55 protein-coding genes and 1 tRNA gene (2 of these 56 running past the window's edge) are annotated in these 56,151 nt (G+C 63.4%); 31 read left to right on the forward strand and 25 right to left on the reverse strand.

Annotated elements, in window-relative coordinates:
* Window positions 1-1,285, reverse strand: partial view of a DNA topoisomerase (ATP-hydrolyzing) subunit B gene (gyrB, locus tag ACQK2M_RS02070; RefSeq protein WP_425416412.1) — the 5' portion only. It extends 1,172 nt beyond the left edge of the window; 1,285 of the gene's 2,457 nt are visible here — the first part of the coding sequence; it begins with the start codon at window positions 1,283-1,285; its stop codon lies beyond the left edge, outside the window.
* A 237-nt stretch (window positions 1,286-1,522) separates the two neighbouring features.
* The gene (locus ACQK2M_RS02075) at window positions 1,523-3,148 is read right to left on the reverse strand and encodes a long-chain-fatty-acid--CoA ligase (protein WP_425416413.1); all 1,626 of its coding nucleotides are present in this window, start codon (window positions 3,146-3,148) and stop codon (window positions 1,523-1,525) included.
* 145 nt (window positions 3,149-3,293) lie between these two features.
* Here ACQK2M_RS02075 and ACQK2M_RS02080 point away from each other — a divergent pair, with 145 nt between their 5' ends.
* Complete coding sequence (locus ACQK2M_RS02080) at window positions 3,294-3,629, forward strand: cupin domain-containing protein (RefSeq protein WP_425416414.1); 336 nt, start codon at window positions 3,294-3,296, stop codon at window positions 3,627-3,629.
* Window positions 3,630-3,672: 43 nt separating this feature from the next.
* On the opposite strand, the gene ACQK2M_RS02085 is transcribed toward ACQK2M_RS02080, so the two are convergent.
* Window positions 3,673-4,377, reverse strand: a complete 705-nt coding sequence (locus ACQK2M_RS02085; protein ID WP_425416415.1) for a DUF4386 domain-containing protein — start codon at window positions 4,375-4,377, stop codon at window positions 3,673-3,675.
* Between the two features lie 16 nt (window positions 4,378-4,393).
* Window positions 4,394-5,386: an NAD(P)-dependent alcohol dehydrogenase gene (locus ACQK2M_RS02090; RefSeq protein ID WP_425416416.1), complete on the reverse strand. Its 993-nt coding sequence runs from the start codon at window positions 5,384-5,386 to the stop codon at window positions 4,394-4,396.
* Window positions 5,387-5,486: 100 nt separating this feature from the next.
* Here ACQK2M_RS02090 and ACQK2M_RS02095 point away from each other — a divergent pair, with 100 nt between their 5' ends.
* The gene (locus tag ACQK2M_RS02095; protein WP_425416417.1) at window positions 5,487-6,380 is read left to right on the forward strand and encodes a LysR family transcriptional regulator; all 894 of its coding nucleotides are present in this window, start codon (window positions 5,487-5,489) and stop codon (window positions 6,378-6,380) included.
* 82 nt (window positions 6,381-6,462) lie between these two features.
* Entirely contained in the window at window positions 6,463-7,374 is a 912-nt protein-coding gene (locus ACQK2M_RS02100; protein WP_425416418.1) for a ChaN family lipoprotein, read from the forward strand.
* Here the strand turns inward: ACQK2M_RS02100 and ACQK2M_RS02105 are convergent.
* The 3 genes from ACQK2M_RS02105 to groES form a co-directional block, all read right to left on the reverse strand.
* Entirely contained in the window at window positions 7,371-8,516 is a 1,146-nt protein-coding gene (locus ACQK2M_RS02105) for a mechanosensitive ion channel family protein (protein WP_425416419.1), read from the reverse strand. The two genes, ACQK2M_RS02100 and ACQK2M_RS02105, sit on opposite strands and share 4 nt — an antisense overlap.
* Before the next feature lie 157 nt (window positions 8,517-8,673).
* On the reverse strand, window positions 8,674-10,302 hold the full coding sequence (gene groL / locus ACQK2M_RS02110) for a chaperonin GroEL (protein ID WP_425416420.1): 1,629 nt from the start codon (window positions 10,300-10,302) through the stop codon (window positions 8,674-8,676).
* A gap of 21 nt (window positions 10,303-10,323) precedes the next feature.
* Complete coding sequence (groES, locus tag ACQK2M_RS02115; RefSeq protein ID WP_425416421.1) at window positions 10,324-10,638, reverse strand: co-chaperone GroES; 315 nt, start codon at window positions 10,636-10,638, stop codon at window positions 10,324-10,326.
* A 254-nt stretch (window positions 10,639-10,892) separates the two neighbouring features.
* Between groES and ACQK2M_RS02120 the strand changes: the two genes are divergently transcribed.
* Window positions 10,893-11,165 carry an usg protein gene (locus ACQK2M_RS02120; protein ID WP_223478843.1) on the forward strand — a complete coding sequence of 91 codons (273 nt, stop codon included), beginning with the start codon at window positions 10,893-10,895 and terminating at the stop codon, window positions 11,163-11,165.
* Between the two features lie 9 nt (window positions 11,166-11,174).
* On the opposite strand, the gene ACQK2M_RS02125 is transcribed toward ACQK2M_RS02120, so the two are convergent.
* The 3 genes from ACQK2M_RS02125 to ACQK2M_RS02135 all read right to left on the reverse strand — a co-directional run bounded on the left by ACQK2M_RS02125 (window position 11,175) and on the right by ACQK2M_RS02135 (window position 13,568).
* Window positions 11,175-11,864 (reverse strand): hypothetical protein, encoded by a 690-nt coding sequence (locus tag ACQK2M_RS02125; protein ID WP_223478842.1) that lies wholly within the window; start codon window positions 11,862-11,864, stop codon window positions 11,175-11,177.
* A gap of 63 nt (window positions 11,865-11,927) precedes the next feature.
* Window positions 11,928-12,515: a thermonuclease family protein gene (locus ACQK2M_RS02130; RefSeq protein WP_425416422.1), complete on the reverse strand. Its 588-nt coding sequence runs from the start codon at window positions 12,513-12,515 to the stop codon at window positions 11,928-11,930.
* A gap of 450 nt (window positions 12,516-12,965) precedes the next feature.
* A complete protein-coding gene (locus ACQK2M_RS02135; protein WP_425416423.1) occupies window positions 12,966-13,568 on the reverse strand; it encodes a thermonuclease family protein in 603 nt (200 codons plus the stop codon).
* 193 nt (window positions 13,569-13,761) lie between these two features.
* On the opposite strand from ACQK2M_RS02135, the gene pncA reads away from it, so the two are divergent.
* From pncA to ACQK2M_RS02160, 5 genes are all read left to right on the forward strand, one after another.
* A complete protein-coding gene (pncA, locus tag ACQK2M_RS02140) occupies window positions 13,762-14,361 on the forward strand; it encodes a bifunctional nicotinamidase/pyrazinamidase (protein ID WP_425416424.1) in 600 nt (199 codons plus the stop codon).
* A gap of 9 nt (window positions 14,362-14,370) precedes the next feature.
* The gene (pncB, locus tag ACQK2M_RS02145) at window positions 14,371-15,681 is read left to right on the forward strand and encodes a nicotinate phosphoribosyltransferase (RefSeq protein WP_425416425.1); all 1,311 of its coding nucleotides are present in this window, start codon (window positions 14,371-14,373) and stop codon (window positions 15,679-15,681) included.
* Between the two features lie 8 nt (window positions 15,682-15,689).
* The gene (locus tag ACQK2M_RS02150) at window positions 15,690-16,157 is read left to right on the forward strand and encodes a MaoC family dehydratase (protein ID WP_425416426.1); all 468 of its coding nucleotides are present in this window, start codon (window positions 15,690-15,692) and stop codon (window positions 16,155-16,157) included.
* A 65-nt stretch (window positions 16,158-16,222) separates the two neighbouring features.
* Window positions 16,223-16,690 (forward strand): thioesterase family protein, encoded by a 468-nt coding sequence (locus ACQK2M_RS02155; RefSeq protein ID WP_425416427.1) that lies wholly within the window; start codon window positions 16,223-16,225, stop codon window positions 16,688-16,690.
* A 162-nt stretch (window positions 16,691-16,852) separates the two neighbouring features.
* Entirely contained in the window at window positions 16,853-18,691 is a 1,839-nt protein-coding gene (locus ACQK2M_RS02160; protein WP_425416428.1) for a bifunctional diguanylate cyclase/phosphodiesterase, read from the forward strand.
* 4 nt (window positions 18,692-18,695) lie between these two features.
* On the opposite strand, the gene ACQK2M_RS02165 is transcribed toward ACQK2M_RS02160, so the two are convergent.
* The 5 genes from ACQK2M_RS02165 to ACQK2M_RS02185 all read right to left on the reverse strand — a co-directional run bounded on the left by ACQK2M_RS02165 (window position 18,696) and on the right by ACQK2M_RS02185 (window position 23,759).
* A complete protein-coding gene (locus tag ACQK2M_RS02165; protein ID WP_425416429.1) occupies window positions 18,696-19,739 on the reverse strand; it encodes an aldo/keto reductase in 1,044 nt (347 codons plus the stop codon).
* 74 nt (window positions 19,740-19,813) lie between these two features.
* Window positions 19,814-20,545 carry a spermidine synthase gene (locus ACQK2M_RS02170; RefSeq protein WP_425416430.1) on the reverse strand — a complete coding sequence of 244 codons (732 nt, stop codon included), beginning with the start codon at window positions 20,543-20,545 and terminating at the stop codon, window positions 19,814-19,816.
* Window positions 20,546-20,606: 61 nt separating this feature from the next.
* Complete coding sequence (locus tag ACQK2M_RS02175) at window positions 20,607-21,674, reverse strand: ABC transporter substrate-binding protein (RefSeq protein WP_425416431.1); 1,068 nt, start codon at window positions 21,672-21,674, stop codon at window positions 20,607-20,609.
* On the reverse strand, window positions 21,671-23,083 hold the full coding sequence (locus ACQK2M_RS02180; RefSeq protein WP_425416432.1) for a sensor histidine kinase: 1,413 nt from the start codon (window positions 23,081-23,083) through the stop codon (window positions 21,671-21,673). The genes ACQK2M_RS02175 and ACQK2M_RS02180 overlap by 4 nt, the downstream gene beginning before the upstream one ends.
* A complete protein-coding gene (locus ACQK2M_RS02185; RefSeq protein ID WP_425416433.1) occupies window positions 23,076-23,759 on the reverse strand; it encodes a response regulator transcription factor in 684 nt (227 codons plus the stop codon). The genes ACQK2M_RS02180 and ACQK2M_RS02185 overlap by 8 nt, the downstream gene beginning before the upstream one ends.
* Before the next feature lie 97 nt (window positions 23,760-23,856).
* Between ACQK2M_RS02185 and ACQK2M_RS02190 the strand changes: the two genes are divergently transcribed.
* The 8 genes from ACQK2M_RS02190 (at window position 23,857) to ACQK2M_RS02225 (ending at window position 35,216) form a co-directional block, all read left to right on the forward strand.
* A complete protein-coding gene (locus tag ACQK2M_RS02190; RefSeq protein WP_425416434.1) occupies window positions 23,857-24,831 on the forward strand; it encodes a Bug family tripartite tricarboxylate transporter substrate binding protein in 975 nt (324 codons plus the stop codon).
* Window positions 24,832-24,920: 89 nt separating this feature from the next.
* Window positions 24,921-25,352 carry a tripartite tricarboxylate transporter TctB family protein gene (locus ACQK2M_RS02195; RefSeq protein WP_425416435.1) on the forward strand — a complete coding sequence of 144 codons (432 nt, stop codon included), beginning with the start codon at window positions 24,921-24,923 and terminating at the stop codon, window positions 25,350-25,352.
* A 3-nt stretch (window positions 25,353-25,355) separates the two neighbouring features.
* Window positions 25,356-26,879, forward strand: a complete 1,524-nt coding sequence (locus tag ACQK2M_RS02200; RefSeq protein WP_425416436.1) for a tripartite tricarboxylate transporter permease — start codon at window positions 25,356-25,358, stop codon at window positions 26,877-26,879.
* 109 nt (window positions 26,880-26,988) lie between these two features.
* Window positions 26,989-28,377, forward strand: a complete 1,389-nt coding sequence (locus ACQK2M_RS02205) for a cytochrome P450 (protein WP_425416437.1) — start codon at window positions 26,989-26,991, stop codon at window positions 28,375-28,377.
* Between the two features lie 72 nt (window positions 28,378-28,449).
* Window positions 28,450-30,453, forward strand: coding sequence for a hydantoinase/oxoprolinase N-terminal domain-containing protein (locus tag ACQK2M_RS02210; RefSeq protein WP_425416438.1), 2,004 nt, complete (start codon window positions 28,450-28,452; stop codon window positions 30,451-30,453).
* A gap of 199 nt (window positions 30,454-30,652) precedes the next feature.
* Window positions 30,653-32,821 (forward strand): malate synthase G, encoded by a 2,169-nt coding sequence (locus ACQK2M_RS02215; protein WP_425416439.1) that lies wholly within the window; start codon window positions 30,653-30,655, stop codon window positions 32,819-32,821.
* Window positions 32,822-32,896: 75 nt separating this feature from the next.
* On the forward strand, window positions 32,897-33,673 hold the full coding sequence (locus ACQK2M_RS02220) for an enoyl-CoA hydratase/isomerase family protein (RefSeq protein WP_425416440.1): 777 nt from the start codon (window positions 32,897-32,899) through the stop codon (window positions 33,671-33,673).
* Window positions 33,666-35,216: an AMP-binding protein gene (locus ACQK2M_RS02225; protein ID WP_425416441.1), complete on the forward strand. Its 1,551-nt coding sequence runs from the start codon at window positions 33,666-33,668 to the stop codon at window positions 35,214-35,216. The genes ACQK2M_RS02220 and ACQK2M_RS02225 overlap by 8 nt, the downstream gene beginning before the upstream one ends.
* A 21-nt stretch (window positions 35,217-35,237) precedes the next feature.
* Here ACQK2M_RS02225 and ACQK2M_RS02230 read toward each other — a convergent pair whose 3' ends face one another.
* A complete protein-coding gene (locus ACQK2M_RS02230) occupies window positions 35,238-36,089 on the reverse strand; it encodes a DUF6920 family protein (protein WP_425416442.1) in 852 nt (283 codons plus the stop codon).
* A 93-nt stretch (window positions 36,090-36,182) separates the two neighbouring features.
* On the opposite strand from ACQK2M_RS02230, the gene ACQK2M_RS02235 reads away from it, so the two are divergent.
* The 7 genes from ACQK2M_RS02235 to ACQK2M_RS02265 all read left to right on the forward strand — a co-directional run bounded on the left by ACQK2M_RS02235 (window position 36,183) and on the right by ACQK2M_RS02265 (window position 42,217).
* On the forward strand, window positions 36,183-36,791 hold the full coding sequence (locus tag ACQK2M_RS02235) for a TetR/AcrR family transcriptional regulator (protein ID WP_425416443.1): 609 nt from the start codon (window positions 36,183-36,185) through the stop codon (window positions 36,789-36,791).
* A gap of 112 nt (window positions 36,792-36,903) precedes the next feature.
* Window positions 36,904-37,998, forward strand: a complete 1,095-nt coding sequence (locus tag ACQK2M_RS02240) for a Gfo/Idh/MocA family protein (protein ID WP_425416444.1) — start codon at window positions 36,904-36,906, stop codon at window positions 37,996-37,998.
* A gap of 35 nt (window positions 37,999-38,033) precedes the next feature.
* Complete coding sequence (locus ACQK2M_RS02245) at window positions 38,034-38,966, forward strand: carbohydrate kinase family protein (RefSeq protein ID WP_425416445.1); 933 nt, start codon at window positions 38,034-38,036, stop codon at window positions 38,964-38,966.
* A 69-nt stretch (window positions 38,967-39,035) separates the two neighbouring features.
* Entirely contained in the window at window positions 39,036-39,725 is a 690-nt protein-coding gene (locus ACQK2M_RS02250) for a glutathione S-transferase family protein (protein WP_425416446.1), read from the forward strand.
* A gap of 54 nt (window positions 39,726-39,779) precedes the next feature.
* The gene (gene queG, locus ACQK2M_RS02255; protein WP_425419967.1) at window positions 39,780-40,907 is read left to right on the forward strand and encodes a tRNA epoxyqueuosine(34) reductase QueG; all 1,128 of its coding nucleotides are present in this window, start codon (window positions 39,780-39,782) and stop codon (window positions 40,905-40,907) included.
* Window positions 40,904-41,770 (forward strand): SDR family oxidoreductase, encoded by an 867-nt coding sequence (locus ACQK2M_RS02260; RefSeq protein ID WP_425416447.1) that lies wholly within the window; start codon window positions 40,904-40,906, stop codon window positions 41,768-41,770. Before queG ends, ACQK2M_RS02260 begins: the two co-directional genes overlap by 4 nt.
* Window positions 41,771-41,887: 117 nt before the next feature.
* A complete protein-coding gene (locus ACQK2M_RS02265; protein WP_425419968.1) occupies window positions 41,888-42,217 on the forward strand; it encodes a septal ring lytic transglycosylase RlpA family protein in 330 nt (109 codons plus the stop codon).
* On the opposite strand, the gene ACQK2M_RS02270 is transcribed toward ACQK2M_RS02265, so the two are convergent.
* The gene (locus ACQK2M_RS02270; protein ID WP_425416448.1) at window positions 42,214-44,103 is read right to left on the reverse strand and encodes a L,D-transpeptidase family protein; all 1,890 of its coding nucleotides are present in this window, start codon (window positions 44,101-44,103) and stop codon (window positions 42,214-42,216) included. The genes ACQK2M_RS02265 and ACQK2M_RS02270 overlap by 4 nt on opposite strands.
* 165 nt (window positions 44,104-44,268) lie before the next feature.
* On the opposite strand from ACQK2M_RS02270, the gene polA reads away from it, so the two are divergent.
* Together polA and ACQK2M_RS02280 are read left to right on the forward strand one after the other, a co-directional pair.
* Entirely contained in the window at window positions 44,269-47,202 is a 2,934-nt protein-coding gene (gene polA / locus ACQK2M_RS02275; protein WP_425416449.1) for a DNA polymerase I, read from the forward strand.
* Between the two features lies 1 nt (window position 47,203).
* Entirely contained in the window at window positions 47,204-47,950 is a 747-nt protein-coding gene (locus ACQK2M_RS02280) for a DUF3307 domain-containing protein (RefSeq protein WP_425416450.1), read from the forward strand.
* 4 nt (window positions 47,951-47,954) lie between these two features.
* On the opposite strand, the gene ACQK2M_RS02285 is transcribed toward ACQK2M_RS02280, so the two are convergent.
* A complete protein-coding gene (locus ACQK2M_RS02285) occupies window positions 47,955-48,851 on the reverse strand; it encodes a LysR family transcriptional regulator (protein WP_425416451.1) in 897 nt (298 codons plus the stop codon).
* A gap of 135 nt (window positions 48,852-48,986) precedes the next feature.
* Between ACQK2M_RS02285 and ACQK2M_RS02290 the strand changes: the two genes are divergently transcribed.
* Window positions 48,987-49,283 (forward strand): hypothetical protein, encoded by a 297-nt coding sequence (locus ACQK2M_RS02290; RefSeq protein ID WP_425416452.1) that lies wholly within the window; start codon window positions 48,987-48,989, stop codon window positions 49,281-49,283.
* Between the two features lie 78 nt (window positions 49,284-49,361).
* A complete protein-coding gene (locus tag ACQK2M_RS02295) occupies window positions 49,362-50,051 on the forward strand; it encodes a hypothetical protein (RefSeq protein WP_425416453.1) in 690 nt (229 codons plus the stop codon).
* Between the two features lie 26 nt (window positions 50,052-50,077).
* Here the strand turns inward: ACQK2M_RS02295 and ACQK2M_RS02300 are convergent.
* The 4 genes from ACQK2M_RS02300 to ACQK2M_RS02315 form a co-directional block, all read right to left on the reverse strand.
* Window positions 50,078-51,024 (reverse strand): IS630 family transposase gene (locus ACQK2M_RS02300; RefSeq protein WP_425416454.1). Its coding sequence is split into 2 segments (ribosomal slippage): window positions 50,078-50,676 and window positions 50,676-51,024, totalling 948 coding nucleotides; the frame shifts between segments, so codons are not numbered across the junction.
* 91 nt (window positions 51,025-51,115) lie between these two features.
* Entirely contained in the window at window positions 51,116-52,003 is an 888-nt protein-coding gene (locus ACQK2M_RS02305; protein ID WP_425416455.1) for a carbon-nitrogen hydrolase family protein, read from the reverse strand.
* Between the two features lie 71 nt (window positions 52,004-52,074).
* Entirely contained in the window at window positions 52,075-52,725 is a 651-nt protein-coding gene (gene msrA, locus ACQK2M_RS02310; protein ID WP_425416456.1) for a peptide-methionine (S)-S-oxide reductase MsrA, read from the reverse strand.
* A 25-nt stretch (window positions 52,726-52,750) separates the two neighbouring features.
* On the reverse strand, window positions 52,751-53,074 hold the full coding sequence (locus ACQK2M_RS02315; protein WP_223478805.1) for a hypothetical protein: 324 nt from the start codon (window positions 53,072-53,074) through the stop codon (window positions 52,751-52,753).
* Window positions 53,075-53,295: 221 nt separating this feature from the next.
* On the opposite strand from ACQK2M_RS02315, the gene ACQK2M_RS02320 reads away from it, so the two are divergent.
* Window positions 53,296-53,385: transfer RNA gene (locus tag ACQK2M_RS02320), tRNA-Ser, on the forward strand.
* Between the two features lie 24 nt (window positions 53,386-53,409).
* On the opposite strand, the gene ACQK2M_RS02325 is transcribed toward ACQK2M_RS02320, so the two are convergent.
* From ACQK2M_RS02325 to ACQK2M_RS02335, 3 genes are all read right to left on the reverse strand, one after another.
* Window positions 53,410-53,934, reverse strand: coding sequence for a hypothetical protein (locus ACQK2M_RS02325; protein ID WP_425416457.1), 525 nt, complete (start codon window positions 53,932-53,934; stop codon window positions 53,410-53,412).
* 30 nt (window positions 53,935-53,964) lie between these two features.
* On the reverse strand, window positions 53,965-54,525 hold the full coding sequence (locus ACQK2M_RS02330) for a hypothetical protein (RefSeq protein ID WP_425416458.1): 561 nt from the start codon (window positions 54,523-54,525) through the stop codon (window positions 53,965-53,967).
* A 167-nt stretch (window positions 54,526-54,692) separates the two neighbouring features.
* Window positions 54,693-55,271 carry a hypothetical protein gene (locus ACQK2M_RS02335; RefSeq protein ID WP_425416459.1) on the reverse strand — a complete coding sequence of 193 codons (579 nt, stop codon included), beginning with the start codon at window positions 55,269-55,271 and terminating at the stop codon, window positions 54,693-54,695.
* Between the two features lie 318 nt (window positions 55,272-55,589).
* On the opposite strand from ACQK2M_RS02335, the gene ACQK2M_RS02340 reads away from it, so the two are divergent.
* Both ACQK2M_RS02340 and ACQK2M_RS02345 read left to right on the forward strand, forming a co-directional pair.
* Window positions 55,590-55,826 carry a hypothetical protein gene (locus ACQK2M_RS02340; RefSeq protein ID WP_425416460.1) on the forward strand — a complete coding sequence of 79 codons (237 nt, stop codon included), beginning with the start codon at window positions 55,590-55,592 and terminating at the stop codon, window positions 55,824-55,826.
* 238 nt (window positions 55,827-56,064) lie between these two features.
* A protein-coding gene (locus ACQK2M_RS02345) for a hypothetical protein (RefSeq protein ID WP_425416461.1) crosses the window boundary here: on the forward strand, window positions 56,065-56,151 show its start. Its footprint extends 1,482 nt past the window's final position; the window shows 87 of its 1,569 coding nt (coding positions 1-87); the start codon lies at window positions 56,065-56,067; its stop codon lies beyond the right edge, outside the window.

The following is a 56,151-nucleotide window of genomic DNA, read 5'->3' on the forward strand; positions in this document are numbered from 1 at the left end:
CCTTTTCCTGGCAGTCGGCGAGCTTTCCGGGCAGCGAGGTGATATCGAGCACGCCCTTGCGGCGCGTCAGTTCGCGCGCCTTGCGAGCTGCTTCGCGGGCTGCGGCGGCCTCGACCACCTTGCCGACCAGGATCTTCGCCTCGGCGGGGTGCTCCTCCAGCCATTCGGCCAGATGCTCGTTGACGAGGCTCTCGACCACGGGGCGGACCTCCGACGAGACCAGCTTGTCCTTGGTCTGGGAGGAGAATTTCGGATCCGGCACCTTGACGGAGAGGACGCAGGTCAGCCCCTCGCGGGTGTCGTCGCCGGTGAGCGAGACCTTTTCTTTCTTGGTCAGGCCCGATTTCTCGGCGTAGCCGGTGACCTGGCGCGTCAGCGCGCCGCGGAAGCCGGCCATGTGAGTGCCGCCGTCACGCTGCGGGATGTTGTTGGTGAAGCAGAGCACGTTCTCGTGGTACGAATCGTTCCACCACAGCGCGACCTCGACAGTGATGCCGTCCTTCTCGCCAGTGATGTGCACCGGCAGCTCGATGAGCGGTTTCTTGGCACGATCGAGATAGCGGACGAACTCGATCAACCCGCCCTCGTAGAACAATTCGGTCTGACGCTCATCGGCATGGCGGTTGTCGGTGAGCTTGATGCGGACGCCGGAATTCAGGAAGGCGAGCTCGCGCAGGCGGTGCTCCAGCGTTTCGTAGGAGAACTCCACATTGGTGAAGGTTTCCTGCGACGGGGTGAAGGAGACTTCCGTTCCCGTATAGTCGCCCGCATCGCCGGTGACCGCCAGCGGGGCGTCGGCGACGCCGTGGGTGAAGCTCATCTCGTGGAACTTGCCCTTGCGGCCGATCTTCAGCTTCAGCGAGACGGAGAGCGCGTTGACGACCGAGACGCCGACGCCGTGCAGGCCGCCGGAGACCTTGTAGGAGTTCTGGTCGAACTTACCGCCTGCGTGAAGCTGGGTCATGATGACCTCGGCTGCAGAGACGCCTTCTTCCGGATGCAAATCGACCGGGATGCCGCGGCCGTTGTCGGTGACGGTCACAGACCCGTCGGCATTGAGGGTGACGGTGACGAGATCGGCATGGCCGGCCAAGGCCTCATCGATGGCGTTGTCCACAACCTCGTAGACCATGTGATGCAGGCCAGACCCGTCATCAGTATCGCCGATATACATGCCGGGGCGCTTGCGCACCGCGTCGAGGCCCTTGAGGACCTTGATCGAGCCGGCGCCGTACTCATTGGACTCGACGATGATTTCTTCAGGAATTTCAGGCGTTTCGCTCATGTGGTCCGGTTCTTTCAAGCGCGCGTCGCGCGAAGCGGGACGATGCCCCGAATCAGACGCGCCTAATACCTGAAACATATAGGGTTTTCAGGGGGAAATGCCAATGTAGCGGCCCGGAACGAGGCCCGACGCGAAAGGCTTGCGCCAGCGTCGGCATCATCCAATGCAGGCGTTTCCCAGCCCCGCGAAATCACGCAAGCACGGACATACCCGCACCGCGATAACGGCGGCCGCACCCTAGCCTGGGAGCTTGTAGCCCTCGAACTGTTCGCGCAGCGCCGTCTTCTTGATCTTGCCGGTCGCGGTGTGCGGGATCTCATCGACGAAGGTGACATCGTCGGGCATCCACCACGAGGCGACCTTGCCTTCCATGAAAGAGAGAATGTCGCTTCCCGATGGCGTGCGGCCTTCACGGGCGACAACGATCAGGAGCGGACGCTCTCCCCATTTCTCGTGGGGCAGTCCGATGACCGCGGCTTCCGCGACATCGGGATGGCCGACAGCGAGATTTTCCAGGTCGATCGAGGAAATCCACTCTCCGCCCGACTTGATGACGTCCTTCGAGCGGTCGGTGATCTGCATGTAGCCGTTCTCGTCGATATGGGCGACATCGCCCGTGTCAAACCAGCCGGCCGCATCGAACTGATCGGCTCCATCGCCGCCGTAATAGGAGGCGGCGACCGCCGGACCGCGTACCTTCAGCCGGCCGAAGGTCTTGCCGTCCCACGGCAGTTCCGCGTCATCGTCATCGGTGATCTTCATTTCGACGCCGAACGGCGCGGCGCCCTGTTTCTGCTTGATGTCGAAGAGATCGTCCCCCGTGAGGGCGGCATATTCCGGCTTCATGGTGCACAGGCTGCCGAGCGGGCTCATCTCGGTCATCCCCCACGCGTGAATGACCTCGACGCCATAGACCTTTTCGAAGGCCTCCGTCATGGCGCGCGGGCACGCCGACCCGCCGATGACGACCTTCTCGAGATGCGGCAGCTTGTTGCCCGTCTGCTCGAGATATTGCAACAGCATCAGCCAGACCGTAGGCACGGCGGCGGTGAAAGTGACCTTTTCGGTGTCGAGAAGTTCGTAGATGGATTCGCCGTCCATCTTGCCGCCGGGCATCACCATCTTGGCGCCGATCATCGGGCCGGACTGGCCAAGCCCCCATGCGTTGGCATGAAACATTGGCACGACAGGCAGGACGACATCCCGTGCGCCAATGCCCATTGCGTCGGGCATGCAGGCCATCATGGCGTGCAGCACGTTGGACCGGTGCGAATAGAGCACACCCTTCGGATCGCCGGTCGTGCCCGAGGTGTAGCACATGCCGCAGGCGGCCTCCTCGCCGACATCGGCCCATTCGAAATCGCCATCGGCTTCGGTCAGCCATTCCTCATAGGACACGACGTTGGGCAGCGCGGTCTCGGGCATATGGGCTGTATCGGTGAGAACGATGACCTTGCGCAGCGACTCGACAGCCGGCGCAAGCTTTTCGACCAATGGCATGAAGGTCAGGTCGGTGAAGATGGCGCGGTCGGACGCATGATTCATGATCCACGCGATCTGGTCGGGAAACAGACGCGGATTGAGTGTGTGGTAGACGCCCCCCATGCCCATGATGCCGAACCATGCTTCCAGATGCCGACCGGTGTTCCAGGCGAGCGTGGCGATCCTGTCTCCGGGCTGGAAGCCCTCGCGGGCGAGCAGCTGCGCGACCTTCAGCGATCGTGCGCGCACTTCGCGCCAGGTCGAACGTGTGATCGGGCCCTCGATCGAGCGCGAGACGACCTCCCGATTTGGGTGCTGTCTCGCCGCATAGTCGATGATCTTGTGGCAGACGAGCGGCCACTCCTGCATCAATCCAAGCATCACGTCTCCTCCCAAGAATGCACCCGACAGACTGGGACGGAGACGGGCGGATTGTCCAGTACCCGCGTGGCATCAGCGCAAAAACTGTCGCAAGGGAAGGTTTACTGCTAGCCTTGTGGCGCATGCGCGCAGAGGAGGACAATCAATGGATCTGCCGGACTTCATCCAGACCCTGGACGCTATCGACCTGCCCATCGACGAGGAAACGGTCTCCACCAACGCCATCCAGTCGGACAAGGGCCTCATGGTCATCTTCACAATACATCAGGACGTCTCGCTGCCGCCGCATTCGCATAGGGGCCAGTGGGGCACAGTGCTGGAAGGTTCGATGGAACTTACGATCGGCGGCGAAACCCGGATCTATCGGCCGGGCGACAGCTACAACATTCCCTCCGGCGTGGAACACAGCGCGCGCCTGCCGGCGGGTACGAAGGTCCTCGACCTGTTCGAGGAGCCGGACCGATATCAGCTGAAGCGATGAGACACGGCGTTTTACCTCTCAGGAGCGCGGCGTCCGGTTTGTTTCATTCGCCGGTGCCGGCTTTCCAGACCCTGGTATCGACACCGCGGATCAGCAGCCAAAGCGCGAAAGCGGTCTCCGCGATCAGCGGCACCACATAGGCAAATTGCAGCGGCCCGTGGATTTCCGGCGCGACGAAGCGGGCGAAAGAGCCCGCCAGATAGACCGGACCGGCGGCGAAGACGAGACCGCCGAGCCAGCGCGGCAGGAAGCCGGAGCGCCAGACGAGCGTTCCTAGAATCAGGCAGGCAACACCGAAGAAAACCAGGCCCAGGTCAAAGCCATGGGCATGAATGTCGAGGAAGAAGGCGGCAAGCGCCTCGCGATCGCCGGAATCGAAGCCAGGCGCTCCGGTGGCGACCAGCAATGCCGCATGCTGGAACAGCAGGCTCGCGCCGATCAAAGCAGCCTGAACCAGCCGGAAGGCCATGGCCATCAGCGACAGAACCTTGCCGGCGGGACGCAACAGCCAGAACAACAGCACCGCGAGCGCTACATCCGACAGCGCCATCGCCATGTCGGCGGCGAAGGACAGGCGAAAAAGACCGGCGTTTTCGACGAGGTTGGCCGCCGTGGCGGCCGGATCGCCCGGAACGATATTGGGGATGCGAACCGCGACCTCGCTGCCCATGCCGGCCAGGATGATCACGACATAGAGCAGGCCGGCAATTCGCGCGATGCGTCCGGCGTCGAATGATTGTTCACGCATGCTCATCTCCTCCGTCTCAGGCCGCAACGGCTGCCGCTTCGGGGGTTTCAAGCGACAGCACCACTGAGCCGCGCACATGCCGGGTCTCGACGCGCCGGTGCGCGTCGGTAATGTCGCCCAGCGGGAAACGGCTGTCGACCACCGCCCGGATTTCGCCCCTGTCGAGCAGACCGGCAAGGTATTCGAGATCATCGCGGCTGTCGTTCGATATCGCGAGCACGATCTTCGGTCCGCCCGTCAGCTTCGCGACCAGCGCCTGGATCATCTCGCGACCGCTGAACTCGAGCGGCACGTAGCGCCCGCCGGGCTTCAGCATCCGCTTCGCGACGGAGTAGGGCAGCTTGCCGACCGGATCGAGCACCACATCGAAGTCCGTGCCGGTATCGGCAATATCCTCACGCCGGTAATCGACGACCTTTTCCGCGCCGAGCGATTTTACCAGATCGAGATTGCCGGTGCCGGCGACACCGGTGACGCTTGCGCCGAGATGGCGGGCAAGCTGGACCGCCCATACGCCAACCGCGCCGGACGCGCCGTTGACGAGAACCTTGTCGCCGGGTTTCACCTTCGCGAAATCGCGAAGGAACACCAGCGCCGAGATCGCACCAAAGGGCACGGCTGCCGCCTCTTCGTAAGTGATCGCTTTCGGTTTATGCGCCACGGCGCCGTCGGCCTTGACGACGAGATATTCCGCATGGGCTCCCTGCGCGAAGCCGAATACGGCGTCGCCAAGCCGAAAGCGCTCGACTTCGGATCCGCGCGAGACGACGCGGCCGGAAAAAGCATTGCCGAGAATCGGGTTGCGCGGGCGGCTAAGGCCGAACATCAGGCGGCCCGGAAGCCACATGACGCCCGGAAAGGCAGAGGCGCGCAGACGCCAGTCGGCGGTGGTGACGGCGGCGGAATAGACCTTGACCAGAATCTCGCCCTTGCAGGGTTCCGGACGGACGACATCGCCAACGGACAGGACTCCGGCATCGCCGTATTTCTCGTAAAGGACGGCTTTCATAATGGCTTCTCCAACAGGATCGATTGCGTTGATGCAGATATATCCATGCGTTCACGCATATTAAATTGACCAATTACTGTGCTCTGGTATGCATTATCGTATGGATTGGCGTTCCGTGAAGTTCGACTGGAACCGGGCCCGGGCGTTTCTCGTCACGGCCGAAGAGGGTTCGCTGTCCGCCGCGGCGCGGGCGCTTGGCATGGCGCAGCCGACGCTCGGGAGGCAGGTCGACGCGCTGGAAACCGAACTCGGCGTCGTATTGTTCGAGCGCGCCGGGCGCGGACTGACGCTGACGCCGGCGGGTCTGGAACTGCTCGACCATGTGCGCGCAATGGGCAACGCCGCGGGCCTCGTTTCGCTCGCCGCCTCCGGTCAGGCTCAGTCCATCGAGGGATCGATCTGCATAACTGCAAGCGAGATCTACTCGGCCTTTCTGCTGCCGCCCGTCGTGGCGCGGCTGAGACGGGAGCAGCCGGGTATTGAGGTCGAAATCGTCGCCTCCAACGCGGCGATCGACCTGAAGCGGCGCGAGGCGGATATCGCCATCCGCAATTTTCGGCCGACGCAGCCCGATCTGATCGCGAAGAAGATCGGCGACGATCTCGCCCGGTTCTACGCCGCGCCCGACTACCTGAAACGGATCGGCAATCCCGCGACGCCGGAAGACCTGTCGCGTGCGGATTTCATCGGCTTCGACACGACATCGGTCATGCTGGACGGGTTGAACCGGATGGGGCTTTCGCTGACGGCGGCGAACTTTCCGGTGTTGACCGCCAACCACCTCGTCCACTGGGAACTGGTCAAAGCCGGCGTGGCGATCGGCATCGTGCCGGAACGGATCGGCGACAGTGAACCGACCGTGCGCCGCGTGCTGCCGGATTTCCATCCGATGGAATTTCCGATCTGGCTGACGACACATCGCGAGCTCAACACCAGCCGACGCGTGCGCCTCGTCTTCGACATGCTGGCGGAGGAACTCGGAAAAAAGCGCTGACGTTACGGCCACTTGAACATGTGGCACTTGTTTTCCAGATTGCTTCGACAAGCATCGCGACAGGACCACGATAGGAGTGATCATGCCCATACGCCCCGTGCTTTCGGCTGCAGTCATAATGGGCTGCTTGACGGCGTTTCACGCGGCGGCCTGGAGCCATCCCCTGGACGGCACCGCATGGACCGGCGACGGGTCGAAGACGACTTACGCGGATATCGAGGCGCGGGCGGTCGCTGCGGATTTCGTGCTTGTCGGCGAAATCCACACCAATTCGGTGCATCACACGATCCAGGCGGACATCATCCGCACCATGGCGGAGGCCGGCCGCGAGCCGGCGGTGGTGTTCGAGATGGTTCCGAAAAGCCTGCAACCGGTTCTCGACGCGGCGATGGCAGCGCCCGCGCCAGACCTCGACGCACTTGGCGCGGAACTGCGCTGGACGGAACGCGGCTGGCCGGACTGGGCCATCTACCGCCCGATCTTCGAAGTCGCGCTGGAACTCGGCCTCCCCCTTGTCGCCGGCGATCTGGACCGCAGCGTGATCCGCGATATCGGAAAGCAATCTCTTACCATTGAATCGGACGTCACCTATCCCGAGGAAACGGGCGCGCGGCTGGCGGAGGAATTGATGGCCGCCCATTGCGACCTGCTGCCCGAAGAGGCTATCGCGCCGATGATCGACGTCCAGCTTGCCCGCGACCTGTCCATGGCAACGGCAATGCTGGACGCGGGGCGCAGCGACAGTGCGGTCCTGATTGCCGGTGCGGGTCACGCACGCAGCGACTGGGGCGTGCCGTTCATCCTGCAAACAAAGGCGCCAAACGCCGACACGGTCTCGATCGGATTGTTCGAGGTAACGGAGGACGCTACGCGCTTCGCCGACTATGAAGACACGGAGGGCCAAGGCCTGCCCTTCGACTTCATTCGCTTCACGCAGCGCAGCGAAACGCGCGACCATTGCGCGGATCTGGAAAAGCAACTGGACAAGAACTAGGAGACCGGAGCGCGGGCGCCATCCGGGAGATCTTCGCGATATTCCTCCGCGCCCGACCGGGAGATCTCGGCGCGGAAGCGCGGCAGGGCCTGCGGATATTCGGCCTGAAGCCAGGCGATGAGCTTCTCGCGGATTTCGCAGCGCAGTTCCCATGTGGCGATCGAGTTGCGTGCGCTCATGATGCCGCGCACAACGATCGTCTTTTCGTTCGCATCGGTCATGTGCATCTTGGCGACCTGCCCGTCCCAGAGCGACGAAGCCTCCACGAATTCGATGAGCTTTGCGCGCAGGGTCTCCACCGGCACCGAGTAATCGACATGCCAGGTGACCGCCCCGATGATCGAGGTGCCTTCGCGGGTCCAGTTCTCGAACGGCTTCTCGATGAAGTAGGAAAGCGGCACGACCATGCGCCGCCAGTCCCAGATGCGCACGACGACATAGGTCGCGCCGATTTCCTCGATCCAGCCCCACTCGCCCTCGACGATGACGACATCCTCCAGCCGGATTGGCTGGGTGAGCGCGATCTGGACGCCGGCGATCAGGTTGGCGAGGACCGGACGGGCGGCGAAGCCGACGGCGAGGCCGGCAACGCCGGCGGAGGCGAACAGGCTGACGCCATATTGGCGTACGCCGTCGAAAGTCAAAAGCACGGAGGCGGCGGCGATGATGAAAATCAGGATGTTGGCTGTTCGACGCAGCACGCGGACCTGCGTCACGACTTTGCGGCCATGGACGTTGTCCTCGCCATCTTCCGTTTCAAGGCGATGGCCGCGCATCAACCGGTCGGTGAAGAGATTGGTCAGCAGGATCGCCGTCCAGCCGATCAGCCCGATCATGATGACCGAGATCGTCCTGGAGACCGCGCCCTTGAACTCCATCGGCAAGCCGGAGGCGGAGACCGCCACCGAAACAGCGAGCAGAATGATGGCGAGGCGGGCGGGACTGCGCGCACGGCCGATCGCCTGCCGCCACCATGAACTGCGGCGCAGCATGCGCGCGAGAGCTCGCCACAGAAGCGCATGGACGGCCCATCCGACGAAGATCGCAACGGCAAGCAGTATGAGCGGCCATGCCCAGAGGGACGCCAGCATATAGGTGTCGACTATGGCTTCTTCGGCGGTTTCGACGATCTCTTCCGGCATCGATCCTTGCAGCGGTTTGTAATGGCGTGGCCGCGCCGCAAAGCGCGCGAGAGGCTCATTCTTGTCCTTGAGCTAGGGCAAGTCTACCGCAGTGCAACAAAAAACCCGCGGGAAGGTTCCCGCGGGTCGATTGTCTGTCAGAGGCTTTGAGGCCGGATCAGAAGTCCATGCCGCCGCCCGGCATGGCCGGCATCGGGGCTTCCTTCTTAGGCAGTTCGGCGACCATGGCCTCGGTGGTGATCAGCAAGCCGGCGACGGAGGCTGCGTCCTGAAGGGCGGTACGCACGACCTTGAGCGGGTCGATCACGCCGGACGCGAACAGGTCCTCGAAGGCGTCGGTCTGGGCGTTCCAGCCCCAGGAGAAGTCGGACTTCTCGCGGACCTTGCCGACGATGACGGAGCCTTCGGCGCCGGCATTCGTGGCGATCTGGCGCATCGGCGCCTCGATTGCGCGGCGGATGATGTTCACGCCGACTTCCTGGTCGTGGTTCGCGGTCTCGACGCTTTCGAGCGCCTTGACGGCGCGCATCAGCGCGGTGCCGCCACCCGGCAGGATGCCTTCCTCGACGGCCGCACGGGTTGCGTGCAGGGCGTCGTCGACACGGTCCTTCTTCTCCTTCACCTCGACTTCGGTCGCGCCGCCAACGCGGATGACCGCAACGCCGCCAGCAAGCTTTGCAAGGCGCTCCTGCAGCTTCTCGCGGTCGTAATCGGAGGTGGTTTCCTCGATCTGGGCCTTGATCTGGTTGACGCGGCCTTCGATCTCGGACTTCTCACCGGCGCCATCGACGATGGTGGTGTTTTCCTTCTCGATAACCACTTTCTTGGCCTTGCCGAGCATGTCGAGCGTGACATTCTCGAGCTTCACGCCGAGATCCTCGGAGATGAAGGTGCCGTTTGTGAGGATGGCGATGTCCTGCAGCATGGCCTTGCGGCGGTCGCCGAAGCCCGGCGCCTTGACGGCGGCGATCTTGAGGCCGCCGCGCAGCTTGTTGACGACGAGCGTGGCGAGCGCCTCACCCTCGACATCCTCGGCGATGATCAGAAGCGGCTTGCCGGACTGGACCACGGCCTCTAGGACCGGGAGCATGGCCTGCAGGTTGGAGAGCTTCTTTTCGTGCAGCAGGATGTAGGGGTCGTCGAGCTCGACGCGCATCTTCTCCTGGTTGGTGACGAAATAGGGCGACAGGTAACCGCGGTCGAACTGCATGCCTTCGACGACTTCGAGCTCGGTCTCGGCGGTCTTGGCTTCCTCGACGGTGATGACGCCTTCATTGCCGACCTTTTCCATAGCCTCGGAGAGGAACTTGCCGATCTCGGCGTCGCCATTGGCGGAGATGGTGCCGACCTGGGCGATCTCCGAGTTCTGCGAGACCTTGCGGGCATTGGCCTTGAGTTCGGCGACGACGGCGTCGACAGCCTTGTCGATACCGCGCTTGAGGTCCATCGGGTTCATGCCCGACGCCACGGCCTTGGCGCCCTCGCGGACGATCGCCTGGGCGAGGACGGTCGCGGTGGTGGTGCCGTCGCCGGCCAGATCGTTGGTCTTGGACGCAACTTCGCGCACCATCTGCGCACCCATGTTCTCGAACTTGTCTTCCAGTTCGACTTCCTTGGCGACGGTGACGCCGTCCTTGGTGATGCGGGGCGCGCCGAACGACTTGTCGATCACGACATTGCGCCCCTTGGGGCCGAGCGTGACCTTCACGGCATTGGCGAGAATGTCGACGCCAAGCAGCATCTTCTCGCGCGCTTCGACGTTAAACTTGACTTCCTTTGCAGCCATTTTCGTTTTCCCTTGTTACGCTCAGGCGGCCTTTTTCGCCGCGGCTTCGGCCTCGATGACGCCCATGACGTCGGATTCCTTCATGATCAGGTAATCCGTGCCTTCGAGCTTGATCTCGGTGCCGGACCATTTGCCGAACAGGATGCGGTCGCCAACCTGAACGTCTAGCGGCTGGATCGCGCCCTTCTCGTCGCGCGCGCCGGAGCCCACAGCGACAACCTCGCCCTCGGACGGCTTTTCCTTGGCTGTATCGGGAATGATGATTCCCCCGGCCGTCTTTTCCTCGGGTTCGATGCGGCGGACCAGAATGCGGTCATGCAATGGACGGAACTTCATGCGTGTTTTCCTCCTGGACAAACGATGTTGAAGAGAGTTCCGCCGGCCGCCGTTCCCTTCGAACCGGCGGCTGGCGCGCGATCCGGATCGCGGCTTCGCGCGCCGGAAATCTGGTTTCGGATATTTTCGGATTCAAGAGGAGCGAAAGAAAAAATCAGCACTCGCCCGTATGGGCTGCTAACAAACTGATATTATTGACAGAATCAGATTTTTTCGTAGCGTTCTTCGGTGCAATAGTCCGAAAAGGAGTGGCAATGCAAGGCAAGAGCGCTTTCGAATTGCAACTGGAAGGCTACGGGCTGACAACAGCCCATATCCTCTATCGCATGCCGGACCATCCGGGCATCCTGCAGACCTATGTCTGGCAGGACTACGACCTGGCTCCGGAGTTTCCACAGATGTACGGATTTCTCGATTTCTGGGAGAACAATCTCGACGGCCCGCTGCATTCTGTGCGCTACTCGCACCAAAGGCTGATCAAGCCCGGCGAGTTTCGCCGCGTGGACGGCGAGATCGTGCTGCACTAGGGGCTTGCCCTAGTCGAGCGCCAGAACATCCGAGACGAGCCGCACGCGCTCGTCGGCCGTCTCGACCACGATGACCGCGTCGCCGCCTGCCTCGACGGTTTTGGCGGGGACTTCGATTTCGGCCGAAAGCTTGCCGGCAGCGTCGGTCTCGACCGTATCCAGCATGGTCAGGCTGTCGCCGCGGCGAAGGCCGATCCTGACGTCCTTGTTCCCGGGAAGGCCGGACGCCTCGACCTCGAACTTGCCGTCATCCTTTTTCTCGACGTCGACTTCGGGACCGCGCGACGGCTGGGCATCGACGCCAGGCAAGCCAATGCGATCGCCGAACTCGGCGATCTCGCGACTGAAATCCGGCGTGTCAGCCAGATAGTCGGAGACGGTCTTGCCGGCTGAATTGGCCGCATCCCGGATGTTCCGTCCGGCATCATCCATGGCCATCCGCGCCCTGCCAAGGAAATCATCGACTGCATCCTCTTCGAAGACTGGCATTTTCAGTTTGCCTTCGGGAAGGTCGGCAACCGTATCGGCGTCGTTGACGCGCAGGATTTCCCCCGGCTCGGTGCCACAGCGCTCGGCAAGCTGTTCAAGCGTCTCGCCCGGCTGCATTTCCTCAATGAAGCCGCATGTGGAGCGGGCGTTGGCCGGGGCGGCCAAAGCGGTCGTGGCGGCGATGACGATCAAGAAGGATGTGCGGCGCATAGCGGTCTCCCGGCTTGATGGAACGTGTGTCCATAGCCGGCGAGCCTGGCGAAAGGTTCCGCTTCAGGCTCCGCACCAGGTTCCCACCGGCTCGCGGCGGCCGCGCCACGAGACGGCGAGGCCGTTGCTGACAAGCAGCGCGCCGGCATCGCCGGCGGATGTCGCAATCGCGGCCAGTGTGCGGCCATAGCGGTCCTGTCCCTGCCGGACGATGCGGATCGGCTGGCCGTCGAGCAGGCGCGCGAGTGCGCGCGTGGCGGCAGCAGCGCGCTGCGTTTCCGCGCGACAGCGGCCCTTCACCTCGGGCGCATCGATATTGACGAGCCTGATCTTTTCGCCGGCGAGCCAAATCGTGTCGCCATCGACCACGCAATCGACCCCGCGGCCCACGCCACAAATCGGCATGGCGCGCGGCGCTACCGTGGCGGAGAAATCCGGCGGTGCGGAAGGCGTATAGGCGCTGGTGGTCATGTGGTCGACAAGCGCGCCCACGCGCGAGAGTTCGATACCGTCCACATGGCGCAGCATCACCGCAACGCCCGCGCCAATGGAGAAGCAGGCGACCAGCAAAAGCGCCGTGCGCCACGGCAGGCGACTGCTGGACCGCGAGCGGGAGGTGGCGTTTCCGCGTTTTGCGTCGATGGTGGCCATGGCACGCGTTCCGGTTCGAATCGTGATGCGAGCCTGCGGGCCGAGGTCTTACTTTTTCGTTCAAGCGGCCGACGGGTCAGCTTCGCGGCATTGCCGGACATGCGCCCATGGCCTAGACGGGACATATGCCGATACCCCAGGAGAATTTTTTGCCGCCTCGCGCGACTTCAACGCCTTCATGGCGGATGCGAAGGCAGCGCTCGGGACCGTCGCGTCGGTGCTCAGGCGGCATGTGAACGGGGAGGATTTCGAGCGGATTCTGGCGGGGTTGCCGGAAGAGGCGCGGGCCTGTTGGGCGTAGCCGCCGAATACCTAAATTCGACCACGAAACGCGGCATCGACAGCGAGTCGGAACTTCGGCAGATACCGGATGGATTTGACGGTTATGTCTGAACGAACCGGATCGAGGTGGTTGGCCCGCTCCTTGAGAAAGGCAAACCCGGGTAAGGTCTACTCGCACCAGGTCTCGCGTGGCTCCTCGCGGCCCTTCCATGGAACCGCGACGCCGAAGCGGACGAGATTGCGACCGACATCGCCATCGGGCGTTTCGACGACGGCCAGGACTCGCGCCTGTCTGTCGCGGCCCTTGCTGCGGATCTCGATCGTGCGGCCATCCAGCAATTGCTTCAGCGTCTCGACGGCCTCGCGGCCGAGCGCCGTTTCACGCATGCAGCGACCTTCCGCCCGAGGGACGGCCGCATTGGCGAGGCGGAAGCGCACGCCATTCAGCCAGAAAGTGTTGCCGTCGATTATGCAGTTCTCGAATTGCCGCCCGCGGCATATATCCATCGGTCTCGGTTCTATTCCCTCGTAGAAGTCGAAGCCCTGGCTGCTTTCGCGACTGACGGAACTGGTGAAGAAAACCGGTTCCTCGACCGCCGCCGCCCCGCGCCGTTCCGGATCATGCGAGGCGAGCACCGCCCAGGTGCCGCCGCCGACGGCGAGAAACAGGCCGATGATCGCCGCGGCAATCGTCGCGCGTGTCGACAGGAACCGGGCCGCTCGTCCATTGGTGTCGACGGCAAGAAAGAGATCGGGATGGTTGCTGCGCATGTATCTCGGTGCGAATTTTGTTGCGCTGCATTATCGGGCCGCCGCATTACCAATTCGTTCGGGAAAACACGCAAATTCGAGGGAGTGGGCCATCGTGCCGCCGGTTTCAGGCGGCGATGCGCTTAGCGGCCTTTTCATTGCCCTGTACGTGTCCTATTCGTTTGGCAACCGCCACCGGCAAAGGGAGGCCGCCATGGCGCACAAGGCGCTGATCGTCATCGACATGCAGAACGACTTCTGTCCGGGAGGCGCGCTCGCCGTCGGCGGCGGAGACGAGATCGTTCCGCTCGTCAACCACCTGATCGACAGCCACGACCACGTGATCCTGACGCAGGACTGGCACCCGGTGGGTCACTCCTCTTTCGCATCACAGCACGAGGGCAGACAGCCCTTCGAGACCATCGAGGCCTCCTACGGACCGCAGACGCTGTGGCCAGACCACTGCGTGCAAGGGACAAAAGGCGCGCAATTCCACGACGATCTCCAATGGACGAAAGCGGAACTCGTGATCCGCAAGGGTTTCCGACCGGAGATCGACAGTTACTCGGCTTTCTTCGAAAACGACCACGAGACGCCGACAGGCCTTTCCGGATACCTGAAAGAGCGGGGGTTCGGGGAGGTCGTGCTTTGCGGGCTGGCGACGGATTTCTGCGTCGGCTTCTCGGCGCTCGACGCGGTGACCTGCGGCTTCAAGACTTCGGTTGTCATGCAGGCCTGCCGCGCGATCGACCTGGACGGGTCGCTGGCGGCGATGACCGAGCGGATGCGCGCCGCCGGCGTGCATCTTCTCTAGGACGACACCATGGTTTTTCGCGTTCTCGATATCGCAAGGCGTGTGCACGACCATACCTGGAAGCTCGATCCGATCGTCCGGTCGTTGCTCGATACGGATTTCTACAAGCTGATGATGCTGCAGATGATCTGGAAGCAACATGCCGATGTGAATGCGACCTTCTCGCTGATCAACCGAACGACGTCGATCCGGCTTGCCGAGGAGATCGACATCGACGAGTTGCGGGACCAGCTCGATTACGCACGGTCGGTCCGGCTGACCAAGAAGGAGCATATCTGGCTCGCCGGTAACACCTTCTACGGGCGCAAGCAGATCTTCGAGCCGGAGTTCCTCGCATGGCTGGCCGACTTTCAGCTGCCCGACTACGAGATCTCGGTGAAGGACGGTCAGTTCCAACTCGATTTCCACGGGCCTTGGACGCATACGACCATGTGGGAGATTCCGGCGCTCGCCATCGTCAACGAGTTGCGTTCGCGCGCGGCGATGCGCGGCATGGGACCGTTCGAACTCGACGTACTCTATGCGCGCGCCAAGGCGAAGATGTGGGAGAAGGTCGAGCGGTTGAAGGCGCTCGATGGTCTGTCGATCTCGGATTTCGGCACGCGGCGGCGGCACTCCTTCCTGTGGCAGCGCTGGTGCGTGCAAGCCTTGCAGGAAGGCATTCCCGACGCTTTCACCGGCACCTCGAACGTGCTTCTCGCGATGGACAACGACCTCGAAGCCGTAGGCACCAATGCGCATGAACTGCCGATGGTCTACGCAGCGCTGGCGGAGACCGACGCCGGCATCGCGCAAGCGAATTACAGGGTGCTGGAAGACTGGAACGCGCTTTACGGCGGCAATCTGCGCATCGTCCTGCCCGACACGTTCGGAACCGCGGCTTTTCTCGAGGACGCACCCGACTGGGTGGCCGACTGGACCGGTTTCCGGCCGGACTCGGCCCCGCCGGTCGAGGGCGGCGAACGCATCATCGACTGGTGGCGGAAAAAGGGCCGTGACCCGGCACAGAAAATCCTGATCTTCTCCGACGGGCTGGATGTCGATACGATCGTAAGCACGCACGAACATTTCAAAGGCGAGGTGCGCATGGCCTTCGGCTGGGGCACCAATCTGACCAATGATTTCGTCGATTGCGCGCCGCGCCGCAATGACCAGCTTCGCGCCATCTCCCTCGTCTGCAAGGTCACCGAAGCCAACGGAAAACCGGCGGTCAAGCTGTCGGACAATCCGAGAAAGGCGACAGGCGATCCGGCGGAGATCGAGCGGTATCTCCGGATTTTCGGGACGGGAGAACGGATCGACAAACCTGTCTATGTGTGAGGGGAAGCATGACGAATTCCGACGTGCAGGACGCACTCTATCTCGACGATTTTTTTGTCGGGCAGCGATTTGAGGCGCGTGGCGAATATCCGCTCGACACGGAGACAATCCGGCGCTTCGCGTCGGAATACGACCCGCAGCCCTTCCATACCGACGACGAGGCGGCGAAGGATTCGTTCTTTCGCGGCCTGGCCGCAAGCGGCTGGCAGGTCGCCTCGCTGACGATGAAACTGCTCGTCGAAAGCGGTCCGAAAATCGCCGGCGGGATGATCGGCGCGGGCGGCGAGATAGCATGGCCGCAACCGACCCGGCCGGGCGACGTTCTGCGGGTGACCAGCGAAGTCCTCGCCGTCAAGCCGTCGCGCTCGAAACCGGATCGAGGTTTCGCGACAGTTCGCCACGAGAGCCGCAACCAGAATGGCGAACTGCTGCAGACCTTCACTGTGAACATGCTGGTTTTCCGACGGCCCGACTAGGCGACGCTCGACTTCCTTTTACGTAAACGTTAGAGCTGTCCATTCGGAACGATGAGACTGCCGCCATGAACCTTATCCTTCGCCTTATCTGGGTCATCCTGACCGCAAAGGGGCGTGGCCGTATGGACGTCCTGGCGGAAGGGCGCGTGACGCTGCGCTGCTGGCCGAACGATCTCGATACCAATCTGCACATGAACAATGGCCGCTATCTCACCATCATGGATCTCGGCCGGCTGGACCTGATCCTGCGCACGGGGCTCCTGCCGGTCATGCGGTCGCGCAAATGGTATCCGGTCATCGCGACGGCGAGGATCGGATTCCGGCGATCGATCAATGTCTTCGAGTGCTTCGACCTGACAACGCGAGTAATCGGCTGGGATGAAAAGTGGCTCTATATCGAGCATCGCATGGAACGCGGCGACAAGGTGATGGCGCAAGCCTTCGTCAAAGGGCTTTTCCTCGGCCCCGACGGCAAGGTGCCGATGACCGAACTGATCGCGGCGGCGGGGCATCGGGCCCGTCACCTGAAATAGATCCCGAGATCTTGGCAGCACTCGCATAGTTGACGCGACCTCCCGACTTCGCAACCTCAAGTTAAATGTGGGGGATTTTCGTGAAGAAATACCTGTTGAAGTAAACCTAATCGTAACGGGCGCATGATGCATTGCGACGCAGATACGAACAGGCAGGTGCCGATGACACTGGAAGCTCAACTCAAGCTTTCCGCCTTTCAGGGCAAGATTCTCGAAGCGGTCGCGACAGGCAGCGACTTCCACAGCGTGGCCGACCTCCTCTGCCGCGAGGCCGAGCAAATTGCGCCGGATGCCGTCTGCACGATCGTGCGCATAGAGAACGGTCTTATCCGACCGGTCGCGGCGCCGAGCCTGCCTGACAGCTATGCCGAGGCGCTTGACGGCGTGCCCATCGGGCCGGAGGTGGGCTCATGCGGCGCCGCCGCCTATTTCGGGGAACCCGTGCAAACGACGGATATCGCTAAAGATCCGAAATGGCAGCCTTATCTCGGATTGATCGCGCCGCACCGGCTCAAAGCCTGCTGGTCGAGCCCGATCAAGACGCGCGACGGTCGCACAGTGGCGACCTTCGCCTTCTATTTTCGCGAAAACCGCGGCGCGGACGACGCGGAAAAGGAACTGGTCAAGCGTTGCGTCCATTTGTGCGCGATCGCGTTCGAATATGCCGAGATCAATGCGCATAACGAGTATCTCGCCTATAGCGACCAATTGACCGGAATCGGAAACCGCCGGTCATTCGATACGGCGTTCTTCGATCCGGAGCTGTTGTCGGCTCCGTTCGGCCTGTTGCTCATCGACATCGACAATCTCAAGATCGTGAATGACAGTCTCGGCCATTGCGCCGGCGACACGCAAATCGCTTCGGTGGCGAAGCGGCTCGCCGCGCTTGCCGGCAAGAACAACGCGTTCCGCCTTGGCGGCGACGAATTCGCGATCATTTGCCGGGGATGCAAGGACCACGCTTCGTTGCGGCAAAAGGCCTATATGGCGCTCGACGCGGTCACCCAGCCGATCGAGACAGAGAACGGAACGCTTTCGCCCAGTGTCACGATCGGCGGCGTTCTCAACGGTATCGACGGAACCGCGCCCGAACAGCTTCGCCAGAACGCGGACATGGCGCTCTACCACGCCAAGCAGATGCGGCGCGGCGGATATGTCCAGTTCGATCCGAGCCACAAGAGCACCATCCTGCGCCGTATCGCCGAATCGCGCGATTTGCTGGAAGCACTGGACGAGGACCGGGTCATCGCCTTTTACCAGCCGGTGGTCAGCCTGGAGACCGGGCGAATCACCGGTGTCGAGGCGCTGGCGCGGATAAGGCGCCCGGACGGCCGGATCGCGACGGCATCGGAATTCCAGATGGCGTTCGATGACGCACGCAACACCTCACGGCTGACCGCGCAGATGATCGATCTCGCCTTCAACGAGTTGCGCCACTGGCTCGACGAAGGCCTGCCGATCGAGCATGTCGCGATCAACCTGGCGACGGCGGATTTCCGGCCCGACGATCTCGAGGAACGGCTGATGTCCGCGCTGGAAAGAACCGGCCTCTCGCCACATCGCTTGCAGCTGGAAGTGACCGAGACGGTGCTGATGGAAGGCCATGTTGCGCAGCCCATGGCCAATCTGCGAAAACGCGGTGTCCGTGTCGCACTCGACGATTTTGGCACCGGCTTCGCATCTCTGACCCATCTGCTGCATTTTCCGGTCGACGTCATCAAGATCGACAAGAGCTTCGTGGAAAAGCTCATGACCGATGTCCCGAGCGCCGCGATCGTCGAAGCGCTGGCTGACATAGCGCGCAAGACCGGGCTCGATGTCGTCGCCGAGGGCGTCGAAACCTATGCGCAGGCAGAAAGGCTGGCCGAACTCGGCTGCGATTTCGGCCAGGGATACCTTTTCTCCCGGCCAGTCGATGCAGCCGTGATCACCGATCTGCTGCGAACCACGCTGCCGGTACGTGATCCGGCAGCTTTGCAGTCCAGGCAAAAACGGGCCTGATCGCCTACATCGGAACCGTATGGCGCTGGTAGATCTCGAGGATGTCGTCCAGCACGGCGTCGTCGAGCTCGACATCGACCGCGCCGATATTGGTCTTCAACTGCTCCATCGACGTCGCGCCGATGATCGCAGCGGTCATGAAGGGGCGCGACAGGCAGAAGGCCAGCGCCATCTGGGCCGGATCGAGCCCGTGCCTGTCGGCAACCGCCAGATAGGCTTCCAACGCCGGTTTCGATCGCTCCTGGTAGCGGCCGTTGAGGTCCGGCTGCATCGAAAGCCGAGTACCCTCCGGAACCTCGCCTGTCCGGTACTTTCCCGACAACAGGCCGGCGGCCAGCGGCGAAAAGGCGAGAAGACCGACATCCTCATGGGCGGCGACTTCCGCGAGATCCGTGTCGAACAGCCGATGCAAGAGCGAGTATTCGTTCTGGATCGACTGAATGCGCGGAAAGCCCTTCTGCTCCGACAGTTTCAAGTACTGCATCGTGCCCCAGGCCGTCTCGTTGGACAGGCCGACATGGCGCACCTTGCCTTCCTTCACCAGCGCATCGAGTTCGCCCATCACTTCGGCGATGACGTCGAGCGTCTGCTGCCGGTCGTGATCCTCGGGTTTCCAGAACCAGGACTTGCGGAAATGGTAGGTCTGGCGGTCCGGCCAATGCACTTGATAGAGATCGATATAGTCTGTTTGCAGGCGTTTGAGAGAACGCTCGCACGCGTGCCGGACCTTGGCGGCGGAAAGGTTCGCGCCATCGTCGATCCAGGCCCGGCCACCACCGGCAACCTTCGAGGCGAGAACGATGTCGTCGCGCTTGCCGCGCCCGGCAAACCAGGTACCGATGATCGATTCCGTGTCGCCGACAGTATCAGCGGAAGCCGGCGTCGTCGGATAGAGTTCGGCCGTGTCGAAGAAATTGACGCCTTCGCCGACGGCGTAATCCATTTGCCGGTGCCCTTCGGCCTCGGTGTTCTGCGATCCCCATGTCATTGTGCCGAGGCAAATCGCGCTCACATCCAGGCCGGTTCGGCCGAGCTTGCGGTACTTCATCGTGATGATCCGGATTGTTCGAAACAGAATGTCTTTCGCCGCCAGTCTACAGGGCACCGAAACCCGAGTGCAAGTCAGGCCGGCGCGGCGGACTTGCGGGCGAGATAGACAGTCTGGGTGAACTCCCGGTCGTGCCGGAGCGGGTTGGTGAACGTCACCGGCTCCGCGCGCGCCTCACCGAACACAGAGGCGAGCAATTCCGTGAAAGCACTGTCCGGCCGGTCGTCCGACCAGAGGCCCATGATCCCGCCGGGATGCAGGTGATCGGCCAGGCGAGCGAAGCCTTCCGGCGAATAGAAACTGCCCGAGCGGCGGTTCAGCAGGCGATCCGGTGCGTGATCGATATCGATGAGGATGGCGTGGAAAAGCCGTCCGGGCTTAGCGGGATCGAATCCTTTTCGAGACGACGCGAGAGCGAAGAAATCATCGCACACGAAGCGGCAGCGCGGATCGCCCGCGAGCGGCGGATCGAGCGGAATAAGCGTCCGCTCATGCCAATCGACGACCGGATCCAGCATCTCGACGACGATCAGAGAATCGACGCTATCGTGTTCGAGGACGGCCGCCGCCGTGTAGCCAAGGCCGAGTCCACCGACAACGACATCAAAGGACTCACCTTCCAGTTCGGCGAGACCGAGCCGCGCGAGGGCAACCTCGGACGCCGTGAACAGGCTTGACATGAGGTGTTCCTCGCCGAGCATGATCTCGAAGACATCCTCGCCAAGCGACAGGATATGGCGTCTGCGCAGGATTACCGGTCCGATGGGCGTCGGGCGATAGTCCAGTTCCTCGAAAAGTTTGCTCATTGAGAATGCGGTCTCCTGTCCGGCCGCACGTGCCGGCGGTTTGCGGTCTGTCGCGCTGGCTTCAGTCTTCGGCGATTCCCAGCGAGTCACGCCATTGTTTGAGGAAAAGCCGGCGCTTCATCTGATCGAGGCCGACCATCAGCGCCGGGCCCAGCGCTATGGGCCGGATCGTACGGCTCTCGCCGCCCGCCCTGCCAAGCTCCCGAAACAGATAGTCCGCGCCGTCGAGCGGGGAAAACAGCAACGCCTCCTCGTTGAGTATACGGCGCCCTTCCGGTCCCTGCGTGAATTCGAGGAACGCGCCCGCATCGGCCTTGTTGACGGCATTGTCAGGCACGTAGGCGGCACGGGTCAGCACCAGCGTATAGTCCGACGGGACGATGACAGCGAGTTCGGGCTTCTCGCGCGCCTCGGCCAGCGCATAGGAGCCGAGCACGTTGTAGCCGAGGGTCAGGCGGCCATCGGCTACGCGGTCGAGGATTTCCTGGGTGCAGCAATAGAGTTTCACCTCGTTGCGGCCCATACCCTCGATCAACCGGCCCCAGGTGGAGGAACGCTGATCGTCCAACGTAGCGAAGAGATAGCCGAGACCGGAGGATTCGATGTCGTAGGTGCCGATGCGACCCGTGAACCGATCAGGCTGACGCAGCAGGTCGAGCAGCGCGAAATGATCGACGGGCGCCTCCCACTCGGCCACAGCGCGCCGGTTGTAGACGATGACAGAAGGCTCGTAGGTCAATCCGAACAATTGATCGCGCCAGCGCGCGTAATCCGGCAGGAGCTGAAGCCCGGGACGGAGAACCGTCGACGCACAGCCGTCATTGACCAGCTTGACCTGAAGATCCATCGCCGAGGACAACACCACATCGTCCGCCGGCCGCTTGCCGGCACAGGCGTCCCGTGCCTCGGAGAAAAGCGCGTTGGTCGTGAGCTCGCGATAGCGGATGGCAACCGACGGATTGGACCGCTGATAGGCCTCGATGACCGGGCGGATGATGCCGATATCGGTGGTCGAGCCGACAACCAGCATACGCACCGGCGCGGCGGATGCCGGGAACTCGTAATCGTCGGCGCGAGCGGGCATGGCCGAAGCCAGCAGCACAACGGCAAGGGCTATCCAGCGGATCATGGGCGGCCTCCCGCAAGCGGCAAGGAGAGCGAAACCTCGAAACCGCCATTCTCGATGTCGCGCAGTGCGAGTTCACCACCATGCGATACGGCGACTTCGTGGGCGATGGCGAGCCCGAGACTTGCGCCCTTGGAGGATGCCGCGCGGTTGCGCCGGAACCGCGTTCCCGCGGATGCACGGTCTTCCTGCGCGATCCCGCCCCCATGGTCGATCACGCAAATAATGGCGCGCCCGCCTTCTGCCGCGACCCGGATGGCGACCGGCGGCTTGCCATGTTCGAGCGCATTGTTGGCGAGGTTCTTGACCGCCTCGCGCAGTGAAAACCGGTCGCCTGCGACTGTCACCGCCTCCTCCGGCAGGTCCAGCAAAGGCAGTTCCGCGGCCGCATCGGCAAAACGCCGCGTCTCCTGTTCGGCCTCGATCGCGATACGGCGAAGGTCAACACGCTCACGCGGCTCGGAATCGGTGCGATGGGTCACCATGGCATGGCTGAGCAACTGGTCGGCCAGGCGGCCGACGGCGATCGACCGGTCCAGGATGCGCTTGTTGATGCGGCGCAGCCGGTCGGGCGATTCCTCGCCCGCAGCCAGCTGCGCCTGGGCGCGAATGGCGGTGATGGGCGTGCGCAACTGGTGGGCGGCGTCGGCGACGAAGGACTGCACGGCGCTGACGCGACGGTCGAGCCGGCGGGTAAAGCGGTTGATCGCATCGACGACGGTCTCGATCTCGCGCGGCGTCTCGATCTCGAAGGGCGACAGGTCGTTCGGGTCGCGCGACAGCAACGCACGCTCGACGCGGATCAGCGGCGCCAGCGCGTAACGCACCGCGAACCATGCCAGCAGCACGATGGCGAGCGCAGCCGCGCCAACCAGTATCGCCGCCTTGGTAGCGATGTCGCGGGCAAGCGCGATGCGCTCCTGCACCGTGTGGGCGACGATCACGCGGACATTGCCGTTCATGCCGCGTTCGGCGATCTGGCGCGTGGTCATGACGGCGCGCACCGTCTCGCCGGAATAGTCCGTTTCATAGGCGGTCGCCGCCCGGGTCTCCGCCTCCTCGGGCAAAGGCAGGTCTGGATAGCCGGTCAGCGTTTCGCCATCCATTCCGACAACCCGGTAGAACACACGGTCGTTGCGCGCGAGAGACAGCAGTTCGAAGGCGGAGGATGGCAGATCCACCAGCACCTCGCCATCCGCGACGCTAATGCGTTCGGCTATCTGCAGTGACGCGCCGGTCAGAAGCCGGTCATAGGCTTCGTTGGCGGCCTGAACCCCGTAGTTCCACGCGGACCAGAGCGCGGCCGTGGCGGCCAGTAGCAGGATGAAGGTAACGGCCAGTGTGAGGCGCAGGGCGATGGAGGGGCGGCGGCGCGTGCGCAAAGCGGGGCCGCCATTGGTGACGTCAAGCATGGCGGGCAGGCCCGGCGACGAAGGCCTGGTAGCCGAGCCCGCGCAGGGTCCGTATTTCCAGCGAGGTCGAGGGGAGTTTCTTGCGCAGACGCGCGATATAGAGCTCCACCGCATTGAGGCCCACCTCGTCCTCGAGCCCGAAGAGGCGCGAATGCAGCTCCTCCTTGGCGATCACGCGTCCTCGTGAGGAGAGCAGGATTTCCAGAAGCGATTGTTCGCGGCGCGTCAGATCGCACGGCGTGCCGGAAACGGTTACGCGCCGCGTCGCGGTGTTGAAGCAGATGTCGCCCGCCTCCAGGATGGCATCGGTCTCGCCATGCCTGCGCCGCGCGACGGCGCGCAGGCGCGCTTCCAGTTCGCGAAAGTCGAAAGGCTTCACGAGATAGTCGTCCGCGCCGGCATCGAGCGCATCGACACGATCGTCGACGCCTAGCCGCGCGGTGAGCATCAAGACGGCGAGCGCTTCGCCGCGGGCACGGATTTCCTTGAGCAAATCGTAACCGGAGCCGTCCGGCAGATTGATATCGAGCACCATCAGGTCGAAGGGCTGTACGGCAAGGAACTGACGCGCGTCCGCGAGCGTGCGCGCCTTGTCGCAGACATGACCCTGCCGCGACAGGTTCTCGGCGATCGCATCGGAGACGTCCTCCGCGTCCTCGACAATAAGCAGGCGCATGCACTCCTCCCGCCGTGACAGGTCAGTGACAGCTTCATGCACTATTAGGACCGGCAGCCGCGGCGTGCAATGCCGCGGCGTCTTTGGAGGAGATACCATGAAGAAACTTATCGGCCTCGCGGCCGCGTTCACGCTTGCATCCTCGATCGCGGCCTTCGCTTTCGAGCCGTCCAACACCGAGTGCATTGCCCCGGCCAATCCGGGCGGCGGCTGGGACTTCACCTGCCGGCAGGTTGGCAAGACCATGCAGGACTTGAAGCTGGTTCCCGGCACCATGCAGGTGGTCAACCTTGCCGGCGGCGGTGGCGGCGTGGCCTATGCCGAAGTCGCCAACAAGCGCAATGACGAAAACAATCTGATTGTCGCTGCGTCCTCGGCGACTGCGACCCGCCTGGCGCAGGGCGCCTTTCCCGGCAACACGATGGACCAGATGCGCTGGATCGGCGCGGTCGGTGCCGACTACGGTATCATCGCGGTTGCAGCCGATTCCGAGGTCAAGACGCTTCCCGAATTGATGGACATGATCAAGAACGATCCGTCCTCGATCTCCGTGGCCGGCGGCTCTGCCGTGGGTGGCTGGGACCATCTGAAGGTTCTGCTCGCCGCAAACAAGGCCGGCATCGACGATGTCCGCACCATCAAATATGTCGCCTTTGACGGTGGCGGCGAGGCGGTCACGCAGTTGCTCGCCGGCTCGGTGCAGGCATTTACGGGTGATGCGTCCGAAGCCAAGGGCTTCGTCGATTCCGGCGACATCCGCGTGATCGCGGTTCTCGCGCCGGAGCGTCTGGAAGGCGATTTCGCGTCCTTCCCGACCGCAAAGGAACAGGGCATCGACGTGATCGGCGCCAACTGGCGCGGTTTCTATGCGCCGGGCGGCATGTCCGACGACGCCTATGCATTCTGGACCGACGCTGTGGCCAAGACCTATGCGTCCGACGAGTGGAAGCAGGCGATGGCGGCGAACGGCCTCGCACCGCTCGACATGACCGGCGCCGAGTTCGAAGCCTTCGTGAAGGAATCGATCGACAACATCAGCGACCTGTCGAAGCAGATCGGCCTGATCAAGTAAGCAAAGACTTACGGTTTGATACTGGCATCCGGCGCAACCGCCGGATGCCCTTTCGAGCCAGGCGAATTCATCCCAGGGGAGGGGAAGGCATGAGCGACCGCATATTCGGCGTGATCGGGCTTTTCTTGTCGGCGTTTTACGTCTGGCAGGCGACACTGATCCAGGAGAGCTTCATACAGGACCCGGTTGGCCCGAAGGCCTTTCCCGTCCTGATCGCCATCGTGCTGGCGGCAGCCAGTCTCGTCTTCGTCCTCAGGCCCGATCCGGCACCGCACTGGCCCGCCGCAGGCCGGCTGTTTGAAATCGCGGTGTCGACGGCGCTGATGATCGCCTATGCGCTGGCCCTGCCGGAAGCAGGCTTCGTCGCCTCAACGACCGTCGCCGCAGCCTTCCTTTCCTGGCGGCTCGGCGCGCATCCCATTGCCTCGATCGTTGCCGGACTCACTATCGCGATCGGTATCTATGTCGTTTTCCATCTCATTCTCGGCCTGTCGCTGGCGCGCGGGCCCTGGGGGTTCTAGACCATGGACGTTCTTTCCTCGCTCGGTGACGGTTTCGTCGTCGCCTTCACGCTTCAGAACCTTCTTCTTGCCCTGCTCGGTTGTTTCCTCGGCACGGTGATGGGCGCATTGCCGGGGCTCGGCCCTTCCAACGGCGTCGCCATCCTCATTCCACTCGCCTTCACGCTGGGTCTGCCCGCGACGCCGGCGCTTATTCTGCTGACCAGCGTCTATTACGGCGCGATGTATGGCGGGCGCATTTCGTCGATCCTGCTCAACATCCCCGGTGACGAGCCCGCGATGATGACCACGCTGGACGGCTATCCGATGGCGAAGAAGGGCATGGCCGGCGAGGCGCTCGCCCTGTCCGGCATCGCCTCCTTCGTCGGCTCCTTTTTCGCGACCTGGGGCCTCGTCGTGCTGGCGCCGCAGCTCGTCAAGGTGGCGCTGCTGTTCGGCCCGGCGGAGTATTTTGCCTTGTTCACGCTGGCCTTCGCAACGCTTGGCGGTATCGCCAGCCGCAACCAGGCCAAAGCCGCCTTTGCTGCGGCGCTGGGTCTCGGTATCGCAACGATCGGCGTCGATGGCCAGACGGGCGTGCCCCGCTTCGCCTTTGGCGAGGTCCATCTTTATGACGGGATCGATTTCCTCGTCGCGATCGTCGGGTTGTTCGCGGTCTCTGAGATCTTCGTCTTCCTCGAAAATCATCGTGGCAATGCCGACGCCGACGCCTCGAAGATGAAGATCGGACGTGTGACGCCGCCGCTTTCGATGCTCAAGAAAACCGCGGGCGCGATGAGCCGGTCGACGGTGATCGGCTTCATCGCCGGTGTGCTGCCCGGTGCGGGCGCTTCGCTGGGTTCATTTCTCGCCTATTCCCTGGAAAAGAAGGTCTCCGACAAGGACGGCACTTTCGGCAAGGGCGATCCGCGCGGCGTCGCTGCGCCGGAGGCCGGCAACAACGCCGCGGCCGGCGGCGCGCTTGTGCCGATGCTGGCGCTCGGCGTGCCCGGTTCCGGCACCACCGCGGTACTGCTCGCCATGCTGCTGGCGCTGAACATCACGCCGGGACCGCTGCTGTTCCAGCAGAACCCCGACGTGGTCTGGGGCCTGATCGCGGCGCTATTCATCGGCAATGTCATGCTGCTTTTGATGAACATCCCAATGGTGTCGCTGTTCGTGCGCGTACTGCTGATCCCGCCGAAATATCTGATGCCGGCGGTCGCGATGATCTCATTCGTCGGTATCTACGGCATTTCTGGATCGACATTCGACCTGATGGTCATGGTCGGGTTCGGCGTGCTGGGATGGGTCTTGCGCAAGCTCGACGTGCCGCTGGTACCGATTATTCTCGGCGTGCTGCTCGGCGACCAGATGGAGAAGAACCTGCGCCGCGCGATGACGATCTCGGACGGCGACTGGACGACGCTGTTCGCCTCACCGCTATCGATTGCGCTGTGGGCATTCGCCATTCTCGGCTTCGTCGCGCCGATCCTGTTCGGACGGTTCTTCAGGGTGAAAAGGCGCGAGGAAGACGTCGGCGATTGAGCTCCGCATCGTGTAATCCGTGAAAGCGCCCCGCCCGTAACCTATATGAGGTACGGGCGGAGCGTCGCATCGCTTCCCCTCTGGGTTGCATTGCGATAGGACTACAACCATGGATTCTCAACCAAAACCTTTCGTGCCGCCCCACCCGACGCCGCGCAACCGGCCGCCGACACGGCTCGAACTGATCCGGACATCGATGCGCAACCCGCTCGAGATCTGGGGCGAGCCGTCCTACACGCTGCCGCATATCTCGGTGAAGTTCCTCGCCGACCACGTTCTGATCGCGAACCACCCGGAACTGATCCGCCATATCCTCGTCGACAATGCGAAGAACTACCGCATGGCGCGTGTGCGCCAGCTGATCCTGCGGCCGATCCTGCGCGACGGGCTTTTGACCGCGGAAGGCGATGTATGGAGACGGTCGCGCAAGGCGATGGCACCGGTCTTCACACCGCGCCATATCCGCGGCTTCGCCGACATGATGAAGGCGCGCACCGAGACTTTCCTCGCGCGCTATCGTGAAACCGACGGCGCGGTTCACGATATCAGCGCCGAGATGACGGAACTGACCTTCGAGATCCTGTCCGATACGCTGTTTTCGAACGAAATCGCGACGGGCGGCGATGATTTTGCTGGCGATGTCGACCGGCTTCTGTCGACGATGGGTCAGGTGGACCCCCTCGACCTTCTCAAGGCGCCGGAATGGCTGCCGCGGTTCCAGCGCATGCGCGGCCGGAACGTGCTTGGGAAATTCCGCAAGATCGTGCGGGACACGATCGACCAGCGGCGTATGCGGATGCAGTCCGACCCGGACAGCGTGCCGGAGGATTTCGTCGCGCTGCTGCTCGAGGCCGAGGGCCCGGACGGTCTGTCGGCCGCGGAAATCGAGGACAATCTGATCACCTTCATCGGAGCGGGGCACGAGACGACCGCGCGAGCGCTCGGCTGGACGCTCTACTGCCTCGCCAATGCGCCGCAGGAACGCGCGCTGGTGGAAGAGGAAATCGCCAATTTGCTGGCGGAGGGACCGCCGCCGGTCGAATGGCTGGACCGGATGCCGAAGACGCGCGCCGCCTTCGAGGAAGCAATGCGGCTCTATCCGCCCGCGCCGTCTCTCAACCGGGAGCCGATCGAGAGCGAGACCTTCGTCATGAAGGACGGCACGCAGATCGAAATTCCGAAGGGCGCGACCGTCCTCGTCATGCCCTGGGTGCTGCATCGCCACCGCCTCCATTGGGACAATCCGAACGCCTTCGTGCCGTCGCGTTTCTGGCCGGAGAACCGCGACACGATCGACCGGTTCCAGTATCTGCCCTTCGGAGCGGGACCGCGCATCTGCATCGGCGCGACATTCGCGCTGCAGGAAGCGGTGATCGCGCTGGCCTTGCTGCTGAACGAATTCAGCTTCGAACCGACACCGGGCCTCAATCCCTGGCCGGTTCAGAAACTGACCGTGCAGCCCCAGAACGGACTGCCGATGCGGGTTGTGCGGCGGTAGGGCATTGCCCTTACTTCATGACATGCGTAATGCAGCGCATCCGAAACGATCCTTGCGCGCGATCCATTACAGATGACCCTCTCCCTCGGCATCGATACGGGCGGCACCTATACGGACGCCGTCATCCATGACGAGACGCGCGGCGTCATCGCGAAAGCAAAAGCGCTGACCACGCGGCACGACCTGTCCATCGGGCTCGGCGAGGCGATGGACGCCGTGCTGGGGGCGAGCGCTGTTGTGCCGCGCGATATCGGCCTCGTCTCGATCTCGACAACGCTCGCGACCAACGCGCTTGTCGAAGGCCAGGGCGGACGCATTGGGCTCGTCATGATCGGTTTTTCGGAAAGCGATCTCGACAAGGCCGGACTGCGCGAGGCGGTGTCCGGCGATCCCGTGATCTTCATCTCCGGCGGACATGATGCACATGGCCGTCAGGCCGCCGAGTTCGACCGCATGGCATTGGAAAATGCCATCGATGGCCTTGCCGGCGAGGTCTCCGCCTTTGCTGTCGCAGGCTATTTCGCCGTACGCAATCCGGAGCACGAGATCGCGGCGTGCGAAGCGATCCGGGCGCGCACCGGATTGCCGGTCACCGCGAGCCACGAACTCACCGCCAAGCTGGACGGACCGCGCCGCGCCCTGACCACCGTGCTCAATGCGCGGTTGATCTCGATGATCGACCGGCTGATCGATGCCGCCGAGGCACGGATGGCGGCATCGGGCCTCAGCGCACCGCTGATGGTGGTGCGCGGCGACGGCTCGCTGGTCTCGGCCGGTTTCGCGCGGTCGCGTCCGATCGAGACGATCCTGTCCGGGCCCGCGGCGAGCCTCGTCGGCGCAAATCACCTCGCGGGCGAAGACAATGCCATCGTTTCGGATATCGGCGGGACGACGACCGACATCGCGATCCTCGACGGAGGCCGGCCGCGCATCGATCCTCAGGGCGCGACGGTCGGGGGCTACCGGACCATGGTCGACGCGGTGGCGATGCGCACCTTCGGACTCGGTGGCGACAGTGAGGTCTCCATCGATGACGGCGCATTGAAACCCGCGATACGGCTCGGGCCGCGCCGGCTCGTGCCCTTGTCGCTTCTGGCGCATCAGCACGGTGCGGGCGTCGTCGCGGAACTCGACCGGCAGATGCGGGCGAGCTTCCCGGTACGCAACGAGGGCCGCTTCGCACTGCGCGCCGGCGTCCCCGACCGTCTGGCCGCCGGGTTGTCACGGTCAGAAGCCGATTTGTACTCGCGGCTGACCGACACGCCGCAGCCGCTCGACAGGCTGCTAAAGGCGACCGCCGAACTGGCAACGTTGAACCGGCTTTCCGCGCGCGGGCTGGTGTTGATCGCCGGCTTCACGCCGTCCGATGCCCAGCATGTGCTCGGCCGCTTCACACACTGGAACGGTGACGCGGCGCGGAAAGGCGCTTCGCTGTTCGCGCGCAGGAAGGATGGCTACGGCAACCCGCTCGCGCCCGACCCGGAAACGATCAGCGGAAGGGTCGTGGATCGGCTGATCCGGCTCTCGGCCGAGCGCGTGCTCGAAACGGCGCTTTGCGAGGATGGGCTGGATGGTGCGGCAACTGCCCTTTCGCCGCTCGCGCAGCGCGCGCTCGACCGCAAGCCTGGTATCGCGCAAATCGCGCTGACGCTCGACCGGCCCATAATCGGCCTCGGCGCGGGCGCCGGCGCCTGTTATCCCGGTGCGGGCAACCTGCTGGCGACACGGGCGATCATTCCAGACCATGCCGACGTGGCCAATGCCGTCGGCGCCGTCGTCGGGCAGGTGCGCGTTACCGTTTCTGCCGAGATCGTGCAGCCCGTCGAAGGCCGTTTCGAAATCGCCGGGCAGGCGGAAGCCGCCGGGCTCGCCTTCTCCGAGGCCGATGCCGCGCTGGATGCCGCCGAGCGCCTGTGCGGCGACATAGCTGCGGCCAAGGCACTGGAAGCCGGCGCGGGGGAGATCACGCTTTCGACCGCGCGCGACCTGAAGATGGCGGAGATCGAAGGACGTGATCAATTCGTCTCCGCATCGGTGACCGTAACAGCGGGCGGCCGGCCCGCGACCGCGCACTGACCGGACCGTTCGGGCTCCGGACGGCATTCGCCGAGTCATCCTTTCGCCGCGTTTAACCTGGCCCGCGCGGCCGCAGAAACGCAAAAGACAGACGCCATTATTTCGTTTTTGGAAATAAAGCTTGTCAGTTTGGTCAAGTTGACAGTCAATCGAACTCCGTGCTTTGCCGCAGGATCACTTGTTTTCCGGAGGAAATGGCATGGCCGCGACGCTCACGATTGACGGTCTGACGATCGACAAGGGTCTTTACGACTTCATCACCGACGAGGCGATGCCCGGCACGGGCGTCGAGGCCAAGGACTTCTGGCCCGCCTTTTCGGCGATCGTGCATGACCTTGCGCCAAAGAACCGCGACCTGCTGGCCAAGCGGGACGCGCTGCAGGAGAAGCTCGACGCCTGGTACCGCGACCACCGCGAGAGCGGCTACGAGATGCCGGAATACAAGGCGTTCCTGGAAGAGATCGGCTATCTGGTTCCGGAAGGCGAGCCCTTCTCAGTGACCACGGAGAATGTCGATCCCGAAATCGCCGAGATTGCCGGGCCGCAGCTCGTCGTGCCGATCATGAATGCGCGCTTCGCGCTCAACGCAGCGAATGCGCGCTGGGGGTCGCTTTACGACGCGCTCTACGGCACGGACGCGATGGGCGACCTGCCGCAGGGCGGCGGCTACGATCCGGAACGCGGCGCGCGGGTGATCGCGTGGGCGCGCAACTTCCTCAACGAGAACATACCGCTTTACACCGACTGGACCGATGTCCGCGGCTTCTCAATCGAGAACGGCGATTTGAAGCTGCAGATGGAAGACAGCACTAAGGCCGAGCTGAAGGACAAGGCGCAATTTGCCGGTTATCGCGGCAGCGCCGCCGCGCCCGACGCGGTCCTGCTCGTGAAGAACGGCCTGCATGTCGAGATCGTCATCGACGCCAACCATCCGATCGGCAAGACCGATACGGCGCATATCGCCGACCTCGTGCTCGAATCGGCGCTGACGACGATCATGGATTGCGAAGATTCCGTCGCCGCGGTCGATGCGGAAGACAAGACGCTGGTCTATCGCAACTGGCTCGGCCTGATGAAGGGCGATCTTGAAGAACGCTTCGAGAAGGGCGGGAAAACAATCACCCGCGCAATGAATCCGGACCGTGACTATGTCTCGCCGGCTGGCGAAGACTTCTCGCTCAAGGGCCGGTCGCTGATGCTGATCCGCAATGTCGGCCACCTGATGACGAACCCGGCGGCGACCGACCGGGACGGCCATGAAGTGCCGGAGGGCATCATGGACGCGATGATGACGGCGCTGATCGCGCTGCACGATGTCGGGCCGGACGGCCGCCACGCCAATTCGCCGGCGGGCTCGATGTATGTCGTCAAGCCGAAGATGCACGGACCGGAGGAAGTCGCCTTCGCGGTGGAGCTGTTCACGCGCGTCGAGGACGCCCTCGGCATGGCGCGCAACACGATCAAGATGGGCATCATGGACGAGGAGCGCCGCACGACGGTGAACCTCAAGGAGTGTATCCGCGCCGCCAAAGAGCGTGTCGTCTTCATCAATACCGGCTTCCTCGACCGCACCGGCGACGAGATCCACACGTCAATGGAACTCGGCCCGATGATCCGCAAGGGCGACATGAAGGCCGCCGTCTGGATCCAGGCCTACGAGAACTGGAATGTCGATATCGGCTTGGAATGCGGGCTTTCCGGCCATGCCCAGATCGGCAAGGGCATGTGGGCGATGCCGGACCTGATGAACGCGATGCTGGAGCAGAAGATCGGTCACCCCAAGGCCGGCGCCAATACGGCATGGGTGCCCTCACCGACAGCAGCGACGCTGCACGCGACGCATTACCATGCCGTCGACGTCAAGGAGGTGCAGGCCGAACTGCGGTCTCGCGGACGCGCTCGTCTCGACGACATCCTTTCCGTGCCGGTCGCCCGGCGGCCGAACTGGTCGGGCGAGGACATCCAGCGCGAACTCGACAACAATGCGCAGGGCATCCTCGGCTATGTGGTGCGCTGGGTCGACCAGGGCGTCGGCTGCTCCAAGGTGCCGGACATCAACGATGTCGGGCTGATGGAAGACCGCGCAACGCTGCGCATTTCCTCGCAGCACATGGCCAATTGGCTGGACCATGGTGTCGTGCTGGAGCACCAGATCACCGACACGATGAAGAAGATGGCGGAAGTCGTCGACCGGCAGAATGCGGGCGATCCCAACTACCAGCCGATGGCGCCGAATTTCGACGATTCGGTCGCCTTCCAGGCGGCGCTCGAGCTCGTTCTGGAAGGGCGCAAGCAGCCGTCAGGCTACACCGAGCCGATCCTCCACAGGCGCAGGCTCGAGCTCAAGGCGAAGCGGCGCGGCGCCTGAACCGCGCGGCTTGCCGCCCGCATGACGATCTGATTGATTTGCCGTCTCCGACATGAACCGGGACGGCATTTCTTCATGCATAACGAATCGATCCTCACCTCCCTCGCCGACGGCGTGCTGACCATCACGCTGAACCGGCCGGACCGGCTGAACGCATGGGATACGCCGATGCGCGACGCGCTTGTCGCGGCGCTGCAGCATGCAGGCACCGAAGACGCGGTGCGCGCCGTGGTCATCACCGGCGCCGGCGATCGGGCCTTCAGCGCCGGGCAGGACCTGAACGAGGCGACGGATTTCGATTCCGACCGGGCCGAAATCTGGATCGAGGAATTCCATACGCTCTATCGCGCGGTGCGTTCGCTGGAAAAGCCCGTCATCGCGGCGATCAACGGCGTAACGGCCGGGTCGGCGTTCCAGTTCGCACTTCTGACCGACATCCGCGTCGGTCATCCCGGCGTGCGAATGGGCCAGCCGGAGATCAATTCGGGTATCGCATCGATCACCGGCCCCTGGATCATGCGTGAGATCCTCGGTCTGTCGCGCACGATCGAGCTGACGCTGACCGGTCGGCTGATGGACGCCGACGAAGCCCTCGGATTTGGCGTGCTGCATCACGTGGTCGAGCGGGAAAACGTCATGGCGAAATCGCTGGAAATCGCAACGGAGCTCGGCGCGAAGCCCCAGACGGCGATGCGGCTGATCAAGCGGCGCTTTTTCGAGGTTCTCGAGGCCGGGCTGGACGATGCCGTCGCGGCCGCCAAACGCCACCACCGCGAATCCTTCGATGCGGGCGAACCACAGGCGGCGACGCGCGACTTCCTCGCCGCACGCGGCGGCATCAAGCATGGATAGCAGACGCATGGCGGCCTCGCCGCCATTCGAGACGACCGTCGGCGCGTTGCTGGCCGCCTGCGAGCGCGACGAACCGGACCGGATCATCCTGACTGCGGGTGATCGGCAGATCACCATCGGCGAAGTTGCGCGACAGGCTAGGGCAGTTGCCGCCGATCTCGTCGGTCGCGGGATCAGTCCGGGCGACCCGGTCGCGACCATGCTCGGCAACGGCCCGAACCATGCGGCGCTGTTTTGCGGCATTGCGATGGCCGGCGCGCTCTGGATTCCCCTCAATCCGCAGGCGCGCGGTCCTTCCCTCGCCCATGCGCTTGGTGTTGCGCGGCCGGTTCTCGCCTACGCCCATCAGGATGCGGTCGAGCCCCTGCGGGCCGCCATGCCGGACGGATCGATCGAAATCGTCGTGACCGATGGCTGGCGGTTCGACACCCACGCGGAGCCCGGCGAAGCGAGGCTGCCCGTGATCCGCCCCGACGACGTACGGACGATCATGTTCACCTCGGGCACTTCTGGGCCGCCCAAGGGCGTGCAGGTGACCGAGCGCATGCTGGTTGCGTCAGCCGCCGGAACGGCGCTCGCCTCCGACTGCAGCGATGGCGATGTGTTCCTGATGTGGGAGCCATTGCATCATATCGGCGGGGCACAAGTGCTTGTCATGGCGCTGGTCCACCGCGCAAGGCTGGTGATGGTCGAACGTTTCAGCGCCAGCGGCCTGTGGCCGACCGTGCGCGCCGAGGGCGTCACCAAGCTGCACTATCTCGGCGGAATACTCGAAATCCTGCTCAAGGCCCCGCCCCGCGCCGACGACCGGGACCACCCGGTCGAGATCGCCTTTGGCGGCGGCTGCCGGCCGGAAATCTGGCGCGCCTTCGAGGCGCGGTTCGCAATCCCGATCCGCGAGGTCTACGGCATGACCGAAGCCTCCAGCTTCACCACGGTCAACCGCTCGGGCACGGTCGGTTCGACCGGCACGGCGGTGCCATGGTTCGATGTCGCGCTATGGGGCGATAACGGCGAACCCGTCACGACCGGCGCACAAGGGGAAATCACCGTGACAACCGCCCATCCAGGCCTGTTCACGCCCGGCTACCTGAACGCGCCGGAAGCGACCGCCGGGCTGTTGCGCGATGGAAGGCTGCATACCGGCGATCTCGGGCGGTTGGGCGCGGACGGCAACCTTTACTTTCTCGGAAGGCTGTCGGATTCGCTTCGCAGGCGTGGCGAGAACGTTTCGGCCTGGGAGGTCGAGACCGCCCTGGCGGCGCATCCCGATATCGCGGAAAGTGCCGTTGTCGGCGTCGCGGCGGATATCGGGGAGCACGACATCCTGTGTTTCGTCACGATGCGCGAAGGCGCGGCCTTCGATCCCGAGGGCCTCGCGGCATGGTCCCGGGACACCATGCCGCCGCATCACGTGCCGCGCTACTGGAAGGCGGTGGCGCGTTTCGAGAGGACGCCCAGCCAGCGCATCCGCAAGGACAGGCTCGACCGCGATCTTGCGACCGCCACCGACACCGCGCCTGCGCGTGACCGGACGCCATGACCGTGCCTCGGCATAATCACCTCAGTCGCGAATGAAGCGGATCGAGGTGATGCGGCCTTCCCAGAAGGGATGGATTTCTCCGTCAGCCGCGCGGGCGATCATAAATGACATCGGGATCCGGACGCCCTCCACCAGGCGGTAATCCGACCTGACGGTGTGCTCGCCCGAACCGTGATAAGGCGTCGTCAGGTCGCCATCCTCCTCGGCGTCGAAGGCCGCAAGGCTTCCGTCGTCGCGGAAGGTGGCGATCATCGCGGCCTGAAAACCATAGGCGCTGACGACAGCACGGGCATGGCGATCATCGATCGGTTGCCATTCAACCGGGCCACCCGGCAGCAAGGCCATGGGCCATGCAGGGCTTTCCAGCAACCAGCGGCGCAGGGAGATGCGATTGAGTTCGGGCGTCCCCTTCTCGTCGACGACACGCAGCGTCGAAAGCAGTTTCGCGCCCATCTCCATCTCGCCATCCACGAAGATGTCGTAGGCGACGGCCCACACCGGACCGATGATCGGCGTGTCGGCCGAAAAGACGAGGTCCGGCTTGCGCGTCGAAGCGACCTGCCGCGCTGTCGTCGGTTCGAATTTCTCCATCAGCGGGCGGCGGAATTCTCCGCTCATATCCACCGCGACCGAGACTATGTCGACCGGCGGACCATCGGGAAAGACGAAATCGAAGTAGCGGCGAACGGGTGCGGGCAGGCTTTGCATGGCGGCGGCGTCGAACGAAGCGGCGCGGTCTCGCGCGTCCGCGACAACGGCGTCCTCGCGGCCGGAAATTTCAGCACGCAGAGACCATGCGGACCAGCCGATCCAGACGGTCGGCACGGCGGCGAGTCCTGCAAGGACGATCAGGGCGGCGTTTTTCATGCGCATGGTGTTTCTCCGATAATTCAAAACGTAATCTTTTGTACGATTTGACAGATACGTATAATTGTTTACGGATTTGTCAAGACATTGGAGAAGACGATGAGCGGCGACTACGCGGCGCGGCGGCGGGCCGCCATCAAGGAAGCGGCATTCGAGATCCTGGCGGAGAAGGGATACAAGGCCGCATCGATGCTGGAGATCGCGCGGCGCGCAAAGGCCTCAAACGAGACGCTCTACAAATGGTTCGGCAACAAGCAGGCGCTGTTCAGGACACTTGTCGAGGACAATGCGCGCGAGGCGCGCGACCTGCTCGAAAAAGCCCTCTCCGACAACAGCGATCCCGTCGAAGCGCTATCACGGCTCGGACCCCTTCTCCTCGCGATCGTCACAAGCGAGAAAGCCGTGGCCCTGAACCGGGCCGCCGCGGGCGATGTGTTCGAAACGGCGACGCTTGGGAGCACCATCGCCGAACATGGTCGCGAAGCGATCTTCCCGCTCCTCAAGGACCTCTTCGAAAGGGCATTCCGGGACGGGACGCTGACCGACGGGACACCGGCCGAGGCGGCGGAAACCTATATCAATCTCCTGATCGGCGACTTACAGATACGCCGGGTCATCGGAGTGGCCCCGCCGCCGGACCGCGAGGAAACGGAAGCGCGAGCGGCCCGCGCGGTGGCGAAACTTTTGCGCATCCACGGATCGGCGTAACCCGCCGCAAGCGCAAATTCATTCATGATTGATACACTTTTTCTTGCCGACGAGCGAAGAGCGCGGTAAGTCGCTCAATCGGGCCAATCGAAGCCCGGGAGGGACACATTCCATGCCGACACGCTACGCCATCATCGGGACCGGCATGATGGGGCAGGAGCATATCCGCAATATTGCCCTGCTGGCGGATGCCGAGGTCGCGGCCATTGCCGATCCCGACGAAGGCATGCGCAACGCCGCTGCCGCGCTTTGCGGACAGAACGGGTTTGCCGGCACGAAGAGCTTCGCCGATTATCGAGATTTGCTGTCTTCCGGCGACGTCGATGCGGTCGTGGTCGCAAGTCCGAACGAAACGCATGCGGCGGTGATGGAGGATATTCTCTCGACACGGTTGCCGGTTCTGCTGGAGAAGCCATCGGCCTCGATCGCGGAGGCCGCCCGCGCCTTGGCGGCGAAAGCCGAGAGCCGCGACGCGCCGGTCTGGGTTGCGATGGAATATCGTTACATGCCGCCCGTGGCGCGGCTGATCGAAATGGTCCGGGCCGGCGAGGCCGGCAATCCGAAGATGCTCTCGATCGTCGAACATCGCTTTCCCTTCCTGACAAAGGTCGGCCACTGGAACCGGTTTTCGGCGCGTTCGGGCGGTACGATGGTGGAAAAATGCTGCCATTTCTTCGACCTGATGCGGCTGATCACGCAAAGCGAGCCGGTGCGACTGTTCGCCTCCGGAGCGCAGGACGTGAACCACAAGGACGAAGACCACGGCGGCGAGCGGCCCGACGTGATCGACAACGCCTTCGTCGTTGTCGACTTCGCGAACGGCATGCGCGCGGCGCTCGATCTGTGCATGTTCGCGGAGGGCTCCTACTTCCAGGAACAGGTGTCGGTGACGGGCGACGCGGGCAAGATCGAGGCTGTCGTCCCCGGTCCGGCGCGGTTCTGGCCGGGCGGCGCGGAGCGGGCCTCCGAAATGATCGTCTCGCCCCGCGCGGCGAAAACGCCGAAGCGCGAGGCGGTGCATGTCGAGGAACGCCTGCTGCGCGCCGGCGACCATCACGGCGGCACCTATTTCCAGCACGAAAGGTTCAACCGGCTGGTCCGCGAGGGCGGCAAACCGGAAGTAACCTTGCATGACGGCGCGAGGGCGGTAGAAATGGGCGCTGCCGCCGAACGGTCGATCCGGGAAGGTGGTGTCGTGCATCTGTAACCGCGCTTCGCCGCGGCCAAACCGAAAGTGCCCCGATGTATCTGTGCTGCGGCGATAGCCTTTTCGACATGTTCACCGCGCCGTCCTCCGATCCGCACGGGATCTCGATCGACGGCCATGTCGGCGGATCGCCGCTCAACGTGGCGCTCGGACTGGCGCGGATGGGAAACCATTCGCGTTTCTTCACGCGAGTCTCGACCGACATGTTCGGGCGACGAATTGCTGCCTTCATGGCGGCAAACGACATCGATTCGAGCCCATGCGTGGAAACACGGCAGAACACGACGCTCGCGATGATCGGCCTGAAGGAAGACAACAGCGCCGACTACGTGTTCTACACCGACGGCACGGCCGATTGCTCTGTCACGGTCGACGACCTGCCGGGAACGCTCGACCCGGCCGTGCGTGTGATCCATTTCGGGTCCTATTCCACCGTCATCGAGCCGACGGCGACAGCACTCGCCACGCTTGCCGCGCGCGAGGGAACCGACCGTTTCGTTTCCTACGATCCGAACCTGCGCACGATGATCGAACCGGACATCGAGATCTGGCGCGCGCGCGTCGCCGCGATGACGAAGGCCGCTGCCTTCGTGAAGGCGAGCGACGAGGATGTCGCGCAGCTCGGCGCGACGCCGGACAGTTTCGCCGCCGACGCGCTGGCAAATGGCGTGGACCTCGTCTGCGTCACGCTCGGCATGGACGGCGCGCTTGTTTTTTCCGCCGAGGGCACCGAATTGCGCGTGCCGGGCATTTCCGTGCAGGTCGCCGATACGGTCGGCGCGGGCGACACGTTCCAGGCGGCGTGCCTGCACTGGCTTGGCGCGCAGGGCCTGACACGAAAAGGGCTGGCGCGCGGCGCCGATATGGCGGCGATGGCCGGTTTCGCCGTCAAGGCCGCGGCGCTGACCTGTACGCGGCGCGGGGCCGATCTTCCGACGCTCGCCGATATCGAATCCTTTGCTCCCTGATGCGGCCCAATTGCTAAGGCAGAGCCAGTCGAATAGATACGGCGCAGCAAAACAGGCCCCACCGATTCCATGTTGCTTTTCCATCATCCGATGTCTGCCCCTTCGCGTTTCGTCCGGCTGACGCTCGGCGAATATGGCGAAACGCCCGACCTGCAGGAGGAACTGCCCTGGGCGCGGCGGCCGGAATTCATGCAGATCAACCCGGCGGGCACGCTTCCGGTCCTGGTCAGCGAAGCAGGACCGCCGGTCGTCGGCGCTTTCGCCATTTCCGAGTATCTCGACGAGACGCGCGGCCCCATCATGCGCGACAAGCGGCTGATGCCGGGCTCGCCGCTCGAACGCGCCGAAGTGCGCCGGCTGATCGACTGGTTTCTCGTCAAGGCGGAGGCCGACGTGACGCGTGCCCTGGCGCGCGAACGCGTGTTCAAGCTTCAGATGACGACGGCCGAAGGCGGCGGCGCACCCGATTCCGCCGTGTTGCGCGCGGCGCGCAGCAATATTCGCCAGCACATGCGCTACCTTGGATGGCTGGCGCACAGCCGCGACTGGCTGGCCGGAGACCGGCTGACGGCCGCCGACCTTGCCGCCGGTGCGACCGTGAGCGTGCTCGACTATCTCGGCGAGATCGACTGGGCCGCCGAACCGGCCGCCCGCGACTGGTATCAACGCATGAAATCGCGCCCGTCCTTCCGCGAATTGCTGGCCGACCGGGTTCGGCGCCTGCCGCCCGCGCCGCATTACGCCGACCTCGATTTCTAGGCTGCGGCAAAGCCGTGCTTGAAGCATGGCCGCCGCGACGGGCATGATCACGCGATGACGCCGCAACGCGCCAGACAGGGATTGATCGACGATCTGCAGTCCGAGGGTTTCTCGGACGTTCGGATGACGCGCGCGGATTCGATTCCGCACGCCGCACCTCGACTGCGGGAGTTCCTGCGCGCCGGCCATCACGGGACGATGGGCTGGATGGAGGAAACCGAGGCCCGCCGCGCCGACCCCAGAACACTGTGGCCCGATGCGAAGACGGTCGTTCTCGCGGCGATGAATTACGGGCCGGAAGACAGCGATGCGCCGCTGGCGGCGCTGGACAAACATGACCGCGCGACGATTTCGGTCTATGCGCAAAACCGCGACTACCACGATGTCATCAAGGGTAAACTGAAGCAGGTCGCCGGCCGGTTCGCGGCAAAGACGGGCGCGGACGTCAAGGTCTTCATCGACACTGCGCCGGTGATGGAAAAGCCGCTCGGCGAGGCCGCCGGCCTCGGCTGGCAGGGCAAGCACACCAATCTGGTGAGCCGGGCGCTCGGCTCATGGTTCTTCATCGGCTCGATCTTCACCGACATGGAGTTACCGCTCGACGAACCGGAGACAGACCACTGCGGCTCGTGCCGCGCCTGCCTCGACATCTGCCCGACCGACGCGTTTCCCGAACCCTACCGGCTCGATGCGCGACGCTGCATCTCCTACCTGACCATCGAACACGCGGGACCTGTCCCGGCCGAGTTTCGCAAGGCGATGGGCAATCGCATCTATGGCTGCGACGACTGCCTTGCCGTCTGTCCGTGGAACAAGTTCGCCAGCGCGGCGAAAGAAACGAAGCTCATGGCGCGCGACGATCTGAAGAACCCGGCGCTCGAAGACCTGCTGGCACTCGACGATACGGCGTTTCGCGCCCTTTTTTCCGGATCGCCAATCAAGCGGATCGGCCGCGACCGGTTCATCCGCAACGTGCTGATCGCGGCGGGAAACAGCGAGACGCCGGGCCTCGCCTCGCATATCGAGCCTCATCTGGCCGATCCCGACCCGACCGTGCGCGGCGCAGCCGTCTGGGCGCTTGGAAATCTGGCGAAAGACCGCATGGCGGGGTTGCGCGATCTGCACGCGACGCGCGAAACGGACCCGATGGTGCTCGACGAATGGAAAGAGGCGACCTCATGACGATTTTCATCTTCGGTGCGGGTTTTTCCGGCCAGGCCTTCGGCCGCCTGATGGCCGCGCGCGGCAAGACCGTGCACGGCACGACGCGGACGCAGGATAAGGCGGGCGTGTTGCGCGCCATCGGGCTCGTACCGCATGTGTTCGACGGAACAGCGGTCACGCCGGAGCTTGCCTCGGCGCTGGAGGAGACGACGCATCTGGTGATTTCGATCGGGCCCGGCGAGGAGGGCGACCCCGTGCTGAATGCACTCGGCGACCGGATCGCCACATTGCCGAAGCTCGAGTGGATCGGCTACCTCTCGACCGTCGGCGTCTATGGCGATCATGACGGCGCGTGGATCGACGAGGAGGCCGAATGCAGGCCCGTCTCGCAACGCTCGTCGCAAAGGCTCGCCGCCGAGATGGCGTGGCAGGATCTCGCGGACATGGCCGGCAAACCCCTGGCGATCCTTCGGCTTTCGGGTATCTACGGGCCCGGCAGAAACACCTTCGTCAATCTGGAACGGGGCACCGCGAAGCGGCTGATCAAGCCGGGCCAGGTGTTCAACCGCATCCATGTCGAGGACATTGCGCGGGCGCTCGATTTCCTTGGCGAACGGCATATCGGCGGCGTTTTCAATGTCACGGACGACCTGCCGGCACCGCCTCAGGATGTTGTCGAATATGCAGCGTCTTTAATGAAAGTTGATTTGCCGCCCGCAATCGACTTCGAGACCGCCACAATTTCGCCCATGGCACGATCCTTTTACGGGGAATGCAAGCGCGTCTCGAACGCGAAGCTTAAACAGGCCGGTTTCGCTTTCGCCCACAGCGACTACAAGACGGCCCTGTCGAGTATGTGGGCGCAAGGTAACTGGCATTAGTGCGGGGAACGCCCGGACGGTACCCTGAAGCGCCTCGAAGGCCCCGGTCCCATCCCGACGTCCCCCCGTTTCAAACGGGGTAAACAAGTGAAATCCAAATTCTTCGGCACGGCCTTCCTGGCCGCGACGGCAACGCTTTGCGTGGTTTCGGCAACGGTTCCGGCTTCGGCCCAGTGCGGCGGCGCTTCATGGTATGCGCTTCATTCGCGCACAGCATCCGGCGAAATGATGAACCCGGCGCAGATGACGGCGGCGCACAAGACACTGCCCTTCGGCACCAAGGTCAAAGTCACGAACAAATCGACGGGCAAGTCCGTCGTGGTGCGCATCAACGATCGCGGGCCCTTCATCAAGGGCCGGATTATCGATCTCTCCAAGGCGGCGGCCAGCCGGATCGGGATGATCCGCTCCGGTCACGCGCCTGTCTGCATTTCCGCTACCAGCTAGGAATCGACGCTGCCGCGCGATTCATGCACGGCCTTGAGCGCTCGCTCCAGATGCACGTCACGGTCATAGATGTCGGTGAAGTACTCCACTTCACCGGCCTCGTTCGGCCATGCCGTGTAATAGGAGATGAAGACCGGGATCTTCTCCGGGACTTCCTCCGCCTTTTCGCCGCCGCCGGCGGCGATCCTGCCGTGTACGTAATCCTCGGTCTTGCCGAGCACGGCGGCCGCCATCGCCTGCGGCTGCTGCAGACGCACGCAGCCATGGCTGAGCGCCCGCATGTCACGTTCGAACAGGTTCCGCGACGGCGTGTCGTGCATGTAGATCGCATGCTTGTTGGGGAACAGGATCTTCACCTTGCCAAGCGCATTCGATGGTCCCGGCTTCTGGCGCACGCTGTAGGGCCGACTGGTCGAGTAATTCCACCAGTTGACGCTGGCCGACGAAACCCGGCGGCCTGATGCGTTTGTCACCTCGTAACCGGCACGGTCGAGATAGCTTGGATCGCGATGGAGCTTCGGCAACATCTCGTTGACGATGATCGATTGCGGAACTCCCCAATAGGGATTGTAGACCACCCGCTCGACCTCGTCGAAGAAGAACGACGTCTGGTTCGACTTCTTGCCGATGATGGCGCGCATCGAGAGCTTCGTTTCGTCATTCTCGAAATAGCTTGCGCGGAAAGCCGGCTGGTTGATCAGCACGTGGCGCGCGCCGAATTCCTCCGGATGCCAGCGTAGGCGCTCCAGCGCCATCTCGATGCGCTCGATCTTCGAGGCATGGCCGACATCACTCAGATGGGAAACCGTGTTCCGGCCCACGATCCCGTCGGGAACGAGACCGTTCTCACGCTGAAAATCCTGCACGAGTTCGGCGATCTCGTGGGTGTATTCGTCGCCGCCGAGATATTCGGCGAATGTCGCCGCGTGTTTCGTGCGCGCTTCCTCGCTGACGCGCTTGCGAAGCGCCTTCATGATCAGCGGCAGGGCCTCTTCCGTCTGGCCGACCTTCACGAAAGTTCCGTCGGGGATGACGATTTCCTCGACATCCTGGGTCCTCAGATCCGCCAGTTCAGCCTTGAGTTCGGCATATTCGGGCTGGCGCGGCTCTAGCGTCTGCAGCCATGCCGCCGGATCGGCGGTCCGCGAAAGAATGCCGATCGCCTTGTCGGCGGCAAGGCGCGGCAGCGGGAAATCATGGTAGCCGGAGAGCTTGTCGGGAATGACCGCGCCGTCCTTGATATCCATCGCGTAGCGCACGGCGCGCGCCGACATTTTCATCTCGAAGGAGAGCATGTCGGCCGTGCGTCCGGCGGGATCATCCATAGACCAGCCGTCACGCGGTACGGCGACGGAATACTCCGATGCCTCAAGCCCGTGATCGCCCGCTTTTTCGAGAAGAGCGGCGACGGCCTTGGCGTGTTCGGTCACGCTGCTGCCGCGCGACCAGATGAATTTCGGATTTTCCGCGTAATGCGCCTTGAGCGCGTCGGCGACGGCCTTTTCCATCGCGATCGACGTGTCCGGTGCGAGCCGGATCGCCTCGGCGAAGCGGGTGGCCTCGAAATCGAGGCTAGGCTCCAGCCCCCCGGCCTCGACCGTGTCGGGCAGAAGCGACGCGACCGTGACCGTGGTCAGCGCTGCAGGCTGATAGGAATAATAGCGCGGCCCGGTGACGCGCTTGACCGGCGCGGCGGCACGACGCTGCACCTGCTGCACTTCTCTTTCGCGCGTTTCGCGCTGCCTCCGCCTGTCGTCACGGCGATTGATGCCGAACAGCAATTCATGCAGCTGGACCTGCGCCTGTGACGTCACCGTCATGACGGGCACGGCCGGAACGGCGATCGCCGCAGTCAGGCAAAGTTTCAGAATATTCCTGGAAATCACGGCAAACTCCGATTCGCTCGCTGTCCTGCCCCTTGGGTAAGAGACAATAACCAACCGAACAGGGTTTATAAAGGGTAAGGACGGCGCGAATGGCGATCACGTTTTCGCCATCGGGCGAACCGCAACACGCCGCGTTTGGAATGGACGGCTTGTCCGGCCCGCGCTATGGCATTGGCCATGAACAAAGACGATCACCTCTTCCTGGTCGACGGATCGGCCTATATCTTCCGGGCTTTTCATGCGCTTCCGCCGCTGACACGCAAATCCGACGGGCTGCCGGTCGGCGCCGTTGCCGGTTTCTGCAACATGCTCTGGAAACTGCTGCAGGACGCCCGCGACACGGATGTCGGCGTGACGCCGAGCCATTTCGCGGTGATCTTCGATTATTCCTCGAAGACTTTCCGCAAGGAACTCTATCCCGAATACAAGGCGAATCGCTCCGAGCCGCCGGAGGATCTGGTCCCGCAATTCGGGCTGATTCGCGAGGCGACGCGCGCCTTCAACCTGCCTTGTATCGAGGTCGAGGGCTACGAGGCCGACGACATCATCGCGACCTATGCGCGTCAGGCCGAGAAGGTCGGCGCCAAGACGACGATCATCTCGTCGGACAAGGACCTGATGCAACTCGTTTCCGACCATGTGTCGATGTATGATTCGATGAAGGACAAGCAGATCGGCATTGCCGAGGTCATCGAGAAGTTCGGCGTCGGTCCGGAGAAGATGATCGACCTGCAGGCGCTGAACGGCGATTCGACCGACAATGTGCCCGGCGTTCCCGGAATCGGGCCGAAGACGGCGGCGCAGCTGCTGGAGGAATATGGCGATCTCGACACGCTTCTCGAACGCGCCTCCGAGATCAAGCAGAATAAGCGGCGCGAAAACCTGATCGAATTCGCCGACCAAGCGCGGCTCTCGCGCGAACTGGTGACGCTGAAGACCGACACGCCGCTCGATATCGATCTCGACGGGCTGAAGCTCGAGCCGCAGGACGGCCCGAAGCTGATCGGCTTCCTGAAGGCGATGGAATTCAACACGCTGACCCGGCGCGTGGCGGAAGCCACCGGGACCGAGGTCAACGAGGTGGACGCGGCGGCGATCGAGGTTGAGGCGGGCGCGAAGGCGCACGGGCCGGATCTCGACGAGAGGACGGCAAAGGAACGGGACGGTGCACCGGCCGATGCGTCGGAGGATGACGCCCTGACCCCGGGAGCGCATGCACAAGCCCGCGCCGACGCGGCGGCCGCGGCAAAGTTCGATCGCGAGGCCTATGTCTGCATCCGGGACATCGAGACGCTCGATGCTTGGATCGCAAAAGCACGCGACGCCGGTGTCGTCGCCTTCGACACCGAGACCAATTCGCTCGACGCGATGCAGGCCGAACTGGCCGGTTTCTCGCTGTGCTCGACGCCCGGCGAGGCGGCCTATGTGCCGCTCAACCACAAGTCCGGCAATGGCGACCTTCTGGGCGGCGGGCTGCTCGAAGACCAGATTCCGGCGGATGCCGCGCTGGAGCGTTTGAAGACGCTGCTGGAGGATCCGTCGATCCTCGTCGTCGGGCAGAACCTCAAATATGACTGGCTGGTGATGCGGCGCTACGGCATCGAGATCGCCTCGCTCGACGATACGATGCTGCTCTCCTATGTCGTCGATGCCGGCACCGGCGGCCACGGCATGGACGCCCTGTCCGACCGCTGGCTCGGCCACCAGCCGATCACCTTCAAGGACATCGCCGGCACCGGCAAGAAGGCGCTGACCTTCGACATGATCGACCTGGAAACGGCGACTCGCTACGCCGCCGAGGACGCCGACATCACACTGCGCCTCTGGCGGGTGCTGAAGCCGCAGGTACTCGCCCGGGGCCTGATGCATGTCTATGAGCGGCTGGAGCGGCCGCTCGTGGCGGTGCTGGCGCGCATGGAGGCACGCGGCATCTCCGTCGACCGGCAGATCCTGAGCCGTCTTTCCGGCGAGTTCGCACAGAAGGCCGCCGCGATCGAAGACGAGATCCACGAGCTCGCCGGCGAAAAGTTCAATGTCGGATCGCCCCGGCAACTGGGCGAGATCCTGTTCGGCAAGATGGGGCTGCCGGGCGGCACGAAGACGAAATCCGGCCAATGGGCGACCGGCGCGCAACTGCTGGAAGACCTCGCCGCCGAGGGCCACGAACTGCCGCGCAGGATCGTCGACTGGCGACAGCTCACCAAGCTGAAATCCACCTACACCGACGCCCTGCCGGACTATATCAATCCGGATACGAAGCGGGTCCACACCTCCTATTCGCTGGCGGCGACCTCGACCGGACGGCTCGCTTCGTCGGAGCCGAACCTGCAGAACATCCCGATCCGGACGACGGAGGGACGGCGCATCCGCACGGCCTTCATCGCCGAGAAGGGCAACAAGCTGATCTCGGCCGACTACAGCCAGATCGAGCTGCGCGTGCTCGCCCATGTCGCCGACATCACGCAATTGAAGCAGGCCTTCGCGGACGGCATCGACATCCACGCCATGACCGCGTCCGAGATGTTCGGCGTCCCGGTGGAAGGCATGCCCTCCGAAGTGCGGCGACGCGCCAAGGCGATCAATTTCGGCATCATCTACGGCATCTCGGCCTTCGGGCTGGCCAACCAGCTCGGCATCGAGCGGTCCGAGGCGGGCGCCTATATCAAGACCTATTTCGAGCGCTTTCCCGGCATCAAGGACTACATGGATGCGACCAAGGCGTTCGCGCGCGAGCATGGCTATGTCGAAACGATCTTCGGACGGCGCGCCCATTACCCGGAAATCAAGTCCTCCAATCCGCAGATGCGCGCCTTCAACGAGCGTGCGGCGATCAACGCGCCAATCCAGGGGTCGGCCGCCGACATCATCCGCCGCGCGATGATCCGCATGGAGGGAGCCCTGGCCGATGCGAAGCTGTCGGCCCGAATGCTGCTACAGGTCCATGACGAACTGATCTTCGAAGCGCCGGAAAAGGAAGTCGACGAGACGATCGAGGTGGTGCGCCATGTCATGGAAAACGCCGCGCTGCCGGCGATCCAGATGGCCGTGCCGCTTCATGTCGATGCGTCCGCGGCGGACAATTGGGACGAGGCGCACTGACTTGATCGGAAATCCCGACGCCGTAGCGATTCTACAGACCTTCACCATCCTTCTTTTCGCTCATCTGCTCGGCGATTTTCCGCTGCAGCCGGAGCGTATCGCGATCCGAAAGGGCCAGATCCCGATCCTGTCGATCCATATCGCGATCATCGCGGGTACGGCGGTGGTGGTGCTCGGCTACTTTGCGCCGGCGATCATCGCGACAATCGCGATCACGCATTTCTGCATCGACCTCTTCAAGTCGCGCAAAGGCACGTTCAATCTTGCCTGGTTCCTTGCCGATCAGGCGGCGCATATCGCGGTCGTCGCCGCCGTCTCGATCCTGTGGCCGGCCGACCTGTCACGCTCGCTGATCTACAGCCACCTGACGCCGGACCAGCTTTCGGCCGTCCTGTCCGCGATGATGCTCGGTTCCGGCTTCATCATCGCCGTTCTGGCGGGCACCTATGCGGTGGAACTTTTCCTCAAGCCCTTCGGTGAGGAAATCGACGGATTCGAGGCCGGGCTGAAGAAGGGCGCGCGCGCCATCGGCCAGCTGGAACGGCTGCCGGTCTTCATCTTCATCGTGATGGGACAGCCGCTTGCAGCCGGCCTCGTCATCGCCGCCCGCGCGATCATGGCGTTCGGCGAGTTGCGCAATGCAGGCGACCGCAAACGGGCCGAGTATGCGATGCTGTCGGCCTTCGCGAGCCTCGGCTGGGCGGTCGGCATCGGCTATATGGCCGTCTGGGCGGCCGGGCTTTTCTGAACGATCAGCCGCACATCTCGTCGAAACAGGCCGTCACGTGGTCGGCGACGGCGCGCGAGCAGCAGCCGGGATTGTCCTTCACTCGCATGCGAATCTGGTATTTGCAGAGCTTCGGCAGGCCCTGCTTTTCGCCAAGTTCGATCAACGGCTCTGAAATGAAGCTCTTCGGGAAGGGCGCGATGGCGAGATCGGAAGCGATGGCAGCACGCTGGGCCTGGGTGTGCGCCGTCATATAGGCGGTTCGGTAACTGCGGCCGACTTCGGTCAGCGCCTGCACCGCGCCGGACCGCCAGGCGCAACCTTCCTCCCACATCGACAGCGGCAGGGGATCGCGTTCCCACGCACAGCCGCCGCGCACGCCGGCCCAGACGAGATCCTCCTCGAGCAGCACCTGCGCGCCCTCCTCCAGCTGTTGAGACTGGGCGGTGTAGACCATCACATCGAGCTGGCCGTTCTCGAAGCGCTTGATCAGGAGATCGCTGGTCTCGATGATCACATTGACCTGCACGTTGGGGTGCGTCTCGGCGAAACGCTTGAGGACCTGCGGCATGATACGCTCGCCATAGTCGTCGGGCGCGCCGAGGCAGACCGTCCCCTCCATCTCCGGCATGACGAAGCGCGCCACCATCTCGTTTGAAAGCGCAAGGATGCGGCGCGCATAGCTGACCAGCATCTCGCCGCTCTGGGTGAGTTTCACCGAACGGGAATCGCGCTCGAAGACCGATGTCCCGAGCGTTTCCTCCAGCTTCTTGACCTGCATGGACACGGCTGAGGGCGTGCGGAAGACGCGTTCCGCGGCCTTGGAAAAACTGCCTGTCTCGGCAATCGCCAGAAAGGTGCGCAGAAGATCGATATCGGCTGGCGCCTGCGCCAGGGCCGGCCTTGCACTCGGAGCATTCATGGAGTCAGCCTCAGTTCAAGTTTTCTGAATGATCGCGTCAAATCTATTCGTTTGATTGAACCATGCTTCGCGAGCATTGTCCAGACCACGGCGGACGACACGAGAAACAGCCGCCCCAACCAAAGGAGACGGACAATGACCACGATCGAATTCGAACAGGCTCACCAGCCGCGCAATGACGGCAGCATCATCCTCACCCTCGCAAAGCTGGCTGCGTCAGCCGCTGGCGGTACTGTCTCGGCGTTGCTGCGCTGGCACCGGCAGCGCCGCGACCGGGCCGCGTTCATGACACTGGCCGGCAAGGATGACTGGGTCTATCGCGATCTCGGCATCCATCGCGGCGACGTGGAGTGGGCTTCCCGGCTGCCGATGCATGTCAACGCGGCAAAGGAACTCGAAAAACTCCGTACGCGGAGCGCGGGGAACCTTTGAGGCCGGCAGTATACAACGCCATGATAGCGCCCGATTTCAGTCTTTTACATTTCGTGTACTGGGAACGGGGAGCTACCCTTGAAAAACCTGAAACGCCTGGCGGCGCTCACGGGCGCCGCAGCAATAGTTGCGTCTTGTCAAAGCGTGTCGCTGCCGGGAGCCGACGCTTCCGCCGGCGCTGACAATCCTTCACTTTCACTTGCAGAAGAGACGACACAGGCCGCGAATGCCGACGCCGCGGCCGGCGCTCAATGCTCGATCGCGCTGGCCGGCGGGCCACCGCCGAAGCCCGCCAAGGGCGCCGATTTCGCCAAGAACGCCGTCGGCAAGAATGTCGCCCGCAATGCGGGCCGCAACGTGATCGCCGGTATCGGCGGGCGCCTCGGCGGCGGGTTGGGCGGCGCAATCGCCGGCGGCATCGCCCGCGACCAGATCCGCACCGAACAGGAACTCAAGGGCACATGGATGATCACGGACGGCTCGCGGGATTGCGGCTGCCAGCTCGACATCAGCTCGGGCACCAATATGCGCATGCAATCGTCCAACAAGGGCCGGTTGAAGCCGAAAGGCTGTTCGTCGCTGGTCGCCGGCGCGGCGAACTGGACGCTCGGGCACAGCTTCACCGGCTACGACGCGCCGTTCCAGCTGCTCGCACCGGACCGCAAGACGGTCGTGGCCAGCATGAAGCGCGACGGTATCAACTACTTCTCCGGCACGCTCGCGGACGGCACGGCGGTCATGATGTGGCGGCGCATGGGCGACAGCTGACGCGCGGCGACTAGAGCAGAATCCGTTCATGCTGCATCGTATCCGGCGGCGGCGAAGTAGTTCGCGCATTCCTGCGTCGTGAATGTCGGGATCAGGCTCCCGATCCTGTCCCACAGGTCATCTATGGTCCGCTCGGCCGCCTTCCTGAGCATGGCCTTCAGCTTGGAGAAGGCATTCTCGATAGGGTTGAAGTCTGGGCTGTAGGGCGGAAGAAACAGCAGGGAGGCTCCGGCCGCCTCGATCATCTGGCGGGTCCGAGGTCCCTTGTGGCTGGAGAGGTTGTCCATGATCACGATGTCGCCATGCCGCAGTTCCGGCACGAGCACTTGCTCTACATAGGCCTCGAAAGCGATCCGGTTGATCGGCCTGTTCAAGACGAAGGGCGCGATCATGCCCCGCAGCGTCAGTGCGCCGACAAAGGTCGTAGTCTTCCAATGGCCATGAGGCACGCCCACCCGCAACCGTTCACCGCGCGGAGCCCGGCCATGGGTGCGCGCCATGTTCGTCTTGGCCCAGGTTTCATCGATGAAGACCAACCTTGCCGGATCGAGGTCGATCTGGTCGTTGAACCACGTCCTTCGTCGCTTCAGGATGTCCGGACGGTCCTGCTCACTGGCGTGCGCGGTCTTTTTTTGCGCGTGATCCGGTGACGCTTGAAAAAGCGTTGGATCGTGCCGAAGCCGAAAACGTGGCCGCGTGCGGCAAGCGCTTGGCGCATCTCCTGGATGGTAATGTCGGGCGTCTCCTTGAGCAGCGACAAGATCAATCCCTTGCAGGCGTCGATGCGCCCGGACCGTCGATCGCCGCCCAGCGCCTTGGGACGAGGATCGCCTTGTTCGCGTTCACGCGTCCGCCAGCGGCTGACACTGGCCGCGCTGACGCCAAAGCGCTCACCCGCCTGACGATGGCTGAGACCGCCGGCGACAGCGGCGAGAACACGTGTGCGAAGATCGAGCGACAGAGCCTTGGACATGTCCGCCGGCCTCCTTGCTCCGGCAGACATCATGAATCATCAAACCGCTGATTTGGGAATCCCTGCCGATTCAATCAGATCGGGTGCCGCTCTAGCCCTCGCCGCGCCAATCGACGCGGTAGAGTTCCGGCCGCCGGTCATGCAGATTGCGAACGGAACCGCGCGCCCGCGCGGTTTCGAGCCGGTCGAGATCGAGATCGGCGACGATCATCATCTCGGCATTCTCGGTCGCTTCGGCCGCGATCCCGTCGCGCGCGAAGGGGTGATCCGACGGCGTGAGCACCGCCGACTGCGCGAAATTGATATCCATATTGGCGACATTCGGCACCGTGCCCACGAGGCCGGACGTCACGACATAGCACTGGTTTTCGACCGTGCGGGCGTGACAGCAATAGCGCACCCGCAAATGGCCGTGCCGCGTATCGGTGCAATAGGGCACGAAGAACAGGCTCGCGCCGGCATCGGTGAGATGCCGACCCATCTCGGGAAACTCGCTGTCGTAGCAGATCATCACGCCGACAGCGCCGCGATCGGTCTCGACGGGCTCAGCAGACGCGCCGCCGCGAATGTTCCAGACGGCCTTCTCGTCTGGCGTCGGGTGCAGCTTGTGGCGCGCATGCAGCATGCCATCACGCAATGCCACGAAGGTGATGTTGTGCGCCTCGCCTTCGAATACCGTCGCGTGCGAGCCGCCGATGATGTTGACGTCATGCTCGCGGGCAAGCGCGGCAAGGCGCTCCTTTAAAAGCGGCGTGTATTCGCTCAGCCGGTCGATCGCCTCGCCGGCGGGCACCATGGAGGAGGCGCCGGACAGCAGCTGCAGCGTAAAATGTTCCGGAAAACACACGAAATCCGCGCCGTAGTCACCGGCGGAGCGAACATAGGTCGCGATCCGGTCGAAGAAGGCGTCGGGCGAATCCGTCTGCCGGGCGGCGAACTGGACGCTGGCGACACGGACGGTGTGCTGCGAGGCGGTCATGGGGCTTTCCTCGGGCCAAAAGGATATTTGCGGCGCTCAATGACACGGGACCGCGGAAAAATCAGCCCCGTTCAACTGCCGGCGCAGGAAACGCCGGTGCCCTGCAATCCGCAATAACCGCCCGGGTTCTTCGCCAGATATTGCTGGTGATAGTCCTCGGCGTAGAAGAATTGCGGCGCCGGCGCGATCTCGGTGGTGATCGGCGCGGCGATACCAGCCCCCTTCAGCGCCGCCTGGTAAGCGTCGCGGCTGGCCTGCACGGCAGCGAGCTGCTCGTCACTGGTCGCGTAGATCGTCGAACGGTAGGTGGTGCCGACATCGTTGTCCTGGCGCATGCCCTGTGTCGGGTCGTGCTCTTCCCAGAAGGTCTCCAGCAGTTTCTGCAGGCTGATCTTTTGCGGGTCGAAGACGACCATCACGACTTCCGCGTGGCCGGTCAGGCCTGTCGTCGTTTCCTGGTAGGTCGGGTTCGGCGTCAGGCCGCCAGCGTAGCCCACGGCGGTGACATAAACGCCGTCGAGCTTCCAGAACAGGCGCTCCGCGCCCCAGAAACAGCCCATGCCGAAATAGACAACCTCCATGCCGTCCGGCCACGGACCCTTGAGCGGCATGCCGTTGACGAAGTGATGCGTCGCGGTCGGCAGCGGCTCGTCGCGGCCTGGCAGCGCCTGCGCGGCATCGGGCATTTTCGTCTTCTTCTCGAACAGGCTGGACAGAAACATGGCGGCTCTCCCTTGAAAGGACGGCCTAGCGCGGGCGGCGCTTGAGGCCCTTCTCCGGCGGCTTGCGGCCCAGTGCGTAGAGCAGGAGCGCAAGAACGGCGAACACGGCAAATGTGGGCAGGGCGAACAGCGAAACAAGCAGCGGATCGCTCACAAATTCGGGAGCGGCGCCGGCCAGCCAGTCCCGGAACGTTTCAAGAAGCGTCGGAATGACCAGTTCGAGGCTCTCGCCGAAGGGGGTGAACACGATACTGGACACGCCGATCGACCGCGTCGCATCGATGACGATGAACATCAGCGCGATGGCAAAGGCAATGAAAGAGAGGGTCTTCAGAAAAAAGCGGATCATGGTCAATCGGGCGATGGCAAATCTGGCGCCTCAGCGTCAATACGAAACGCCCGGCGACATGGCAATGCGCCTTTGAGCGAGGCCGGCGGATCGCTTGTTCGAAAGCATGAAAAAAGAGACAAATGGGGAGTTGAACCGCCAAGCGTTCCGACTATATTGCCGCCACCGTGGACGGACCCGTCCCCGCGCCCGACAGCAACCGTCCGGGCCAGGCGGAAAACGGTGAGGTGGCCGAGTGGTTGAAGGCGCACGCCTGGAACGCGTGTAGGCGGGGAACCGTCTCCAGGGTTCGAATCCCTGTCTCACCGCCATTTCCCCCATCGAGCCAAACACACCTATTCGCCCTTCCCGCCGGACTCGCTCGTCCCTTTGGATCCGCCCTTGCCGTCCGCCTTGTCCTTCCCTGCGGCGCGGCGCTTCTTGCACAGGTCCTTGATCTGCTTCAGCTTGGCCAGCTTCCAGGACACACGCGTGATTTCGATCACCAGCCGGGTCAGCATCCACTGCGCATGGGCATAGCCCGTGTCGTGGATCAGCCAGGAAACGGGATTGTAGTAACCGTGCCCACCGATCAGCGCCAGCTGGATCGCCATCGTCGCGTTGATGACGGTGCTCGATTCGATCTCGCGGATGACTTCCTTGTAGCACTCGGCCTTCTTCGCGGCCGCCGACGACATACCGCCGCCTGCGACCGCCTCGACGCCCAGCCCGTATTCCTTCAGGACCTTGTTGAAACTCTTTCCGTCCGAGAAATCATGGCTCGAATGGATTTGCACGAGCGTATCGACGGTCGACTGGGTCTGTTTGATATAGGCGTCGATATTCCTGCAGCATTCGTCGTCGACGGTGTATTTGGCCATTTCGCTTTCCCCCGAAAACCCGTCTGCCCGTTACGGACAGGGCACACCCTGGGCGGTGCAGACCGGCGTTTGCGGCGGCGCGGATGTGGCGAGAGCGGCGGCATTGGCGAGGTTGCCGGTAATGGCGGGCGCCGTCCAGGCCGTCCATGCACCCCAACCGGTGAAGCCGAGCGTTCGGCTGCGGGTACGGCGGTAGGTGTTGTGCACGAGATTGGGCGTGTCGGGCGTTACCAGCGTGACCTGTTTCGTGGTGCAGTTGTAGTCCTTCTTGTTCGTATTCGCGCTCCAGAACTCGTCGCCATCCTCGGTCTCGGTCTGCGTCGGCGGCAGCGCGAACCAATTCGTCGTCGTGAAGGTATTTGTCGGCACATGGGGTGCGGCGATGGCCGCTCCCCAATTGACCAGGCAATAGCAGGTGCAGGATGGCGGCGCGGGCGCCGGTGGAGCCGCGCCGCCGCCTCCGGTCTGCTGCGTCTCGATCTGCTCCGGAGGAGTCTCCGGGCCCTGATCCGCCTGCGTTTGCGCAAGGACCGGGGCTGATATGAACAGGAAAACAGCCAGCGTTTCCCGAACCGGAATTCTGATCGTCATGGCAAATCCCCCGCAACGGATGCCTATGAAATGTCTATCCAGGCATCTTACCCAGAGTAAGGCTTGGTCATTTCATATGTTGCAACAGGATACGCACCATGTTTCCCTACGGCAATTATTACTATTTGCCGTATTTTTCCGAGACGAACCGTGACCTACCGGCTATTTCATTCGCCTTGACTTGCGGCGAATCGCTCGGCGGCGGCCGATGCGTCCTTGCGGGCAAGATCGAAAATCTTCAGCCGGCCCAGCTCCGTCATCAGCGTGTCGGGGTTGGCGATCATGGCGCTGAACGCGCCATACAGATTGCTGCGACTGGATACTTTCAGCGATTGCAGAAAGCGACCGCCGGTGAGTTCGCCGAAGATTTCCAGGTCTTCGGCATTGTCGATCGTATAAAGCGTCAACACGTCGCCCTCGACTCTTGCGAGCGCATAGTGAAATCCGGACCTGTCCTTGCTGCGGTCTTCCGCCTCGGCGACAAGGAAACCCGAGGGGCCCCTGTAGAACGTCACCGGGATTTTCAGGTCCCGGCCGTCATTTTGCGGCGCGGGCATCACATAGGACCGGCCGTTGCGGCTGATGCGCGACGTGCTCGAATCTCGCCCTTCGCCGAACGACACCAGCAGCGCTTTCGCCGGCAACGGAAATACCGATTCGCCAAGCGGAATCAGGCGCTTGTCGGACACGATGCTGCATGCCGCGCATGACAGCAGGAGGATAACGGCAAGCACCTTGCGAAACATCGGCTGACACCCCTCAAAACCCCGGAAAAGCAAACCAAAAGCCGCGACAGGCCGCAAGCGTCAATGCGGTTCACGCTCGATTAACCCGGGGCGGCGATCATGCTGCCGACATCGAGTGGGTGGGTTACGATGGTCTGGTTGATTGGGTTCGCGGTGATCGCGTTTGTCTCGGGTTTGCTGGTATCGGCATTGCTGTTGCAGCGCGAACCGTACTGATCCGATAAAATGACGTCCGATTGTGTCGCCGCTGGCGGTTGATCGCCGGACGGTTTCGCGGCATCGGTATGTCGCGGCGATACATATCACGGGGAGATCCCGATGGTACGACGCCACACACGCCGCCGGTCCATGACCGAAACCGAACGCGCCCGGTTCGTGGGCGACATCACGAAATTTCATCACGGCCTTGCAGGCTATCTTCATGCGCTGGAACCGCGTGGTTCCGACTACAGGGCGGTCCAGACACTAACGGCGGCGTTGCGCCAGGCAATTCTCGACGTGACAGGTGACGATCCCGACTGGTGCAAGGTGCAGCCCGGCGCCTATCCGCGCTGAGCTCTTCACGCCAACCGGGCAGTGAACGGCATTTTCGCCAATCCTATAAATTATCACAGTGAAATTGGCTGGGTTACTGTGTCTTGAGTCTTTACACGGCTTAACAGTTCATTCTTTTTTATCCTGAACATTTACGCAGGACTTCACTGCAGCCTGTAAATACAGTTCCCATTTATCCGCCTGCTAAGCATGCCCGTGGCTCACTTCATCCGGTTGGGGTTTCACCGGGGATACGAGTATGCCGTACCGATTCAGACTGGCCGCAGCGTCGTCGCTCATTGCGATCGGCGCCTTTTCAACTTTCTCGCCAGCCAAGGCGCAATCG

The organism is Oricola indica, from assembly GCF_965227485.1.
Classification (GTDB): Bacteria; Pseudomonadota; Alphaproteobacteria; order Rhizobiales; family Rhizobiaceae; genus Oricola; species Oricola indica.

Bases quoted from the DNA above. Each gene is read 5' to 3' on its own strand.
- ACQK2M_RS02075 (WP_425416413.1), bottom strand. From the start codon at position 3,148: ATGCTTGGATTGATGCAGGAGTGGCCGCTCGTCTGCCACAAGATCATC.
- ACQK2M_RS02080 (WP_425416414.1), top strand. From the start codon at position 3,294: ATGGATCTGCCGGACTTCATCCAGACCCTGGACGCTATCGACCTGCCC.
- ACQK2M_RS02085 (WP_425416415.1), bottom strand. From the start codon at position 4,377: ATGCGTGAACAATCATTCGACGCCGGACGCATCGCGCGAATTGCCGGC.
- ACQK2M_RS02090 (WP_425416416.1), bottom strand. From the start codon at position 5,386: ATGAAAGCCGTCCTTTACGAGAAATACGGCGATGCCGGAGTCCTGTCC.
- ACQK2M_RS02095 (WP_425416417.1), top strand. From the start codon at position 5,487: ATGGATTGGCGTTCCGTGAAGTTCGACTGGAACCGGGCCCGGGCGTTT.
- ACQK2M_RS02100 (WP_425416418.1), top strand. From the start codon at position 6,463: ATGCCCATACGCCCCGTGCTTTCGGCTGCAGTCATAATGGGCTGCTTG.
- ACQK2M_RS02105 (WP_425416419.1), bottom strand. From the start codon at position 8,516: ATGCCGGAAGAGATCGTCGAAACCGCCGAAGAAGCCATAGTCGACACC.
- groL (WP_425416420.1), bottom strand. From the start codon at position 10,302: ATGGCTGCAAAGGAAGTCAAGTTTAACGTCGAAGCGCGCGAGAAGATG.
- groES (WP_425416421.1), bottom strand. From the start codon at position 10,638: ATGAAGTTCCGTCCATTGCATGACCGCATTCTGGTCCGCCGCATCGAA.
- ACQK2M_RS02120 (WP_223478843.1), top strand. From the start codon at position 10,893: ATGCAAGGCAAGAGCGCTTTCGAATTGCAACTGGAAGGCTACGGGCTG.
- ACQK2M_RS02125 (WP_223478842.1), bottom strand. From the start codon at position 11,864: ATGCGCCGCACATCCTTCTTGATCGTCATCGCCGCCACGACCGCTTTG.
- ACQK2M_RS02130 (WP_425416422.1), bottom strand. From the start codon at position 12,515: ATGGCCACCATCGACGCAAAACGCGGAAACGCCACCTCCCGCTCGCGG.
- ACQK2M_RS02135 (WP_425416423.1), bottom strand. From the start codon at position 13,568: ATGCGCAGCAACCATCCCGATCTCTTTCTTGCCGTCGACACCAATGGA.
- pncA (WP_425416424.1), top strand. From the start codon at position 13,762: ATGGCGCACAAGGCGCTGATCGTCATCGACATGCAGAACGACTTCTGT.
- pncB (WP_425416425.1), top strand. From the start codon at position 14,371: ATGGTTTTTCGCGTTCTCGATATCGCAAGGCGTGTGCACGACCATACC.
- ACQK2M_RS02150 (WP_425416426.1), top strand. From the start codon at position 15,690: ATGACGAATTCCGACGTGCAGGACGCACTCTATCTCGACGATTTTTTT.
- ACQK2M_RS02155 (WP_425416427.1), top strand. From the start codon at position 16,223: ATGAACCTTATCCTTCGCCTTATCTGGGTCATCCTGACCGCAAAGGGG.
- ACQK2M_RS02160 (WP_425416428.1), top strand. From the start codon at position 16,853: ATGACACTGGAAGCTCAACTCAAGCTTTCCGCCTTTCAGGGCAAGATT.
- ACQK2M_RS02165 (WP_425416429.1), bottom strand. From the start codon at position 19,739: ATGAAGTACCGCAAGCTCGGCCGAACCGGCCTGGATGTGAGCGCGATT.
- ACQK2M_RS02170 (WP_425416430.1), bottom strand. From the start codon at position 20,545: ATGAGCAAACTTTTCGAGGAACTGGACTATCGCCCGACGCCCATCGGA.
- ACQK2M_RS02175 (WP_425416431.1), bottom strand. From the start codon at position 21,674: ATGATCCGCTGGATAGCCCTTGCCGTTGTGCTGCTGGCTTCGGCCATG.
- ACQK2M_RS02180 (WP_425416432.1), bottom strand. From the start codon at position 23,083: ATGCTTGACGTCACCAATGGCGGCCCCGCTTTGCGCACGCGCCGCCGC.
- ACQK2M_RS02185 (WP_425416433.1), bottom strand. From the start codon at position 23,759: ATGCGCCTGCTTATTGTCGAGGACGCGGAGGACGTCTCCGATGCGATC.
- ACQK2M_RS02190 (WP_425416434.1), top strand. From the start codon at position 23,857: ATGAAGAAACTTATCGGCCTCGCGGCCGCGTTCACGCTTGCATCCTCG.
- ACQK2M_RS02195 (WP_425416435.1), top strand. From the start codon at position 24,921: ATGAGCGACCGCATATTCGGCGTGATCGGGCTTTTCTTGTCGGCGTTT.
- ACQK2M_RS02200 (WP_425416436.1), top strand. From the start codon at position 25,356: ATGGACGTTCTTTCCTCGCTCGGTGACGGTTTCGTCGTCGCCTTCACG.
- ACQK2M_RS02205 (WP_425416437.1), top strand. From the start codon at position 26,989: ATGGATTCTCAACCAAAACCTTTCGTGCCGCCCCACCCGACGCCGCGC.
- ACQK2M_RS02210 (WP_425416438.1), top strand. From the start codon at position 28,450: ATGACCCTCTCCCTCGGCATCGATACGGGCGGCACCTATACGGACGCC.
- ACQK2M_RS02215 (WP_425416439.1), top strand. From the start codon at position 30,653: ATGGCCGCGACGCTCACGATTGACGGTCTGACGATCGACAAGGGTCTT.
- ACQK2M_RS02220 (WP_425416440.1), top strand. From the start codon at position 32,897: ATGCATAACGAATCGATCCTCACCTCCCTCGCCGACGGCGTGCTGACC.
- ACQK2M_RS02225 (WP_425416441.1), top strand. From the start codon at position 33,666: ATGGATAGCAGACGCATGGCGGCCTCGCCGCCATTCGAGACGACCGTC.
- ACQK2M_RS02230 (WP_425416442.1), bottom strand. From the start codon at position 36,089: ATGCGCATGAAAAACGCCGCCCTGATCGTCCTTGCAGGACTCGCCGCC.
- ACQK2M_RS02235 (WP_425416443.1), top strand. From the start codon at position 36,183: ATGAGCGGCGACTACGCGGCGCGGCGGCGGGCCGCCATCAAGGAAGCG.
- ACQK2M_RS02240 (WP_425416444.1), top strand. From the start codon at position 36,904: ATGCCGACACGCTACGCCATCATCGGGACCGGCATGATGGGGCAGGAG.
- ACQK2M_RS02245 (WP_425416445.1), top strand. From the start codon at position 38,034: ATGTATCTGTGCTGCGGCGATAGCCTTTTCGACATGTTCACCGCGCCG.
- ACQK2M_RS02250 (WP_425416446.1), top strand. From the start codon at position 39,036: ATGTTGCTTTTCCATCATCCGATGTCTGCCCCTTCGCGTTTCGTCCGG.
- queG (WP_425419967.1), top strand. From the start codon at position 39,780: ATGACGCCGCAACGCGCCAGACAGGGATTGATCGACGATCTGCAGTCC.
- ACQK2M_RS02260 (WP_425416447.1), top strand. From the start codon at position 40,904: ATGACGATTTTCATCTTCGGTGCGGGTTTTTCCGGCCAGGCCTTCGGC.
- polA (WP_425416449.1), top strand. From the start codon at position 44,269: ATGGCATTGGCCATGAACAAAGACGATCACCTCTTCCTGGTCGACGGA.
- ACQK2M_RS02285 (WP_425416451.1), bottom strand. From the start codon at position 48,851: ATGAATGCTCCGAGTGCAAGGCCGGCCCTGGCGCAGGCGCCAGCCGAT.
- ACQK2M_RS02290 (WP_425416452.1), top strand. From the start codon at position 48,987: ATGACCACGATCGAATTCGAACAGGCTCACCAGCCGCGCAATGACGGC.
- ACQK2M_RS02305 (WP_425416455.1), bottom strand. From the start codon at position 52,003: ATGACCGCCTCGCAGCACACCGTCCGTGTCGCCAGCGTCCAGTTCGCC.
- msrA (WP_425416456.1), bottom strand. From the start codon at position 52,725: ATGTTTCTGTCCAGCCTGTTCGAGAAGAAGACGAAAATGCCCGATGCC.
- ACQK2M_RS02315 (WP_223478805.1), bottom strand. From the start codon at position 53,074: ATGATCCGCTTTTTTCTGAAGACCCTCTCTTTCATTGCCTTTGCCATC.
- ACQK2M_RS02325 (WP_425416457.1), bottom strand. From the start codon at position 53,934: ATGGCCAAATACACCGTCGACGACGAATGCTGCAGGAATATCGACGCC.
- ACQK2M_RS02330 (WP_425416458.1), bottom strand. From the start codon at position 54,525: ATGACGATCAGAATTCCGGTTCGGGAAACGCTGGCTGTTTTCCTGTTC.
- ACQK2M_RS02335 (WP_425416459.1), bottom strand. From the start codon at position 55,271: ATGTTTCGCAAGGTGCTTGCCGTTATCCTCCTGCTGTCATGCGCGGCA.
- ACQK2M_RS02340 (WP_425416460.1), top strand. From the start codon at position 55,590: ATGGTACGACGCCACACACGCCGCCGGTCCATGACCGAAACCGAACGC.